Origin of the sequence: Prosthecobacter sp. (assembly GCF_044232965.1) — a bacterium.
GTDB lineage: Bacteria > Verrucomicrobiota > Verrucomicrobiia > Verrucomicrobiales > Verrucomicrobiaceae > Prosthecobacter.
The window spans coordinates 1-50,894 of record NZ_JBIIKX010000045.1 but is presented as its reverse complement, the minus strand read 5'-3'; the positions used below and the strand labels follow the sequence as shown (position 1 = coordinate 50,894).

37 protein-coding genes and 1 pseudogene are annotated in these 50,894 nt (G+C 60.3%); 14 read left to right on the top strand and 24 right to left on the bottom strand.

The window, feature by feature from the left end; translation table 11 throughout:
• The coding region (locus ACILSI_RS17495; protein WP_395723195.1) for a tetratricopeptide repeat protein at positions 1–1,541 on the top strand (1,541 nt) is incomplete at its 5' end.
• A gap of 12 nt (positions 1,542–1,553) precedes the next feature.
• Here the strand turns inward: ACILSI_RS17495 and ACILSI_RS17490 are convergent.
• From ACILSI_RS17490 to ACILSI_RS17430, 13 genes are all read right to left on the bottom strand, one after another.
• A complete protein-coding gene (locus tag ACILSI_RS17490) occupies positions 1,554–2,324 on the bottom strand; it encodes a tetratricopeptide repeat protein (protein ID WP_395723194.1) in 771 nt (256 codons plus the stop codon).
• 50 nt (positions 2,325–2,374) lie between these two features.
• Positions 2,375–3,649, bottom strand: coding sequence for a tubulin beta chain (locus ACILSI_RS17485; RefSeq protein ID WP_395723193.1), 1,275 nt, complete (start codon positions 3,647–3,649; stop codon positions 2,375–2,377).
• Between the two features lie 44 nt (positions 3,650–3,693).
• On the bottom strand, positions 3,694–5,109 hold the full coding sequence (locus tag ACILSI_RS17480) for a tubulin beta chain (RefSeq protein WP_395723192.1): 1,416 nt from the start codon (positions 5,107–5,109) through the stop codon (positions 3,694–3,696).
• A gap of 276 nt (positions 5,110–5,385) precedes the next feature.
• The gene (locus tag ACILSI_RS17475; RefSeq protein ID WP_395723191.1) at positions 5,386–7,824 is read right to left on the bottom strand and encodes a hypothetical protein; all 2,439 of its coding nucleotides are present in this window, start codon (positions 7,822–7,824) and stop codon (positions 5,386–5,388) included.
• 325 nt (positions 7,825–8,149) lie between these two features.
• Positions 8,150–9,334, bottom strand: coding sequence for a hypothetical protein (locus tag ACILSI_RS17470; RefSeq protein ID WP_395723190.1), 1,185 nt, complete (start codon positions 9,332–9,334; stop codon positions 8,150–8,152).
• Positions 9,335–9,708: 374 nt separating this feature from the next.
• On the bottom strand, positions 9,709–11,136 hold the full coding sequence (locus ACILSI_RS17465) for a DUF1501 domain-containing protein (protein WP_395723189.1): 1,428 nt from the start codon (positions 11,134–11,136) through the stop codon (positions 9,709–9,711).
• A gap of 23 nt (positions 11,137–11,159) precedes the next feature.
• Positions 11,160–13,664: a PSD1 and planctomycete cytochrome C domain-containing protein gene (locus tag ACILSI_RS17460; protein ID WP_395723188.1), complete on the bottom strand. Its 2,505-nt coding sequence runs from the start codon at positions 13,662–13,664 to the stop codon at positions 11,160–11,162.
• 55 nt (positions 13,665–13,719) lie between these two features.
• Positions 13,720–14,148, bottom strand: coding sequence for a hypothetical protein (locus tag ACILSI_RS17455; RefSeq protein WP_395723187.1), 429 nt, complete (start codon positions 14,146–14,148; stop codon positions 13,720–13,722).
• Entirely contained in the window at positions 14,106–14,294 is a 189-nt protein-coding gene (locus ACILSI_RS17450) for a hypothetical protein (RefSeq protein WP_395723186.1), read from the bottom strand. Before ACILSI_RS17450 ends, ACILSI_RS17455 begins: the two co-directional genes overlap by 43 nt.
• A complete protein-coding gene (locus ACILSI_RS17445) occupies positions 14,291–14,614 on the bottom strand; it encodes a hypothetical protein (RefSeq protein ID WP_395723185.1) in 324 nt (107 codons plus the stop codon). The genes ACILSI_RS17450 and ACILSI_RS17445 overlap by 4 nt, the downstream gene beginning before the upstream one ends.
• Positions 14,615–14,692: 78 nt before the next feature.
• Entirely contained in the window at positions 14,693–14,863 is a 171-nt protein-coding gene (locus ACILSI_RS17440; protein ID WP_395723184.1) for a hypothetical protein, read from the bottom strand.
• Between the two features lie 84 nt (positions 14,864–14,947).
• Entirely contained in the window at positions 14,948–19,012 is a 4,065-nt protein-coding gene (locus tag ACILSI_RS17435; RefSeq protein ID WP_395723183.1) for a protein kinase domain-containing protein, read from the bottom strand.
• 173 nt (positions 19,013–19,185) lie between these two features.
• Positions 19,186–19,797, bottom strand: coding sequence for an SET domain-containing protein (locus ACILSI_RS17430; RefSeq protein ID WP_395723182.1), 612 nt, complete (start codon positions 19,795–19,797; stop codon positions 19,186–19,188).
• A gap of 586 nt (positions 19,798–20,383) precedes the next feature.
• On the opposite strand from ACILSI_RS17430, the gene ACILSI_RS17425 reads away from it, so the two are divergent.
• Entirely contained in the window at positions 20,384–23,137 is a 2,754-nt protein-coding gene (locus ACILSI_RS17425; protein WP_395723181.1) for a phosphoenolpyruvate carboxylase, read from the top strand.
• 2 nt (positions 23,138–23,139) lie between these two features.
• Here ACILSI_RS17425 and ACILSI_RS17420 read toward each other — a convergent pair whose 3' ends face one another.
• The 5 genes from ACILSI_RS17420 to ACILSI_RS17400 all read right to left on the bottom strand — a co-directional run bounded on the left by ACILSI_RS17420 (position 23,140) and on the right by ACILSI_RS17400 (position 32,132).
• Positions 23,140–24,642: a prenyltransferase/squalene oxidase repeat-containing protein gene (locus tag ACILSI_RS17420; RefSeq protein ID WP_395723180.1), complete on the bottom strand. Its 1,503-nt coding sequence runs from the start codon at positions 24,640–24,642 to the stop codon at positions 23,140–23,142.
• The gene (locus ACILSI_RS17415; RefSeq protein ID WP_395723179.1) at positions 24,588–25,502 is read right to left on the bottom strand and encodes an acyl-CoA desaturase; all 915 of its coding nucleotides are present in this window, start codon (positions 25,500–25,502) and stop codon (positions 24,588–24,590) included. Before ACILSI_RS17415 ends, ACILSI_RS17420 begins: the two co-directional genes overlap by 55 nt.
• Before the next feature lie 176 nt (positions 25,503–25,678).
• Positions 25,679–27,544, bottom strand: coding sequence for a DNA polymerase III subunit gamma/tau (gene dnaX / locus ACILSI_RS17410; RefSeq protein WP_395723178.1), 1,866 nt, complete (start codon positions 27,542–27,544; stop codon positions 25,679–25,681).
• Positions 27,545–27,645: 101 nt separating this feature from the next.
• Positions 27,646–30,288, bottom strand: a complete 2,643-nt coding sequence (locus ACILSI_RS17405) for a hypothetical protein (RefSeq protein ID WP_395723177.1) — start codon at positions 30,286–30,288, stop codon at positions 27,646–27,648.
• On the bottom strand, positions 30,285–32,132 hold the full coding sequence (locus tag ACILSI_RS17400) for a tetratricopeptide repeat protein (protein WP_395723176.1): 1,848 nt from the start codon (positions 32,130–32,132) through the stop codon (positions 30,285–30,287). Before ACILSI_RS17400 ends, ACILSI_RS17405 begins: the two co-directional genes overlap by 4 nt.
• Positions 32,133–32,270: 138 nt before the next feature.
• Between ACILSI_RS17400 and ACILSI_RS17395 the strand changes: the two genes are divergently transcribed.
• The 4 genes and pseudogenes from ACILSI_RS17395 to ACILSI_RS17380 all read left to right on the top strand — a co-directional run bounded on the left by ACILSI_RS17395 (position 32,271) and on the right by ACILSI_RS17380 (position 35,926).
• Positions 32,271–33,476, top strand: coding sequence for a radical SAM/SPASM domain-containing protein (locus ACILSI_RS17395; protein ID WP_395723175.1), 1,206 nt, complete (start codon positions 32,271–32,273; stop codon positions 33,474–33,476).
• 6 nt (positions 33,477–33,482) lie between these two features.
• A pseudogene (locus ACILSI_RS17390) lies at positions 33,483–33,737 on the top strand (hypothetical protein); the annotation flags it as partial.
• 445 nt (positions 33,738–34,182) lie between these two features.
• Positions 34,183–35,409: a polysaccharide lyase 6 family protein gene (locus ACILSI_RS17385; protein ID WP_395723174.1), complete on the top strand. Its 1,227-nt coding sequence runs from the start codon at positions 34,183–34,185 to the stop codon at positions 35,407–35,409.
• Between the two features lie 136 nt (positions 35,410–35,545).
• The gene (locus tag ACILSI_RS17380; RefSeq protein ID WP_395723173.1) at positions 35,546–35,926 is read left to right on the top strand and encodes a DUF2237 family protein; all 381 of its coding nucleotides are present in this window, start codon (positions 35,546–35,548) and stop codon (positions 35,924–35,926) included.
• Here ACILSI_RS17380 and ACILSI_RS17375 read toward each other — a convergent pair.
• The 4 genes from ACILSI_RS17375 to ACILSI_RS17360 all read right to left on the bottom strand — a co-directional run bounded on the left by ACILSI_RS17375 (position 35,890) and on the right by ACILSI_RS17360 (position 40,807).
• The gene (locus tag ACILSI_RS17375; RefSeq protein WP_395723172.1) at positions 35,890–36,549 is read right to left on the bottom strand and encodes a DUF4126 domain-containing protein; all 660 of its coding nucleotides are present in this window, start codon (positions 36,547–36,549) and stop codon (positions 35,890–35,892) included. The genes ACILSI_RS17380 and ACILSI_RS17375 overlap by 37 nt on opposite strands.
• Positions 36,550–36,812: 263 nt before the next feature.
• On the bottom strand, positions 36,813–38,381 hold the full coding sequence (locus ACILSI_RS17370; protein WP_395723171.1) for a UvrB/UvrC motif-containing protein: 1,569 nt from the start codon (positions 38,379–38,381) through the stop codon (positions 36,813–36,815).
• A 9-nt stretch (positions 38,382–38,390) separates the two neighbouring features.
• Positions 38,391–40,286, bottom strand: a complete 1,896-nt coding sequence (locus ACILSI_RS17365) for an adenylate/guanylate cyclase domain-containing protein (protein WP_395723170.1) — start codon at positions 40,284–40,286, stop codon at positions 38,391–38,393.
• 47 nt (positions 40,287–40,333) lie between these two features.
• On the bottom strand, positions 40,334–40,807 hold the full coding sequence (locus tag ACILSI_RS17360; protein ID WP_395723169.1) for a hypothetical protein: 474 nt from the start codon (positions 40,805–40,807) through the stop codon (positions 40,334–40,336).
• A 121-nt stretch (positions 40,808–40,928) separates the two neighbouring features.
• On the opposite strand from ACILSI_RS17360, the gene ACILSI_RS17355 reads away from it, so the two are divergent.
• From ACILSI_RS17355 to ACILSI_RS17325, 7 genes are all read left to right on the top strand, one after another.
• Complete coding sequence (locus ACILSI_RS17355; RefSeq protein WP_395723168.1) at positions 40,929–41,543, top strand: superoxide dismutase; 615 nt, start codon at positions 40,929–40,931, stop codon at positions 41,541–41,543.
• Positions 41,544–41,627: 84 nt separating this feature from the next.
• Positions 41,628–41,945 (top strand): hypothetical protein, encoded by a 318-nt coding sequence (locus ACILSI_RS17350; protein ID WP_395723167.1) that lies wholly within the window; start codon positions 41,628–41,630, stop codon positions 41,943–41,945.
• A gap of 16 nt (positions 41,946–41,961) precedes the next feature.
• Positions 41,962–42,867: a thiamine-monophosphate kinase gene (locus ACILSI_RS17345; RefSeq protein ID WP_395723166.1), complete on the top strand. Its 906-nt coding sequence runs from the start codon at positions 41,962–41,964 to the stop codon at positions 42,865–42,867.
• Positions 42,864–43,283: a tRNA (adenosine(37)-N6)-threonylcarbamoyltransferase complex ATPase subunit type 1 TsaE gene (gene tsaE, locus ACILSI_RS17340; RefSeq protein ID WP_395723165.1), complete on the top strand. Its 420-nt coding sequence runs from the start codon at positions 42,864–42,866 to the stop codon at positions 43,281–43,283. Before ACILSI_RS17345 ends, tsaE begins: the two co-directional genes overlap by 4 nt.
• Positions 43,280–43,915, top strand: coding sequence for a tRNA (adenosine(37)-N6)-threonylcarbamoyltransferase complex dimerization subunit type 1 TsaB (gene tsaB / locus ACILSI_RS17335; protein ID WP_395723164.1), 636 nt, complete (start codon positions 43,280–43,282; stop codon positions 43,913–43,915). The genes tsaE and tsaB overlap by 4 nt, the downstream gene beginning before the upstream one ends.
• A 98-nt stretch (positions 43,916–44,013) precedes the next feature.
• The gene (locus ACILSI_RS17330) at positions 44,014–45,354 is read left to right on the top strand and encodes a DUF1501 domain-containing protein (RefSeq protein ID WP_395723163.1); all 1,341 of its coding nucleotides are present in this window, start codon (positions 44,014–44,016) and stop codon (positions 45,352–45,354) included.
• A gap of 164 nt (positions 45,355–45,518) precedes the next feature.
• Positions 45,519–46,886, top strand: a complete 1,368-nt coding sequence (locus ACILSI_RS17325; RefSeq protein WP_395723162.1) for a hypothetical protein — start codon at positions 45,519–45,521, stop codon at positions 46,884–46,886.
• A gap of 14 nt (positions 46,887–46,900) precedes the next feature.
• Here the strand turns inward: ACILSI_RS17325 and ACILSI_RS17320 are convergent, their stop codons facing one another.
• The gene (locus tag ACILSI_RS17320) at positions 46,901–48,196 is read right to left on the bottom strand and encodes a DUF1501 domain-containing protein (protein ID WP_395723161.1); all 1,296 of its coding nucleotides are present in this window, start codon (positions 48,194–48,196) and stop codon (positions 46,901–46,903) included.
• An 88-nt stretch (positions 48,197–48,284) separates the two neighbouring features.
• Positions 48,285–50,138 carry a DNA mismatch repair endonuclease MutL gene (mutL, locus tag ACILSI_RS17315; protein WP_395723160.1) on the bottom strand — a complete coding sequence of 618 codons (1,854 nt, stop codon included), beginning with the start codon at positions 50,136–50,138 and terminating at the stop codon, positions 48,285–48,287.
• Between mutL and ACILSI_RS17310 the strand changes: the two genes are divergently transcribed.
• Positions 50,137–50,604 (top strand): HesB/IscA family protein, encoded by a 468-nt coding sequence (locus ACILSI_RS17310; protein WP_395723159.1) that lies wholly within the window; start codon positions 50,137–50,139, stop codon positions 50,602–50,604. The two genes, mutL and ACILSI_RS17310, sit on opposite strands and share 2 nt — an antisense overlap.
• The last annotated feature ends 290 nt before the right edge of the window (positions 50,605–50,894 follow it).

Genomic DNA, 50,894 nt, shown 5'->3' with positions numbered 1-50,894 from the left:
CGATCCGTGAGATGAAGGAGGCCAGCCGTTGGGCTCCCGATGATCCCGACGTGCTGCATGCCAGCCTTGACCTCATTTACCACGCCGAAGGAGACCCGCGCACCATGATGGCCCTCATCAACCGGCTGCGGCAAACCGGGGCGGCAACCCCAGCGGATCTTGCGTTGCTAGGGCGTATCCACATCCGTCAGGGCGATCTTTCCAAGGCACGGGATTTGCTGGCCCAACTGCCGGAGCAGACACTCCGGCAAACCGCAGGATTGAGGCTCCAGGCAGACATTCTCGCCGCCGATGGCAGGCCGGACGAAGCTGCGGACACCTTGCGCACCCTTCTAACGAATGATCCCGACAATTCAGAGGTGCTGATGGAACTGGCCCTGGCAGATCTTTCCAGCAACGACCCCGGACGACGCGAGTCCATCCGGGAAAGACTATGGAAAGCCGCGCACAGCGGCGCACGGGCGCTGGATGCCATCGAACTACTGGCGCAAACCCGGGATCTCACCGCGCCCAGGGCCAAAGAGCTGCTTGATCTCGTGGAACAGGCCCAGGGAGCGGACTCAGCCAAGGCCAGCGCCCACCTAAAGGTGCTTTCCGCCCAAATGCGCATCAGCCCGCAACTCAGGAATGACATCCTCCAGGCGGAAATCAGACGCTGGAGCAACCGGCCGCCCGCCGAAACGGCACCACTGCTGGCCTGGCTGGCACAGGAGCGGGAGCACGCGCTCATCCTGCGCCTGGTGCCAGCGCCGATGGCCGCGCGTCACACCAGCCTGCTGCCGTACTATGTAAGCGCCCTGCGTGGCGAGGGCAAATGGCAGGAACTTGGCCGGTTGTTAAAATCCGGCGGCATCGACACGGCCTTCTCCGCGCAGAAAATCCGGCTCTGGCTGGCAGAAACCCAGGCCAACCTCGAAAACGACCCGACCCGCGCCGTCCAAACGCTCACGCGTGTTTTTGAAGAGGCCGGACGTGGTGAAAATCTGGCGGAGACGCTCGAAGCCGCGCGCCTGGCCGAACAGCTCGGCCAGTGGGAGCTGGCTGAGCGCTGCTATCAGGCGCTCGCGGTCAAACACCCAAATAACCGCCAGGCCATGCTGGCAAAACTTTACGAACTGGCTGAGTCACAGCATGACGGCCCCGCCATGCTGAGAGCCTGTGCCAGCCTGCTGGAGCAGAAACCCGAGAACGCAGCGCTCCAACTTCAAAACCTTTATCTGCAAATGCTCATCGGCACGCAGATCGAGATCGCCCAGCAAAAACTTCAAGAAAGGAGTGAGGCGGGCAACAGTGGGAAAGCAGACCTATTTCATCTCGTCCATGCGCTCTCCGCCCATCGCCAAGGACAGCCTGAGAAGGTGCGTGCCGCGCTTTCCAAGATCGCCCGACCGGAAAATCTCCCCGCCGGTCAGCGAGTGGTGTATGCCAGTCTTTTGAAAGGCTGCGGTGGTGATCCGGGCCGCGTCTTCCGCCTCGTCGAACGTGTGCCTCCGCTGCTGCTGCTGCCAGAGGAGAAAACATTCCTCCAACGCGCCTTGTGAGCGCCACCGGTGTCACAAGCTCTTGTCGATGAGCAGGGAGGCGGAACGACGGGGATTGGGATGATAGCCGTTCATCGCGGCGCGAATGCGCTTGGCACGGTCCACACAGGCCTCCGCCTTTTGAAAATCACCTGACGCCTTGTACACGGCACCCAGGTTGATGAAAGTTTGGGAAAGGTCCGCAGGGTCCATCTGGCTCTCGTTGAGATTCTGCCGGATGCCAAGCGCTCGCTCATGCATGGCCTGGGCACGGTCCACGTCCATGCTGCTGTAGTAGAGCACACCGAGGTTGTTGTACACGGAGGCGACTCGTGAGCTTTGCTCGCCATCGAGCCGCTGGAAAGTCTCCAAAGCCTCGCAGTAGTAGCGCTCCGCCTTTTCAAACTGGCGGAGTTGCTTGAAGATCATCGCCAGGTTGTTCTTGATGGTGGCAACCTTGTCGCTGTCGTCCAAACCGTTGTCGATGCTGATTTGCAGCGCCTTTTCGTAGAATTCCGCCGCCTTGTCCATGCGGCCCCAGCGGTCATAGAGATGTGCGAGCAACGAATAGATGCCGGTGAGGAGGTCCGGGTCTTGTTTGCGCAGTTCCTGGGCACGAAACAATCCCTCGCGGTAAAGGGACTCGGCCTTGCGGAAGTCCCCCTCCTTCTGGCGCAGGTCAGCAAGGACGCTGATCTGCTCCACCAGAGCCCCGACCCGGATGGGATCGTGATACGCAAGCCGTCGCGCCTCCTCGACGCTGCGGGAGGCGGAGGCAATTTGGCGCTCCAGTGCAGTATCCACGGTTGAGGGGGGCAGTTTTTCGCGCGGCAGTCGCTGTGGCCGTCAGACGGTCAGCTCGCGTCGCGGTAAGATTGGGCGAGGTTGGCGATGGTGTTGCGGGCGTGGGCCATCATGTCGCGTGAGACACCGTTGTTCTCATACCAGTGCGTGTAGGCATGGTTGTCGAACATGATGTCGAAATTGCTGATGAGACGCTCGAAGACGGCGGCGATGCCGGTGTGATTGACGAGGGCAAGACCACTGGAGGCGAAACCTTCCGGTGCGGTCTCGGCGACGCCCAGTTTCACGCCGGTGGGGACATAGCTGGCGAAGTTGAGTGTCTTGCGGATGGCCGCCATGTTTTCCTCGACCTCCTTGGCTTTCACATCGCCACGGAAGAGGGCGCAGGCGGAGAGATAGACGCCGTTCTGCCAGTCGATGGCGGCGGTGAAGTTGTCCTGGGAGAAGGTCTCACGGGCGATGTCAGGGAAATTGATGCGCACCTGACCTTCCTGGCCCGGAGCGCGCATCGGCGCGAACGAGGCGGTGAGGAAGTGGTTGCCGGGGAACGGCACCAGATTGGTCACATACTCGCTGAGGTCGGTGTTGAGCTTGCCAGGGAAGCGCAGGGACGCCGTGACCGAGCTCATGATGAGCGCGATGATGTGGTTGAGGTCCATGTAGTTCGGGCTGCGATGCAGCTTCGACTTGGCGATGCGGAAGAGCGCCTCGTTGTCGAGGAGCACGGCGGCGTCGGCGTTGTCGAGGATGCGCTGAAGCGTGAGCACCGCGTTGTAAGGCTCGACCGCGGAATCGGAGATAAGCGGCGAAGGAACGACCGAGAAAGTGAAGATGCGCTTTTTCGGATAAGCCTGACGCAAGCGCTCAAGGATGAGGGAACCAAGACCGGAGCCGGAACCACCGCCGATGGAGTGCGTGATGAGGAAACCCTGCAACGATTTAGTTTTTTCCACCGCCGCGTCGATCACGTTCATGATCTGGTCGATGATGCGCTCTCCCTCGACGTTGTAACCACGCGCCCAGTTGTTGGCGGCACCAGGGATTTTGCGGATGATGCAGCTTTCGTCAAAAAGCTGCGCCATGTCGCCACCTTCGATACGGGCGATGACGCCAGGCTCGAGGTCGATGAGGACAGCCCGGGGGATGTACTTACCGTCACGCACCTTATGGAAGAAGACCTCCATGTTGGCATTGGACGCGGCATTGCTGCCCTCCTTAGGTGTGCCGGCCTCGGTCAGGCCATGCTCACGAAGCACGAGCCGCCAGTAACGGTCGGCGATCTGGTTGCCACACTGTCCGACATGAATGCTCAGAATCTCTCTCACGGGTGTTCCTCCAAACTGTTGTTGCTGTTGCCTGATTCGATTTGTTACGCGCGACGACGGTCCACAAGGTCGCGCAGGCTCATGCCGGCGCGGCTGTCATCCAGGCTGGCGCTGCCGCGCGGAATGTCCGCCGAGCTGTCCTGCACCTTGGCCTTGGCGCCGCTTTCCTCAGCGACCTGATAGCTCTGAATAAGCTCCTGGGCCGAGGCGCGCAGGGCGTTGATCTGCTCCTCGGACATGCCTTCATTGAGGTACCAGTTGGCGAAGGCCTTGCGTTGCCAGAGCTTGTCAAAGTTGTGGCAGATGCGGTCCAGCACGCGGGCGATCTCGGTGTTGTTGGCAAGCAGCACCATGCTCTTGCGATGCGAAACGCCCGGCTGCTCGACGTAGCCGATCTTGAACGCCGTGGGAATCCAGTAAGTGAGCGGAAGCTGCTCACGCATCGCGGCGAGGGCGGCGTCGGCCAGCGGCTTGTCGTCCATGATGCCACGGTAAAGCACGGCGGTGCTGAGGAAGCGGCCTTCCATCGGCGAGCAGGCAGCGAAGACAGAACCATTGTCAAACAAGCTGCGGATCATGTCTTCCACGCCCATTTCCTCGAATTTGCTGCGGTCCGGCGGGGTGAGCGGCGCGAAGGCGCACATGAGGAAGTGCAGCGAAGGCTGCGGCACGAGATTGGTGAGCAGCTCGCGCAGACTGATCTCAACGGTGAGGAAACCGCTAAAACGCATGGATGCCGTCAATCCGGCAAGCGCCTCGGTGATGAGCAGATTCAGATCATCCACCGTGGGGCTTTCAATGTTCCATTTGCGGTGCGCGAGTTCGAACAGCGCCTCATTGTCAAAAATCAGGCAGGCATCAGCGGAGCGGCGCAGCGTGTTGAGGGTGAAGACCGTGTTGTAAGGCTCCGTGACGACCGAGGAAACCTGCGGAGAAGGCAGCACCGCACAGCTCAAGACAGGGAACTCAGGATACTTCTCTTTAACGGATTCGATGAACAGAGCACCGAAGCCGGAGCCGGAGCCACCGCCCGTGGCGTGCAGCACAATAATACCGCCGACATTGTCGCACTTGTCGATCTCAGCATCCAAGCGGCCCATGACCTCTGGAAGCACCTCGCGTCCGGCACCCAGATAACCAACGGCGAAATTCCCACCCGCGCCTTCGGTTCGGCTGATCAGATTGCCAGGATTAAAGAGTGAACCCGAGGTCGCCTTCACATTGTCGATCACGCTGGGCTCCAGATCGACCATGATGGCACGCGGCACATAGCTGCCGGAGGTGGACTCGCCCAGCTTAGTGAAGAACGCGCTCCAGTTCCCGCGTGGTGCCTGCCCCTGGGCCGTCTGGCCTGTCAGCGGGTCGATGCCGTGCTCCTGGCAGATGGTTTTCCAGAAAGACGCGGCGATCTGGTTGCCTGCCTGTCCGATTGAAATAACAATTGTGTTGTTGACCTTCATCAGTCTCTCCTGGTTGCTCGGTTAAGGGGTGCGGAAGTGTTGTCAGCCTTGACGTGGAATGGTGGAACGGGAGCCACACAACCAGGCCAACGATCATTTGCCTGGAGTTCCCCAGGCTTTTCTATCGAGTCGGCCTTGCTTGCGTCGCTCATCACCACGACGGAACTTTTACCTGTGAGTGAGCCTTGAGTCCAAGCAAAATCCAACCTTTCGTGAGGATTCCCACGGGTTGAAAGCAAAGGAGGCTCAATACAGGCAGATGCGGTCACGGATTGTTTATGTTTTCGGCGGCAGAGGCGACGCGGTGGAAACTGCGGGCAGCCGACCTGTGCGGTTCTCAACATGCCCCTGCTTCATGCGCTCAATTTCTTCTTTAGTAGGAACGATCGCACGACGAATCGTGATGGGATCCTTAACCGACGGCGGAATGACCACAGGAGGCTTTTCGGCAGTTTCGGCAGCCGGCTTGTCCGACTTCAGCACCGGCGCAGGCGGCGGAACCACCGCCATCTCCACGGGTTTGGCATCTGGTTTGGTTTCGACCGGTGCCGCCACGACTGGCGACTGAGGTTTAACCACAGGCGAAGGTGTTTTTACCGCGACTACCGCGGGCTTGACCGGCGGCGCGGCAATTTTCCCCGCAGGAGCTTGCTTTTTGTTTTCATCTGAATCCTTCGAAGAAGCGGCCACGAAAGCAGGAGACGGCTTTGGAGCAATCGGCTTCGATGGAGCCTCTACTCCGGGCGATGCCTCGGCGGCCGTCACCGGGGTGACGGGCTTCTCACCAGGCATCAACATCCAGCCGCCAATGCCAAGAACCACCACCGCAGCAGCAGCAATCACCCCCCAGGGAAGGCCGCGCTTTTGAACGTTCAAAGGATTGAACTCATGCGTCTTGATACCACGCTTGATCGGAGAGACCATGCCATCGTCCAGACCGTCAACCGTGTCATCATTGGCACTCCAGTCCTCATCGAAATCCGAAACTGAGCCGACACTTTCCATTTCCTCGACCGCCACAGAACTGCCGCGCAGACGCGTGGCAAGATCCACCCTCGGAGCGGAAAGCAGGCTCTCAAATTTCTCAATAAACTCGCCCGGACTTGGGGTTTTCCCCGCGCGACGTGCCAGTTCCGAGCACTCACGCACGTAGGTGGCCGCAGCCTCAGGCACGGACTCAGGAAATTGCGGTGCTCCGCCGCTCTGCCGCTCACCTGTCAGCAAATAAGCCGCCAAAGTAACAAACGAGCGATGACGGAAATCACGGTCCATCAAATGCTCCTCCTGCGGCGCGTCCGTGATGTCCATGTCCAACAGCAGCGGCTCGTAAAGGCTGCGCATTGTCATGTGTGGACGGAGTTTCACCACAAATGTCGGCCACGCGTCCAGGCGCTTCTGCATCAAGCGCTCCAGCTCACGCGCCAGCAGGGGTCCGTTTTTACCCACCCGCAGCAGGATGTTCGAAGGATGCAGGTCCACACGCTGCACGCCGCACTCCACCGCCTGGTCAAGACCGGCGCGGATCTGGCGCATCAACACCAAGACTTCGGCGGGATTCAGCGTGAGACGTTCCGCCATCAGGCGGCTGAGCGCGAACCCCGGCTCGCGCTCCTCGGTGAGGAACGTCCAGTCAGGACTCTCCCACAGGCTGAGGGAACGCAGAATGTTCGGATGCCGCTCCGGATTGAACCGCCACATTTGCAGCGGCACCGCCTCATAGCGCGTTTTTTCGACAATCCGCGAGGGGGGCAGGAGATGGACCGTGACAGGCTGTTCAGCCTTGACATTGACCGCAGGAATCGAGAATGGGTAGCGGCGCGTGTGCTCCGCATCCTCGACCCGAAACCGGGTTCCCATGATCGTTTCCACCGGCACGTTCTCCAGCAGGAGCTCCTGAAGCTGGGACTGAGGCAGCAGGGAGGCATTCACCACGAGTTGCTTGCGCAGATTACGGGCCTGGATGCTACTGACCAAGGCGCTGAATGCCTCGCGCACATCATCACGCAGCTTCTCAATCGAAGTAGGCGCGTTGGCAGGATCGGTCAGAGCAGTCCGCACGGTGATGCGGAGGTTCATTGGCAACTGGGTGAGCGCTGGGAAACGGTCTGGATTCCCACCAGCATCCCCCTGGCCGGTCAGCAATTGGAAAATCAAACGGCACGCCTCCACCACAAGCCTGGCACCGTTCGGCTCCTCGGAGACGGTGTCCATTTGAGACAATCCGTAGTCAAAGATGCGTAGTTGCAAAAAAGTGTCCTCCAGAGTCGTCACCAAGACGCGATCCAGGTGCATGCGGGAGACCAGACGTTGATACCCCCGCAACTGGAGCAAATCGTCCAGGAGCTGATAAGCCATCGCCAGCGCTGTCGCAGGAGCCAGGGCACCCCGACGCTTGATGTAATCGTCGATGAACTCACCATCATTGAGGTTGCTGGTATAATATACCAACCCCTGATCCTCACCGACCTCCAGAATGCGCATGAAGGAATGCCCCCGTATCTCGGATGCCTGACGAGCCCGGTCAAAAGCCGAGCGCTTCAGCGCAGCGTCGAGCGTGCTGCCACCGCGCAGCACATGCAGCTCCACCAGACGGCGAATGCGGTTGTCGAACGCCAGAAAAACGACTTCATCCTTGGATCGCATCAATTCCACCGGAGCACCGCCGGTTCGATGCGCCACGGAAAGGCTGCCAAATTGCTGGAGTTCCTCAATCATAAGAGAGCATTGAATCCTATTTGCAGAGCGGGCCACGAGACTTGTTTTGATGCAGCATTTTCACATTCATGAATAAACTCTAACAGTTGTGGCGCAAAATTGCAAAAACATTCTGAAAAATCTGGTAATTTTATTTTATGGGGTATATTGTTTGGATACATTAGCTAATATAGCAAGCTTTCATAAATTCCACACTATACTTAACATGGCATCCTGATACGTTTTTTGAAACTGGCGAACACGTCACGCCCCTCAAATGATTGATGCTCAATAAGCATCCAGATCAAAAAACACACCCAACTAGCCAGGCAGGTGCAGGTGGGAATCAAGAATCACTCGAAGCCATCGCCCGAAGCCGCTTTTTGTCCTCATCACTCCATTGAAATGACCGATCATCCATGGCTTCTCGTGCGGCATGCTTGATCTCGGGAGCATTCGCCGAGCCAGGATAGATCAATTCCTCCCATAACGAAAAGGCATCAGACTTCATTTTGCCCAACAACAGCTTGGAAACACGCTTGCGAACCTCCCCATCATCCGGTGGGTCCAGATGCAGCCAGATGAGAAACTTCATGTATTGCGGACTGCCCTCGGGAAGCTCCTGACTTTGGCCCGACAGCAACTTCTCGTTATCCCGCCACAGTCCTGCCTTCGCGACCTTCTGCTGTTCTGCGTAGGGTGCCAAATCAGCGGCTATCCGCATCAGGTTGCCCTTTCGCCACGCTTCCTTCTCCATAGCAGAAGCCATGACAGGTTTCACAGGGCCGATTCCAGCCAGGACACGCTGCACAAACTCCCCAGGCAGCGCCACCACAGTGATCGCCATCGCCAAAGCGCCACAGACCCAGCCCAGCAGGAACAATCCGCGCTCACGTCCGGTTTTGGACATTCGCTGGACTTGAGGTGAAGCGTTTTCCAACACAGGTTTCTCATGCTGAGGCTCCGGTGCGGCTCGTGGCGGCGCAGCAGACTGAGCAATCTCCTTCTGCCTTGCCATCTCCCCCATCTTTTCCTGCTGACTTGCGCATTTGATCGCCAAATCCCACCAGCACCCTGGAACCACCGCCTTGAACAAACCCGCCCCTTCCATGTCCGGGGTAAGACGATCCGACAAAGTGTCCAGAGCCCGCAGTTCGTTGCCACTTTGCCACGTCCAGACGGTTCGTGGCTTTCTCAACCGCACATCCCAGAAATCACGCTCCTCCTGCGAGGTGCTGCACACGACACGCCCTGCGGCCAGCCACTTTTGGGCGTCTGCGATCACTTCCTGGTGCTCTTCACCGGCCAGTTGCAGCGCGGCATTGTAAAGCTGCTCGGCCTTTGAAAAGCGCGTCACGGCCAGCGTCGCCGCCAGTGCCAGCATCACCTCCACCGCACAGGCATTTTTCGAAACATGCGAGGCTGAGATCGACTCAGCCAGCCGCGTCAAACGGTGCGTCTCTCCTCGCGCGGCCCAGCGCGCGGCCACCATGCAGGTCACCGTCGCCTGACCGCTGCCAAGCTCGATCACAAGGTCCGGGATGCGCGCCAGTTCCGCCAGTTTGTCCTCATCATGCTCAAACATCTCCGCGATGACCGGACTCGCCACCGCAGCCCACTCCGGCTTCGAAAATGCATGCGCGCAAAACGCATCAAAATGCTCCGCCACAGCCACTTTGACCAAGACAGCGTGCAGCAGAGCCAGAGCTGAAGCACGCAGGCCTTCTGGCAGCTCGGAGGTGATCAGACTGCGCGCCCGCTCTATGTTTTCGGCCACCATCATCCCGGCCAAATCATTGGCAGGCGGCATTGCGGTGGATCCTGTGGCGCGTATTCCCATGCAGCACGTCATTCATAAGACGATTCACAGAGGATGCAACGCGTGCATTGCTTATAAACCTACATTCAGGCCATGATTTCCTTCGCCACGGTGCCATAGACATCGGTGAGCCTGAAATCACGGCCCGCGTAACGATAGGTAAGTCGTTCATGATCAAGGCCCATCAGCGCCAGCACCGTCGCGTGCCAGTCGTGGATATGCATCTTGTTCAGCACCGCCTCGTAGCCGTAGTCATCGGTCATGCCGTAATTCATCCCGCCTTTCACACCGCCGCCGGCCATCCACATCGTGAAGCCCTTGTTGTTGTGATCGCGGCCGTCATCGCCCTGCGAATGCGGTGTGCGGCCAAACTCACCGCCCCAGATGACCAGCGTGTCCTTTAGCAATCCTCGTGCTTTCAAATCCGCCAGCAATCCTGCCACCGGCTTGTCCACCTGGTTGCAATTGCGCTCTAGACTCGCCTTCAAATTGAAATGCTGGTCCCAGTTGCCATGCGTAATCTCGATGAAGCGCACCCCCGCCTCGACAAACTTACGCGCCATGAGGCACTGCTTGCCAAACGTATCTGATTCGCCGTCGCCGATGCCATAAAGTGCCTTTGTGGCCTCGGTTTCCTTCGTGAGGTCCATCACCTTCGGCACCTCGGCCTGCATGCGGAAGGCCAGTTCATACGATTCGATCACGCCCTCGACTTCCGCGCTGACTCCCCCGCCCTGCTGCATGGTCGATTTGTTGAGCGACTGCACCAGATCGAGCTGCGCGCGCTGCGCCTCGGTGTTGAAGCGGCTGTTCTTGATGTTCGCCACTGTGGCCTGTTCCATGCCGCCGCCGAAACGACGCCCCAGCGCCGCCGGAAGCCCTGGAATCGTCGGACCTCCCACTTTGGTGCCTTGATAGATGGCTGGCAGGAACGCGCTGCCAAAGGTGCGTGTCGCATTGCCCGGCGGATTGATCGTCACAAAGCCCGGCAGGTTCTGATTCTGCGTGCCGAGACCATAAAGCGTCCACGCGCCGAGCGAAGGACGCACAAACTGCGTCGTGCCCGTGTGCAACTGTGTGAACGCCTGCGGATGCGCTGGCAAATCCGTCGCCATCGAGTTCAACATGCACAGATCATCCGCGTGCTTCGCCAAATTCGGCCACAACTCGGAGATCCACAGGCCACTCTTGCCATGTTGGCCAAATTTCCACTGTGGCGGCATCAGTTTCGCCGTGCCGTAGCGTCCTGCCGCCGAAGGCGCTGACTTGCCCGCATCCGCTATGAGCTTAGGCTTGTAATCAAAGGTGTCTACATGCGAGGGCGCACCCTGCATGCACAGGAAGATCACATGCTTAGCCCTTGGCGTGAAATGCGGCTGTTTTGGCATCAAGGGGCCAGCCGCTGGATTGGCCCGCAGCGCCTGCTGATGCGCGAGAGCCGCGAAGGCCAGATAACCAAAGCCACTGCTGGTGGTCTTCAAAAACTCGCGACGATGAGAAAGTGGTGCATTCATGAGGTGCGATGGATCGAGGGTGATTAGTTGAGATAACGAAACTCTGCGCTGGCAAGGAGTCCCTGGCAGAACGCGGACAGCGCCACGCCCTGGATCTTGTCCTTGGGAATGTTTTTGTTTTTCGCGGCCTCCAGTGGAAAACGCATCCAGAAGTTTGAGATGGCCTGCTTCTCCTGCGGTGTTGGCTCTCGGCCAAGGGCAAGCTGGTAGGCATAACTGAGCCGTTCCTGTGAATCGCCCTCATATTTCGCGACACGCTGCGCAAAGCCATCCGCCACGGCCTGCACCTGGGCGTTGTTCATCAGAAACAGGCTTTGCGAGGGCACGTTCGTCGTGTCGCGGTCGCCATTCACGAGACTGGCATCCGGGAAGTCAAAGACACTGAGGAATTCCGGGATTTGATCGCGAATGAGCGGCAGATAGATCGAACGATAGGTCTGCGGCTTCGAGTTCACCTCGCGCAGCAGGTTGATGATGCCTTCCCTGCCCTCCCCGGCACGCGCCACGGGTGATCCGTCCACCGGATAGAAATTGATCGCGCCCGCCACGGACAACATCGCGTCACGAATCGCCTCTGCGTCCAGTCGGCGCTGGCTCATGCGCCAGTGAAGCTTGTTGTCGGGATCAGCGGCGTAATTCGCCGCATCGTAAGCCGATCCCATCTGATAAGCGCGGCTCAGCATGATCTCGCGGATCAGCTTCTTCACCGACCAGCCGTTCTCCATGAAAGACACCGCCAGATGATCGAGCAGTTCAGGATGCGTGGGCTTCTGGCCCATCGTGCCGAAGTTGTCAGGCGTCGCCACCAGCCCGCTGCCCATCAGCTTGAGCCAGACGCGGTTCGCCATCACACGGGCGGTCAGTGGATTGTCCTTCGAGGCGATCCAATACGCGAGATCAAGTCTGCCACTGCCTTTGCCGATGTTCAGCGGCTCACCCTTCGCACACAGCACCTCGACCAGGCCGCGCGGCGTGACATCTCCCGGCTGCTTGAGGTCACCTCGGATCAAAATCGGGCTGTTGATCGGTGTGGCACGATCCAGCACGCCCATCGCCAGCGTGCGCGGCGTGCCGTCCTCATGAAACAGGTCGAGGTCGGCCTTCATCGATTCCGCACGGTCAAAGGAACTTCGGATGCGCAGAAAACTCTGCGCGGTCTGGCTCTGACGCTCGGATGCGCTCATACCGCGCACCTGATCACGAATATTCTCCGCGGTCTGTGAGGCGTCCGCGTAGCGTTTTTTCAATAACGCCACCTCGGTGGTCGCGATCCTCGCCAAAGCGCTGACTTGTTGCGCGTCGCGATCGAGTTCGATGAGCGTGCCCGGATTCGCGTTTTGAAGCTGGCTGTAAGTGCCGAACTGCGTCTCGCTGCTCAGAAAGATGCCCGCCAGCGCATAGTAGTCGCGCTGAGTCACCGGATCGAACTTGTGATCATGGCAGCGGGCGCAGGCCAGTGTGAGGCCGAGCATTGACTGCGACATCGCGTCGATCTGCTCATCGACGAGATCCATCGCAAACTGCCGCTTGTCGCGCTGGTTGTGGCCCTTCGATCCAATCGCCAGAAAGCCGGTGGCGACGATCTTCTCAGCCTGATCACGCTTGCCCTCAAACTTCATCAAATCACCCGCGATCTGCTCCTTGAGAAACTGGTCATACGGTTTGTCCTTCTTGAACGCTTCGATCACATAATCGCGGTAACGCCACGCATGCGGGTAGAGCACGTTCACCTCCTTGCCACTGCTCTCCGCGTAACGCGCCACATCCAGCCAGTGCCGCGCCCAGCGCTCGCCGTAACGCTCCGAGTCGAGATACATGTCGATCACACGCTTCACCGCGTCCGGTGATTGATCCGCCACGAAGGCTTTCACCTCGTCCGGCGTCGGTGGCAACCCGGTCAGATCAAAGGCGATGCGACGAATCAACGTCGGGCGGTCCGCGTCACGCACCGGATGCAAACCGGCTTTCTCAATGCCCGCGAGCACGAACTGGTCGATCTCCGTTTTCGCCCAGTTTGGCGTTTTGACCTCCGGTGGCGGTTGTTTCACCGGCTTCTGGAAGGACCAGTGTTTGCGCCCTTCATCCATGTCGATCACACGCTTGCCGCCGCTGGCATTGGCCACTTTGTTTTCACGCGGGTCAGGTGCGCCCATCTCGATCCACTTCTTGAAGTTCGCGATCACATCGTCCGGCAGCTTCTGCTTCGGCGGCATCTGCATGTCCTCATTCTTCCACGTCATCGCCTCATAGAGACTGCTCTGCGCGATGCTGCCAGGTGTCACGCCAGGATGCCCCGATTCACCGCCCAGCAGCGTCGCCTGCTTGGTGTCCAGCGTCAGCCCGCCCTTCACCTTCTCCGATTCGCTGGAGTGGCACTTGTAACAGTGCTCCACCAGCACGGGGCGGATGTTCTTTTCAAAGAACTGCAACTGGTCCGGCGCGATGCCCGCATGCGTTGTTTCAGCGGCATCTGCGGCCAGCAGAGCCACAGGAGAAAGGATAGACAGGCAAAGCGTCAGAGTCTTCATGGAGGAGTGAAGGGGGGTGACGCGCTTCAACCCCCCCCCCTGAAGAAAGTTGCGATCAACCGACCGATTGCAGCAGCCGCCGCACCACCGGCAACGCCCGCTCAAAGGCATCCCGCAGTTCCTGAATGTCAGGCATCCGCACGTTGGCAAAGGCAGGCTCCATCTGCGCTGCCGTGATGCGATCATGGCGGATCAGAAACTCCACGTCCTGCATGTCCTGCTCATCCGCGCCGCGCATCATCTTGGTGAGGATGAAGTCGATGGTGTGCGGACGAAACAGCTTCAACCAGTGGGTGGGCGGACGCGGCACGGGAACGATGTGCTGCTCCCACTCCGGGCGGAGAAACATCTGATCCTCCTCAAACAGATGCGTGATGTAGAGGCCCTTCGACTGAAGTTTCTGGTTCGTCGCATCCACCGCGTCCCAAAACTTCTCGTCATTCACCAGTTCGTCGAGCTGACGCGCCCGGATGATGCCGTCCAATCCTGCGTCGTCAGAAACTCGGCACGTGGCCGCTCGAAACCCAGGCAGAGCGCCCCACGCCCGTAGATCACCAGGGACACTTCGTGATCCAGCGCGGCGTCGAGGGTCTGCAGCACCTCCGCAGGATTGTCAGTCGCAGAACTCATGCGGCGGCGGGGCGTGCCGGACGAATCCATTGCATGATCGTCTCCCGTCCGCGCCGGGTGTATCCAGTCATGGCGACAAAGCGGGTGAGGTGAGGCAGAGTGTCCACTGGCGGCAGCGGCAGTTCCGGCAGCAGATCCAGCAACTCATCCCAAAAACCATTATCCGGCTCTACCTTGCGTCCGCAGAGCGCGATGTGGCGCATCACCGTCTCGCAGCTTTCGAGCCGGGCAAGGCGAGCAAGACGGGATGGCACATTGCCCTCCGCAGCAAGCATCGCCGCGCCAATCCGCAGCCGCTGCTGGGAATAGGGCGAGCTCATGGCAAGCAGCGCCACGGCCAGCTCCTCATTGGAAAGCAACGGCGTGTCACTCACCACGTCCACTGTCGCGGACGCACCCTAGCGGACCACGGCGGCATCACCCGCGCCTTCGTAATAACGGCATCCGCGCCGCACCGCCAGCCGCTCCAAATCCTCCGGAACACGCAGCCCTAGCCGCCGTGCCTTCATCAGCAGTGGGGAGAGGTGCGCGGTGGTGCCGAGCCTGCGGGCCAGGGTTTCAGGTTTCACAACACCAAAGTAACGTTTCACCCTTGCCGTGCAATCCGCGTTTTCACTCCCTCAAATAGTCCGAGTGACACATGCGGCAGCCTTTCACTTCTCCTCACCCGGCACGAGCACGCAGCGAAACCCCGCAGCACCGGTCCTGCTCTTTGGTGAAATCTTCATTCGTGCCGTGAGAAGCAAGTCCGTGCGATGGCAAGCCCGCCAGCATTGTCCGCGCAAAACTTTGGTGACACGATCTTTTTCAAACCAGTCCTCACACCACTCCGCCGCATTGCCGAGCATGTCATACAGTCCGATTTGATTTGGTTGGAATCTGCCCACGGGCGCGGTCGTGGGGAAGCCATCCTTGTAGCCATCAATGCAAGAAATGCGGGGGAATTGTTGCTTGCAGGACATGTCCGCAAAGTTGCCGAAACCAGCAGGCGGCGGTAGTTGCACACCCCATTCAAATCGATCCGGACCTTTCATGTTGATCTGTTCAGGCAACGCTTCTTCCGTCCAAGGCTCTTGTGCGGCGATACCAGCCGCGAAACTCCACTCACGATCCGTGGGCAGCCGGTAGGTGCGTCCTTCCTTTTTCCCAAGCCAATCACAGAACCGGCGCGCATCCTCCCAAGTCACTCCTACCACAGGATGATCTGGCTCACGGCCCACAGGCACTCCCTCGTGATGCTGCAGCCGCCACATCCCTTCGGTATCAGGCTCTTCGGCATCAAAGGCAGTGTAATCATGCACGCGAGTCTCGTGCGTGCAAAACAGCACATTGGTGCCCGGCACGGGCACGAACTTCATGCCGAGAGAGTTCTCAAACGGCGCCTCCTTGGTGGCAGCGCCAGGACTGGTAGATGATCCACCGGCAGCGGCGGATTGCTTCTTCGCTTTGGGCACGCGCCGGATTTCCCAGAGGTCCATGTCACCTAAGCTTCCCGGACCGTTCCAGGCGAACCAGAGGGTGCGGCCATCGGCGGAAAGCCATGGATTGTGCAACTTGCCGCTGATCGGGAAATCAAGCGCGGTGGTCTGGTATTGCCCCTTGGCATCCGGCGTGGCCATGAACAAGCGGCAAAAATTGAGATCCCTGCTTCCGCGGAGGAAGAGCAGCGTCCGATCATCGGCCGCGAAAGTGGCATGAAAGTCTGCGTCGGCTGTGTTGAGGCCCGGTCCCATGTTTTCTGCCTGACCAAAAAGAGCCTCACGCGATGTCCTCTTGGCCTGCCAGACATCCCAGGTGCCTTGTCCGCCGGGACGGGTGGAGGTGAAGAGGAGCGTTCGTTCATCATTGGAAAGCCTGACAGCCACATCGTGTCCTGGATGGTTGATTTTCGCCCCCAGATTCACGGGTGGCGGCCAAGGCTGATCCCTCGTCGGCCGATGACGGAAATAGATGTCTCCTTCCGTCGGCTTCCCGTGATGCCCTGGTCCGGTCGTGGCGTGATAGATCAGCCTCAGTTCATCCGGACTCATCCAAGGCTGGTCTTGATGGCCCTCCTCGATGGCCGGAAACACACGCGACGGCTTGCTCCACGGCTCGTCGGCGCTGGGCCGACGACATTCAAAAAGCTCGGCGTCACCCTCCCTCAGCGAGCTGAACACAAGATGCAGTCCGTCGGGCGAGACCATCGGGCCGAGGTCAACGTTCGGACTGTTGACCAGAGGCCCCAGATTCACAGGTGCTGTCCACTCGTAGTCCGGCGAGGTGAGCAGGTGCGGGATGCTTCCTGGTTCGCCGACCGGGGCAGCGGGAACCTTTCGCATCTCGATGCTGTGGTAAACAACCTCGCTGTTGAACATGCCGACGCCGAAGATGGGACCGCTCAGTCCAGCGAAAACCCCGCCCCATGGCGTGATGTTTCCGGTTTGCCGGATTTGAGACCAATCGGCTTTCCACCGAACCGCTTCGATATCATCCACGGTCAGGCGCACTTCTTTGGCCCCCACTTGGAGAAGCACGGTGCAGGTCTTTCCCATCGGGATCCATTCTTTGCGTGCTGCCACCATGTCAGAGGGTGTCTTCAGGTCACGTCCCTCAATCCTTTCCAGCCCTGCCCTGCGCAAGCCATCGAACTTCAGCAACCCCGGGTAATCAATTCCGATCGATCCCCCCGTGTTGCCCCATCGAAACGGAAAAAACAATCCGTCCACGGGTCCGCCCGTGCGTGTCAGCCTGCAGCGCATCTCGTAGTCTCCCTGAGGCTGCTTCACAGGCAGTTTGCACAGAGACCACTTCACAAGGTTTACACATGCGAGGCCGTCTTTGACAGATTTCCAGTCGCCGCGGACAACGTCACGATCGAGTTTCACATGAGGCACGAGATCAGTCCAGTCATTGCCAATGGCGATGTCGTGCGGCGGTGGCGTGCCGTTTACGGAATTCACCTTTCGCATCTCGATGCTATGGAAGACGGCCTCGCAGTTGAAGATGCCGACGCCAAAGATCGGGCCGCCGGTCACATCAAGGAACATGGAGCCGCCCGCACCGCCTTTTTGCTGGAGCTTCGACCACTCGGCGGGCCAGCGGAAGGCCTCTTCGTCGTTCACGGAGACGATGACCTCCTTCTCGCGCACCTGGATCAGCACGGTGCAGGCTTTGCCACGCGGCAGCCATTCCTTGCGTTTGGCCTTGATGGTGGCGGCGTCACGCATGTCGAGGTGCGTGAGATCCTCGAGGGTGGCCAGACGCTGGCCGTCGGCGAACTCAGCACCGCCGCCGATGTAATCAATCGGCACATAGCCGCCGGTACCGCCTTTGCGGAAGGCGAAGAACATGGCGAGGTGCGAGCCCTCGCCGCGTGTGACCTTATAGCGCAGGTCATAGTCCGTGCCGGGGTCTTGCACCGGGAAGTTGCACATGGCCCATTCGGCACGCTTCGCGTGCAGGCCTTTCTCATCCACCGCCCACTCGCCACGAATGGCATCCCGATCCGGCTTGATGTGCGGAATGAGGTTCGTCCACTCGGTCCCGGCGGTGACGGTGGGAGCTGGGGGTGTCCACGTTCTGGATGCGAATAGAACGACTGGTTCCACAACTACAGGCTCTTCCTTCTTCCTCATCAGGAATCCCACCGCTGCGGACAAAACCAATGTGCCCGTCAGCCCAAAGACGAGCGGCTTTTTCGAGCGCGGCGGCGCTGGAGCCTGCACCACGGCGGCACTGCGCCCTCCAGCCTGCGTCAGCACGGTTGTGGAACCTCCAACCTTGCCGCTGACTCTGCGATCTCGGCTGACCGCACTGCCTGTCACAGCATCCTGGCCACCAACCGGCAACGAGATGCTGCTGATGTCCGTCTTGATCTCGCTGACGTTCGTATAGCGGTCACTCGGATCGGTTTGCAGGGCGTGGGAGACGATTTTGTCCCAGTGCGCGTCCACATCCGCCTTTTCTGAAGGCGGCTTCCAAGCGCCACGCGGAAGCTGGCCGGTGACCATCTGGTAGATCATTACGCCGAGCGCGTAGATGTCCGCGCGGTGGTCCACATTACCATGCGGGTCGAACTGCTCCGGCGCGGCGTAGTCCGGCGTGCCCATGCCGGCACCGGTCTGCGTGTGAAAAGTGCTGTTCACATCAAAACGCTTCGCCAGGCCGAAGTCCGCCATCTTGATGCGACCATCGCGCGTGAGCAGGATGTTCGCGGGCTTGATGTCGCGATGCACGATGCCGTTGTCGTGCGCGAACTGGAGCGCGTCACAGATCTGCGGCAGGAGCTTGAGCGCCGTCTCCTGCGTCATCTGCCCGCTGCGGATCACGCCCACCAGGTCGGTGCCATCGACAAACTCCATGACGATATAGAGGTAATCCGGCCCCGCCTCGCCGTAGTCGATGACGTTGACGATGTTTGGGTGATTGAGCTGCGCTAAGGCCAGCGCCTCGCGGCGGAAGCGCTCCTCGAAGCCGTGGTCCTTGCCCTGGTCACGGCACATGATCTTGATGGCCACCTGGCGCTGCAAACGCACCTGTGTGCCACGATACACCGCGCCCATCCCGCCTTGGCCCAGGAAGCCTTGGACGGTGTAGGTCCCCTCCGGCAACAGCTTCGCGAGGTCCTCCGGCAGCGGCAGATTCACCGTCAAACGCGGCGTGCTTCCGGCGGAAGGCGTGGGCCCGGCCACAGGCACCGTGGCGTCGAGATCAGGCGCGTCGTTAAGGTCCGGCATGCAGGGGCGCATTTACCGGGCGGCCGAAGCCTTAGTCAAGCTCCGTCCTGCATCACTCCACAGCCTGACAGCTCATTGAACAACCCATGAGGAAATGTGTAAGACGTGAGAGGTCAGAAGTTGCGCCACTTCTCACCTCTGACTTCTCACGGCGGATGCTTTTCAACAGGTCGCTAACGCTTCTTGCTCACCGACACCTTCTTCGCCGAACTCACCTTGTGGCCGTTCGTGCCGTTCACACTGCCATGGCCGTTGTGCCCGTTGAGCTTGAGTTTCCCCTTCTTGGCATCCTGCTCCAGCTTCAGCATCCTGCGCAGGAGTTTCGGCCATTGCTTCTCCTCCACGATGAAGCCCACGCAGCGCTCCGCGCCGCAGCGGCAGGGATGCTCGTCCCAGGTGTCCACGTCGAAGCCGTAATTGTACGTCAGCTCCTCGCCCGCCTTGATCTCACGCAGCGAGTAGATCCAGATGCGGCCGCGGATGATGTAGGCTTCGCAGTTCGGATCGCAGGAATGGTTGATGTAGCGGGCGGGGTTGCGGCCCTTCGCGCCGTCGATGTCATAGCGCTGGTTCAGCGTGAAGACATACACGGCGGCACAGCCGGTCTTCTTGGACTTCTCCACCAGCGCGTCACCACGCCGGGTGGACTCGGCCTTGGTGATTTTTTCGCCCACATATTCGATGATTGGGGCATCGTAGGGAATGTCGCAGCGGGCGAAGATGCCGCGGTTGTGAATGGAGGAGGAGCGGACGGTCCAGTAACGTTTTGTGGGGGCCTTGGGCATGGGGTTTGGGCGGACGACGGAAAAAGGGAGCGCATGAAGTGTGCCGGGCGCGGGAATTGTCAAGACATCCCCTGAGAACCTGCCCTGGTGGCAGGGCAAACGCCTGATGGGCACTCAATGCGTCGATTGGGGATGTTTGGGGATGTTTTTCATCGCCAACGGTCTGATCTGGCCCAGCTCACGCTGCGGCGTTGAGCTTCAGACCGATGCTTTTTTGTTACAGCGCTTTCATGCTGCCGCTCATCTGCGCAAACACATCCTCCACCCACGAGCGCGTCTGCGACTTCTCGCGGGTGTTGGACGCCTGTGCTTTTTGATTCGCTGTGCTCACCTTTCGGGCAGCCTACGGCTGTCTATCTTCGCTACGCTCAGGTCCGTTGATCTGCGGCTGCACATTCTTGGCGCCAAGCTTTACCTCGATGGGCGCAAGCGTTTAACCGCTGGAGACGCGAGGGCTTGCTCCACGCCCGCCCTGCCCCCCGTGACAACATTGCCGCTTGATCTTTCCCTCATCCTTCGGCATTCGACACTCGTCACTGTCCATTCAGGCACCAATCCTGCTTTGCCCCTGCCTCACCGACCCGCCATGTCCGAAAGCCCCCCGCCCAATCTCCGCCAGCACGGTTTCCAAATCCTCGAAGACGACCTGCGTTTTCTCATGAACGCCTTCGCCGTGGTGCTGAAGCAACTGGGGGAGCCGGAACTGGCCGATTGCCTGCCGTGGGTCGGCTCGGGGGTGCCGAAGCAGACGAACCGCTCGCTCGGCCAGGCTTACTCCATCGCCTTTCAGTTGCTCAATGTCGTGGAGGAACGCGCCGCCTCCCAGATCCGCCGCCTGCGCGAGAAAAAGCACGGCCCTGAGGCCGAGAAGGGCCTGTGGGCGGACAACTTGAAAAAACTGCGCACCCTCGGACTCAACCAGGCCGACATTCTCGCCGCGCTGAAAGACGTCTGTGTGGAGCCGGTGCTCACCGCGCACCCCACCGAGGCGAAGCGCGAGACCGTGCGCGAGCTGCACCGCGAGATCTACAGCCTGATGAACCGGCATGAGAACCCGGCCTACACGCCGCGTGAGCAGGCCCGGCTGCAAAGCCAGCTTCAGACCCAGCTCGAAAATCTCTGGCGCACCGGCGAGATCCACGTCACCCGCCCGAGCATCGAGGCGGAGCTGCAAAACGCGCTCTACTACCTGCGCGATGTGTTTCCCGAGGCCCTGGCCCGCGCCCACACCCACCTGCGCGAAGCCTGGCAGGCCGCAGGGTATGACGAAGCTCAGATCGACGAGCTGCCTCCCCTGCTCCGCTTCGGCTCCTGGATCGGGGGCGACCGTGACGGTCACCCGTTCGTCACTGCTGATGTCACCAAGCATGCCTTGGAAACGATGCGCAAGAACGCCCTGCGCGTGCAGCGCCGCGCGCTCGAATCCCTCGCCTTCCACCTGCCGCTGAGTTCGCTGTTCCAAGTCACGCCGCACCGGCTCACGAACTTGATCAAGGCGCTCGCCGCGCCGTTGCAAAACGAGCCGCACATCGACCTCGCTTACATTTTGGAGCGCAACAAGGAGGAGCCCTGGCGCGCAGCGGTGTACCTGATGCGTGCCAAGGTGCTGCTCGCCATCGAGAAGCCGCGCTCGCCCGCCGCCTATACCCAGCCGCAGCAACTGCGGGCTGACATCGACATCCTTGCGCAAACCCTGCTCGATGTCGGCTCCAAGAGCGTCGTGGAAGAGCAGATCGTCCCACTGCGCCGTAACCTGACCGCCTTTGGCTTCCATTCCGCCGCGCTCGATGTGCGGCAGAATTCCGCCTTCCACGAAAAAGCGCTCGACCAGCTCCTGCGCACCGCCGGGGTGCTCGACTCCGGCTCCTTCATCGACTGGAGCGTCGAGAAAAAGCGCGAGCTCCTTGACCGCGAGCTCGCCTCCCCGCGTCCCTTCCTTTCTCCCGGCATCTCCGCCGGTCCCGAAGCTGACACCGTGCTCGATTGCTACCGCGTGCTGGCAGAACATCGCGATCAGTTTGGCAATGCCGGCCTCGGCTCGCTCATCGTTTCGATGACCCGCAGCGTAGAGGATCTGCTCATCGTGTATCTGCTGGCTCGCGAGGCCGGGCTCATGGAATGGACCGCCGAAGGCCTCGTCTGTCCCCTGCCCGTGGTGCCCTTGTTTGAAACCATGGGCGATCTCGAAGCCGGTCCCGGCATTGTGGAGTCCTTTCTCTCACATCCCGTCACGCAGCGCAGCCTCAAGGCGCAAAGCAACGGCGGCACACCGGTGTTTCAGATGATGGTCGGCTATTCCGACTCGAACAAGGACTGCGGCATCGTGGCCAGCCAATGCGCGCTGCATCGTGCGCAGCGTGAGCTTTCGGAAACGATCCAGCGCCATGGAGTGCGCCCGATCTTCTTCCATGGCCGTGGCGGCACCGTCGGCCGCGGGGCGGGCCCCACGCATTGGTTCATGGAGGCGTTGCCACACGGCTCCCTCAGCGGCGGCATGCGCATGACCGAGCAGGGCGAGACCATCGCGCAAAAATACGCGCACATCGGTTCCGCCGTTTACAACTCCGAGCTGCTCATCGCCTCCGCCACCGCCGCAACTGCGCGTCATCGCAGCACCGAGTCCCGTGCGCACCCTGCGCTCGATGCTCTCTTTGACAAACTCGCCGCTGACAGCCGCGATGCCTACCGCGCCTTCCTGCAAGCGCCGGATTTCATGAAGTTTTACCGCCAGGCCACGCCGATTGATGCCCTGGAAAACGCCCGCATCGGTTCACGCCCCGCCCGCCGCACCGGCCAAGCCTCGCTGGACGATCTGCGCGCCATTCCCTGGGTCTTTTCGTGGACGCAGTCTCGTTTCTATCTTCCCGGCTGGTTCGGCGCGGGCAGTGCGCTGCAAAAACTCAAAACCGAAGACCCCAAGGGCTACGCCACCCTCGCCGCCGCTCTGCCAGGCTCCGCTTTCCTTCGCTACGTCCTCACGAACATCGAAAGCTCTCTCGTCAGCGCCAACACCGGCCTCATGCGTGCTTACGCCGGCCTTGTCGAAGACATCACCGTGCGTGATCGCTTCCTCGGCACCATCCTCGGCGAATACGAGGCCACGAGGAACATCATCGACGAGCTGTTCCAAGGCACCGTCGAAGAACGCCGCCCGCGTCTGGCCTACACGCTGAACATTCGCGAAGAACCGCTCAAGGTGCTGCACCATCAGCAGATCGCCCTGCTGCGTGACTGGCGCGCCCTCAGTGCCGCTGGCAACACTGAAGCCGCCGAAGCCATGGTGTCCGACCTTCTGATCTCCATCAACGCCATCGCGTCTGGACTGCGCACGACGGGTTGATCCTAACGAGTGGCTGGCGGCTGATAACGGTAGTACACCTCCAGCATCAGCGTGCAGAGCACGGTGCAGAAAAGATCAGAATCGAACTTCGCTTTTGCGCCGGCGGACACATGACGCCAGCGACCGTCGAGTTGCTGGTTTTGCAGCAGTTCCTTCTGAAACACCGCATTCCAGCGTTCCCAGGCAGCCCCGCCGAAATTGAAGGCCGCCTGCGTGTTGTAATACCAGGCATAGACATCGGCCCCAGCCCATCTCTTCCGCCCATACGAGTCTAGGATGAACTGAAGCCCCTCAATGATGGCCAGCCGGTGATCCTGGGGATTGAACATTTGCAGGCCCAGAACGCCAACCCCCGTCAGAGATGCACTGTCCGCCGGATCTTGGTAGCCAAAACCTCCTCGTGGTCCCCGCATGTTCAGGAGGAAGCGCTCAGTCTTTTGGATCTGCTTTTCCAGCGTCGGAAAATTCAGACGTGTCTGCCGTGCGGCTTTCAAAGCCTGATACTGCCAGCCCGTGACTGACATGTCGCCATTGGCGCCGGGTTTGTAATTGTACAACCAGCCCCCCGCCTCCGTCTGCCCCTGGAGAATGATCCGCACGCCTCGATCAAAGGCCTCGACCACCGGCCCCAGGTTCTTCTGGCCAAACCTTGCCATCGCATACACCTCGCCCAGCGCATAGGTGGCGATCCCGTGCTCATAGCAGGCTGCGTTGGAACTCGGCACGGTGGCCATGAGCCCCTCATTTTTCGCCGATACCGCCATCAGAAAATCAACACCTTGGGTCACCTGGCGGCCATATTCCGCCGAATCGGGCGTGTCCCCGTGCCCGAGAAAGCACAGCACCGCGAAACCGGTCATCGCTACCTTGTAAGTCTTGCCCCAAGAGCCGTCCTCATTCTGCGTGCGTGCCAGCCACTCTAGGGCACGCTGCACCGCGCTCTCCGCTCCTGGCAATCCGCCTCTCTCCCTCAAAAGTTTCAATCGGCTTTCCAGGCTGCTGCGGCTTCGCATCGACTGCGGCACACCCATGCCGCCCCCACCATGGAAAATGGGCTTCGCCTCTCCCAGCTTCATCACGGGTGAGACGGTTCTCTGCGGCATGGGCAGCGACAGGGAGCCATGGATGGAGGCGTCCAGGATTTGAGAAGGCGGTGGCGGCATCATCTCGTCGGCAGGCAGCGTCTTTGAGACCTGGGGTGCCTGCCCAGGGGCCTCCGCCTGAGTGAACGCCAAGATGGCCGCCTGCGGCGAAGGGCCGGCCATTTCTACCACGATCGCCAGGAAGAACAACAGCAGCAAGTGCACTGCGAGCGCCAGGATCAACGCCACCGTGAAGTATCGCACGAGGCTCCGCTGCTGTTCTTTTGCAGCGGGAGGTGATGCGGCGTCTGTATCCATGGGGGGGAGTGGTTTACGCCCGCAGAACAACAACCTGTCGCATCCCCGGCTTAAACCGGACCACGTTCCTCTCGAATCTTCGCCGGCACCGGCTTCAAATCCCACACAATGCCGAACCACGACATCATTTTGAGGAGGTAGTAGCTGATGTCGATCTGCCACCACTCGAAGCCCTGACGGGCACTGTATTGGTAGCGGTGGTGGTTGTTGTGCCAGCCCTCGCCCAGCGTGATGAGCGCGAGAATGAGGCTGTTGCGGCTGTCGTCCGACGTCTCATAACGGCGGCGGCCAAACACATGCGCCAGGGAGTTGATGAAGAAAGTGCCGTGCATCAGCACCACGGTGCTGACGAAGAAACACCAGACGAAAAGCTGGTTCGCCGTACAGCCGAGTCCTGGTGCATACCTTTCCAGCAGCATGCCCACGCCATAGATGGCCGCGCCCATCACCACCGGCACGAGCATGTCGTGACGGTTCAGAAAGACGAGTTCCGGAAACTTCGCCAGATCCTTGATGCGGCTGTAGTCAGTGGGAAAATTGCGCTGGCTGGTGATCCAGCCGAGGTGCGACCACCAGAAGCCCTTCTGGCGCGGTGAGTGGATGTCGTGCTCGTCATCGGAGTGCTTGTGATGATGCCGGTGCGTCGAGGCCCACCACAACGCGCCACGCTGACAGGCCATGTTGCCGATGGCCGCAAAGATGAACTGGCCGAGGCGCGAGGTTTTGTAGGCGCGATGCGAGAAGTAGCGGTGATAAAACGCCGTGATGGCGAACATGCGAAACAGATAAAAGGCCGCAGCAGCAGCCACCGCGAACCAACTGAACCCCACCACAAACACCAGCAGGCAGCAGGCATGCAGAATGATGAAGGGCATCGTTCGCTTCATGTCCACCTTCTCTTCTTTCTGCATCACCGCTTCCGCGCCTTCCGGGTGGTAGTCCGAGTCCACCCATTGCAGGAGCATCACTCCCAGGTTGCATAAAACTTTGAGAAGGAACGGCTTGGAAGCCGCGGCGGACGAAGGGGATGATTCTACTGGCACGATACGAAGCTAGGGTTGGGCCGGAAAGCCGGGCGTTTTATTGCGGGGAAAAGCTCATTTCCGCAACACCTTTATGCGACGCTCCAGGCCCGCTGGATTCAATTAGTTGGCACAAGTTTGGCCTTGAACCTCGCCATCGCGCTTTGAATCAGCGGATCGTTGTAAAACGAATCATCCACCTGTGGCGCGGCAGGTTCCTCGGCGGCGGTGGCTTTCGGGGCCTCCTCCTTCGCCACCGGCTTGGGCTCCGCCTTGGGTTTCGGCGCGGGCGGCGGCTCATCCAGCAGACCGAGGCCCATCTCGGAAAATTCGGGGGCTTTCAGGCTCGAATCGAGCACGAACTCGAACTTCATCGCCTGGCCGGTCAGCTCTTTGGCCAGGCCTTCCAGAAAACTCACCTGCGCCGGGCGCATGAGACTGTCACGGGCGAAACTCTCCGAAGTCGGGAAGCCGACCTTGACGGTGTTGCGTGAAATTCCCAGCAACGAAGCCGTCTGAATCCAAGGCACGATCAATTGCCGCCGCTCCTGCACCAAAGCCGTGAACTGCGGCCAGAATTCCGCATCGCTCACGGGTTCCCGCACCGCCTCAGGCTCTTTCTCGATCACAGGCTCGGGCGAGACCACTTTGACCGGTGGCGGCGAAACGGCGACCACCGGGACCGGCGCGGATGGTTCCTCACGCACGACCGTTTCCTCACTGCGAACGGGAAACGACGAAGCACGCGCCGGTTCCTCCACCTTCACGGGTTCGGCAGCCTTCACCGGAGCCGGAGCACGGCGCACCGGCGGCGCGCTCTGTGGACGAGGTGCCTGCCGTGGCAGCCCGGCGCTCGTGCCGCCATCCAGCGCGTCGATCACATCGCTGATCGAAACTTCATTCAGACTCTGCACGGCCGCGATCACACCCAGTTCAAAGTGCAGGCGCTTGTTGCTGGCCCAGCGCATGCGGGAGTCCACCTCCGCGAGGCCGTCCACCACACGCAGCAGTTGCTCAGTGTTCGCCATCTGTGCCTGCGTCTCGATTTCTTGAATCAATTCGGGGCTCAAATCCTCCGACGCGGCCTCCGGGTCGGCCTGCTGCACCAGCAGTGTGCGGAAGTGCTGGATCAGGTCTGCAAGAAAGCGTCCCAGATCTTTGCCCGCCTCGTTCTGCTCATACACCGCCCGCAACGCGCCCACGGTGTCGCTTTCGAGAATGTTCCGCGCCAGTTGCGCCACCGACTCGCCGGAGGTGAAGCCGAAGATGTCCAGCACGTCCTGCTCGGCGATCCTGCCGCCGCAGAAGGCCACGAGCTGGTCCAGCATCGACTGCGCGTCGCGCATGCCGCCCTCCGCGCCCTTGCCGATGGCATACGCAGCTTTTTCATCCAGATGCACGCCCTCCAGCTCCGCGATATGCAGCAGATGCTTCGCGATGATCGCGTTCGGGATGCGGCGCAGGTCAAAGCGTTGGCAGCGGCTGATGATCGTGGGCAGGATCTTGTTCGGCTCCGTGGTGGCGAAGATGAACTTCACATGCGGTGGCGGCTCTTCCAGCGTCTTGAGCAGCGCGTTAAACGCGCCGGTGGTCAGCATGTGAACCTCGTCGATGTAGTAAATCTTGTAGCTGCAGCGCGACGGGGCAAACTTCACGTTGTCCCGCAGCTCGCGCACCTGCTCCACGCCGTTGTTACTCGCGCCGTCGATCTCCAGCACGTCCATGCAGCGCCCTTCGGCGATCTCGATGCTCAGCTCGTCATTCGGGTCGAAATCAATGTTCGCCCCGCCCTTGCAGCACAGCGCCTTGGCAAAAATACGCGCTGTGGAGGTCTTCCCCGTGCCACGCGGCCCCACGAACAGATACGCATGCGCCAGACGATTCTGCGCGATGGCATTGCGCAGCGTCCTCACGACGTGATCCTGGCCGAGCACATCGGCAAAAGTCTGGGGGCGGTATTTGCGGGCAAAAACTTGGTAACTCACAACGGCAGGCTAGCGAACCCGCCCACCGGGGCAAGAGCTTCCACCTCATTCATGACAACTTTGAACGGCCGAAGTTTCGCCGGATGGATGCTTGGGCCCGTTCAACGTGAAACACTCCAGGGTTGCGCCGCCGTCCCCTTGTAGCCTTTGCCATAATAGCTGCCACGAAAAAGCCACACGCTGTCCGTGACGGTCGTGGTGGTGGTTTGCAGGCCTTTCAAGGCCTCGCGTGACAAGCCCTTCAGAGCACTCGGGTTGAGCTTGGTGATGGTGGTCATTTTCCCCTTCCCCGTCACCTCAATGGAACCGGAAACCATGTCCACCGTGCCTTGGACGGGAATGTTCATGGTCTGGGTGGTCGTGGTCATGGAATCCTTGTCCGTGGAATTTTGGCTGAAGGTGCCGGTGACTTTTCCGCCCACCACCTGAAGGCGCAGAGTAGCCTGGTCATCGCCATACAAGGCAACCACCCCGGAAAAAGCTCCCTGCATCTCGGTGAACTCGGCGATGGCGGCATCAAGCCCGGCCATGCCTTCCTTTTGAAGAACCGCGACGAGCCGGTCGAGCAAGTCCGCCGCCGTCGGAAGACCTTTGGCGCGGAGTTTGTCCGCGACGATCTCGCGCTGTTTCAACTCTTCCTCCGTGCTTTTTTCCTGGGAGGCGATTTCTTTGGTCGTGTTCTCTTTGCGGACTTCGCGCTTCTTGCGATCACGATAGGTGCGCGTTTTGGACGCAGGCTCCGCAGCGGCCAGTTTCGCGGCTTTTTTGCCCTCGAGAACTTTGTTGAGGCGCTTCGCCTCGGTGTAATCGCCGTTCTTCACCGCATCTGCGGCGCGCTGGGCCCCCATGGTGGAGGCTCCGTCTTTAATAAGCTTGTCGTAGATTTCCTTGGAGCGTGCCTCGTTGGTCTTCTGCTCATCGCGGGCGCTTTTGAACTGATCAAAGAGCCCCTTGGCCGCGCCGAGGCCTTCACCAACCGCATTGCCGAGGTTGGTGCCGCTCTGCTTGGCGGCGTCGTAGGTCATGGCTTTGCCGGCGGCAAACAATCCGCCCGCCAAGGCCTTGCCCTTCATCTCCAGGTAGGGCTTCCAGTCTTTGGCGGAGATCTTTCCGGCTTCGAGATCCTTCTTGTATTGATCAAAAGCATCCTTGCCTGCCTGCGTGCCAATTTCGGCCATGCCGCCGAAGCCGAGGCCGTGCCACAAGGTGCGGCCTGCTAGCTCCGCCTTGTCCTTGGTCCAGCCGATCATGCCTTTTGGGTCGCCCTGTTTCTTGGCCTCCATGTCCTCCTTGGCCTTTCCGTAGCCCTCGTAGATGCCGTAGATGCCGAGGATGAGGCCCGTGCGGGAGATCACCTTGCTCCCTCCGCTGACCTTGGCCTCCGGCTCCACGGTGGTGCTAGGCTTGCTGCTGGCGGCGCCGGGCTTGGTCACAGGCTCCACCGGGCCGCGCACGGCCTCCGTCGCCGCTTTCGCCTTGGCGTTGTAATCGGCGATCTCGTTGCGGACCTGCTGCGCCTGCGTCTTCAGGCCCTTGGCCTCCAACTCGGCGATCTGAGTCTGCTTGGCCTGCACCTCGGCGGCTGCCGCAGTCTTGGATTTCACCTCGGCGGCATCCAATATGTCTCGTGACGCCTTTTTCAAAATCGCCGCTTCTTCCGGGCTGGTGATCGCGGCGCGCCCGGTTTTGATTTCAGCAAGCGTGTCGAGAATCTTCCCCGGATTTTTGACCCCGTTTTTCGCAGCGATGGCCTCTATTGTTTCAGGGGTCAATCCGGCCGAGTTCGCTGCCTTCAGCGTGCCTTTGGCCATGACCTGCCCCTCAGGTGAGCCGCCAACGAGTTTCTCTGGTGCCGCATTCGAGCCGTGACGGGCTTTCTTCGTGTCATCCAGAGTGGCAAGGTGATCTTTGAGCGGTCCTTTGTTCACTGCTCCTCCGGTTTCGGAAATATAGGTCTCGGCATGCTGCGCCCCCACCTTCACCTGCGCCTGATGCCCGGCGCTGCCGATGCGATCCGCACCCGGTGCCGCGTTCACCGTCATGCCAAACTCCGGCGCGGTCTCCAGCACGCCGCCCGTGATCTTCACCGGACCGCCATTGGGACCTTTGACACCGATTTCGTTGAGAATCTTGCCCGCCTTCTCGGTGGTTCGATAACCAGCACCCGCATCCAAGTCACCATTCATGCCTCGATGATTTGGATCGGTGATCGCAGTGCCTTTGGTATTGCCCATCCTGTTACTGGTGCCCGTCTGGCCACCCATGACCTCGCGGTTGGCCTGTTTCATCACGCCCTCATGCACCACGTTGCGCTCGACGGCGATCTGCTTGCTGGTGTTGCGGTGCGCGGCGTTCTCCGCCTCGATCTGCGCGGTCTTGGCCGGACCATCGGGCAGGCTTTCGAGTTGCTGCTTCCTCGCATCATGCCGCGCGCATTCCGTCTTCCAGTCGGCCTCGACCTTGGTCCACTTCTGCTTCAACTCGGAGATAGCCTCTTTACGCAAGGCCTGCTCCTGCATGGAGATACGCTTGTTCTCCGCCAGATGCCTTTGAATCTCCTGCTTCACCTGCGCGTCACGCTGCGGGCCGGGCGGCTGCAATTCGAGTGCCTTCTTGCGGTACTCAAACTGCTTCTGCTCGGCAGCGCGGCTGGGCAGCTCTGGTTCCGTGGAAATCAGCACCTCGCCCTGCTGCGCACGCGCCATGACCACATTCAGCATCCAAAACAAGATGAACTTCTTCACGGCTTCGCTCCTTCCCATTCCGCGACGAGTTTCGCGGCATAAGCATGCTCCGGCGTGCCGCTTTCCTCGATCAACACGATGTCCCGCGCCTGTGACAGCGCCGCCTCACGGTCTCCCATGTAGTCCAGCATCAACGCGCGGCCCACTGCGAGCGCGGGCACTTCGGGATTGGCCGCATACTGCTCGTCAAAGAAGTCCACGCCGCGAAATCCTTCATCATTGGCCGCGTACAGCGCGCACAAACGCCCCGCCACCTCCGCGCCTGCGCGTGCGGGATCGAGTTCCAACGAGTGCTCCAGCGCCGGGATCGCCTCCAGCGCCCGATCCTGCTCCGCCAACATCATGCCCAGTTCCAGCCAGGCCGCCGCGTGCTCCGCATCGACGTCCACAGCCTGCGTGAGCATCTTTTCCGCCATCGCCAGCGCACGCTCATCAAACGCTGCCAGCTCGCGATACAACAGGCCCGTGAGAAAAGCGTGCGCAGCATTGGCTGAGTCCAAAACGCAGGCGGAACGTGCCAGCGCCACAGCCTCCTCCAGCGCGGCCTGGTCAGGCTCACGCTTGGGATGATCCAGGATGGCAAACGCGTGCTCATGCCGCGCCAAAGCGAGCTTGGCGCGGTTTTCGGGTGAAGCGTCTTTCAGCACGATCTCCATCATCTCCTCATCACGCTTTTTGATTTCCACCGACACCCAGGCTGCCACTCCGAGCGGTGGCTGCGGCCCCAGGATCATGGCGCGCTCCGTGTCTTCCTTCGCCCGGGCACTGTCGCCCAGGGCCTCACGCGCCTCGGCACGGATGAGATACGCCCGCGTCTCCGTCGGCGTCAGTTCCAGACACTTCGTAGCATCCGCCACAGCCTTTTCAAAAGCCCCCGTCGCCAGCCAGCCGCCCGCGCGATTGCGATATGCCTTGGCGTGCTGCGGGTTCACCTCGATGGCCTTGTTGAAGTCCGCCATCGCCTTCTCATGCTCGCCGAGGTTCAGCCAGGCCTGCCCGCGATTGTTCAGATAAATCCCGCCTGTCGGAACCAATGCGAGGGCTTGGTCGAGGCTCTCAATGGCGGCCTCGTTCTCCCCATGATTGAGGAGGAAGAAACCACGGTTGTTGTGAAACTTCGCCACCTTCGGCCCAAGCTCCACCGCTTTGTCGAAGTCCTCCCGCGCGCGCTCGTCCTCGCCCATCTGATCAAGGGCCATCGCCCGGCTGAAATACGCAGCCGCGTCCTTGTCATTCAATTCGAGCGCCTTGTCACAGTCCGCGACCGCCTTTTCATACTCACCCAGGGTCGTGAACACATCCGCGCGGTTGGTGTAGGAGCCGCCGTATTTAGGATCCAGCTCAATGGCCTGCGTGTAATCCGCCAGCGCCTTGTCCGGCTGCTTCAGCGCGTTCCAGGTCAGCGCACGGTTGAAGTGATACAGCGCGTTCTTGGGGTTCAGCTCAATCGCCCGGCCATAATCCGCCAACGCCAGGTCACGCTGGCCTTTGTTGTCATAGGACAGGCCGCGATTGTTGTACGCCGCCGCATCCTTCGGTGTCAGCTCGATCACCCGGGTGTAATCCGCGATCGCGCCGTCAAACTCCCCCAAGCGCCAGCGGGCGCGCCCGCGCCCCATGTAGCCCCGCGCCTCCTTCGGCTTCTGCTGAATCAGCTTTTCATAGGCGGCGGACGCCTCCCTGGCCTTGCCGCTCATGAGCAGGCTGTCCGCCGTCTGCCATGCATCCGCCGCCCCGGCAAGGCGGCGCGCCAGCAGCACGATCAGCAGAATGACGACGACCCATAGCACCCTGCGCCAGTGGTTGCGTGCCCCAAGAGTGTCGTTGGTTGGTTGGCGGCTCATAAAATGAATCCCACATGAGACTAAGCCGGTGGGCGCAGCCGTGCCAAGCCGCGCTTGCGCTACTCCAACTGCTTTTTGTGGCCTCACACCTTGACCTTTGAGCACAACACGACCTCTTGAACGTAATCCAGCCTGCCCATGCTTCTTTCCCTCACCTCCCGCATTCTCCGCACCGTTGATCCCGTCTGTCTCGCCAAGATCGGCTGGAATTTCGGCTACAAGGGCGCGCGTTCGGTCATGCTGCACAAGCAGCGCATGAAGCAGGGGCAGTATTTTCCTCCCTTCTTCTACATCTCCATCCTGAACTCCTGCAACCTGCGCTGCCAAGGCTGCTGGGTGGATGTCGATAAACCGCGTGAGTCGCTGAACCTCGATGAGCTGAACAAGATCGTGAACGACGCCAAGCGACGCGGCAACGCCTTCTTCGGCATCCTCGGCGGCGAGCCCTTCATGCATCCCGAGCTGTTTGATTTTCTCAGCATGCACCCGGACGCCTACTTCCAGGTCTTCACCAACGGCCAGATGATCACCGAGAAGGCCGCCACAAACCTGCGCAAGCTCGGCAACGTCACGCCGCTCGTCAGCATCGAGGGCACTGAGATCGTCAGCAACGAGCGCCGTGGCAACAAGGACGTGCTCACTCGCACGCTGCGCGGCCTGCAAAACTGCATCGACGCCAAAGTGCTCACCGGCGTGGCCACCAGCCTGTGCAAGACAAACATCGACGACCTGCTCACCGAGTCTTGGCTGCGCAAACTCATCGACATGGGCGTGCATTACGCCTGGTATCACACCTACCGTCCCGTCGGCCCGAAGATCAGCGCCGATCTCGCCCTCACACCCGGGCAGATCACGCAGGTGCGCCGGTTCGTCGTCAACATGCGCGCCAAGCTGCCCATCGCCATCGTCGATGCCTACTACGACCACCAGGGCCAGGCGCTCTGCCCCATGGCCAATGGCATCAGCCACCACATCAGCCCCACCGGCGCCATCGAGCCCTGCCCCATCATCCAGTTCGCCAAAGAAAGCGTCCGCACCAACGACGATCTCTTCGATGTCTTCACCAAGAGCGAGTTCCTGCGCGACTTCCGCAACATCGCCTCCGCCAACACACGCGGCTGCATCGTCCTGGAGCGCCCCGACCTCGTGAAAGCCGTCGTCACCAAGCACAGCGCCAAAGATTCCACCATTCGCCAGACCGCCATGGCCGAAATCGAGGGCATGACGCCCAGAACGAGCCAATGGCGCGAAGGCGAGGAGATCCCCGAGAAGCACTGGATGTACTGGCTGGCGAAGAAGTTCTTCTTCAACGACTTCGGCGTGTATCAGAATTTGAAGCGCTAAGCCGGTGCAACATGTGGCGACCTGGTCCGCCGCATGCCGGACATCATCGACTTCGACACCGGCCCCATCATCACCGGCGCGAAGACCGTCGAGCAAATGGGCGAGGACAGGCTCGAACTCGTCATCACCACTGCAAGCGGCAACTACACGCCGAAGGCTATAGCGTTAGTGCAAGATGACTTCCTGCCGTGGAAGCGGGGTGTGTCACATGAGGATATCTTTAGCGCCACATTTACCACCACCGCGCGGGCATTGGGGTAAGAAAATGCATCACACAGAGAAGAACACCAGCCCATGCACAGGTGTAAACGGCACGGGACAAGCCGCCATCCGATTTGCGAATTAGTCGTGAAAGCACAAAACACAAAACGATGCTGGTGCCCTCGATCAGCCACACAGATGGATGAACATGGCCTCGAAAATTCATTCCATTGAGAATCGTAGCGACCCGGATTGGAAGGCCGACAGAGACGAGAGCAACAGCAATGGCTGAAAGCCGCAAAAAGCTATATTTGGAAAGCATGGCGCAGCTTGTGAGACTGTCTGCGGACAGCCGTCATTAGTGAATCATAGGCCATGGTAAGTGAGCAACTCGGATAGAGGTTGAGAAGTGAGAATGAGGATTTCGGGCGAAAGTTTCAAGCCTCAATTGAGGGCGAGTTTGAACAGACTTGCTGATGTGTGGGAAGCCGTCTCTTATGGCGACATGCGCCAACACCACCTTCTCGCCTTTGCGTTCGCGGTTTCCGTTTCCGGCAAAGACATTTCTGTCGCTGACATTGCGGCGTTTACGGAGGCCGCCAAAACCATCGCAGCAGGTGACACCCTGATCCTCCAAGACGGCATCTGGGCCGATGGGCGGCTGAAGATTCATGCGGAAGGCACGGCGGAGAAGCCGGTGACGATCAAGGCGCAGACGCCGGGCAAGGTGGTGTTCACGGGCGACTCGCGGCTCTCGGTGGGTGGGGCGCACGTCTTGGTGGACGGGCTGTGGTTTCAGAATCCGACGGGCGCGCAGGTCGTCGAACTGCGCCTCGACTCCAAGCAGCTCGCCAGCGACTGCCGTATCACCAACTGCGCGGTGACGAATGACACGCAGCTCACTTCGGTGGACTCCTCCCAGTTTGTCTCGATCTACGGTGCCCGGAACCGCGTGGACCACTGCTACATCGCCGGCAAGACCACGCAGGGCACCACGCTGGTCGTGTGGCTCTCGAACGAGGCGAAGGATCAGGGCAAACACCAGATCGACCACAATCACTTCGGCCCACGCCAGAAGCTCGGCAAGAACGGCGGCGAGACGATCCGCCTCGGCGACAGCAAGACCTCGATGCAAACCGCCGCCTGCATCGTGGAGCACAACCTCTTCGAGAAATGCGATGGCGAGGCCGAGTGCATCTCCAACAAGTCCTGCGGCAATCTCTACCACTCTAACACCTTCAAAGGCGTGTCCGGCACGCTGACGCTGCGCCACGGGAACGCCTGCCGAGTCGAGAACAATGTCTTCTTCGGCGACAAAGCCAAAGGCAGCGGCGGCGTGCGTATCATCGGCGAGGATCACGTTGTCACCGGCAACCTCTTTGACAGCCTGACCGGCGATAACGAGCGCAGCGCGATGTGTTTCATGCTCGGCATCCCCGATTCGGTGCCCAACGGCTACTTCCAGGTCAAACGCGCCAAGGTGACGAACAACACCTTTGTGAACTGTGCGCACAACATCCTCATCGGCATGAGCGGCGACAAAAAAGCCAAACTCCCGCCCATGGAGACTGAAATCAGCGGCAACCGCATTCAAACCAACCTGGGCGAGGCCTTTGAACTCAAGTGCGCAGTCGAAGGGGTTGTCATGAAAGACAATGAAATCGGCCAAGCAGTGCCCGAGGCCTACAAGCTGCCAGCGCCTGAGCCTGTCGGGCCGGCTTGGTGGAAGTGAGTGACAGATGCTCTGATTCCAACGCGAATGAGCACGAATTTCCGCGAATGATCGCGAATTCAGACATTCGTGTTCATTCGCGGCTAATTGCGGCCATTCGCGTTGTAAACTCAAAATCTGAATCTACCCAATCCCCATGCGCACCAACGTCCTCGGAACCGCTCTCACCTGCTGCTGTCGCCAACCCATGACCGGGTTCTACCGCGACGGCTACTGCCGCACCGGTCCCGGTGATGTGGGCCTGCACACCGTCTGCATCGAAGCCACCGCCGACTTCCTGCGCTTCTCCGCCGCACGGGGCAACGATCTGAGCACTCCCGCTCCGGAATGGGACTTCCCCGGCCTGGAACCCGGCGACCGCTGGTGTCTCTGTGTCACGCGCTGGAAGGACGCGCTCGACGCCGGAGTGGCCCCGCCCGTCTGCCTGTCCGCCAGCCACGAATCCGCGCTCGAATGGGTCGATCTCGACGACCTGAAGGCTCACGCCCTGGATGGCCCGGGCGCAGTCACCGAGTAATCCGGTGTAGTGCGACCAAAAAGCGTGCGCAGTTTGTCGCGAACGATCTCAAACGAACGGCGCACGACGCGCCAGATGCGCGGCAACACTAGCCAGAGCACGATCAGCCCGGCGGTGAAGAAGCACAGCGCGACCACGGGCTTCAGCACCATGAGCAACGTGCCCGCCGCAACGATGATGTCCTCCGCGATGCTCAGGGCGATGTTTGAGGCCGGTTCCGGCGAGTGATTGGCCAGCAGCCGCGTTCCAGCCTTCGCACTGTGCGTGGTCAGCGCCGCGCCACCGGCCAGCAAAGCTCCCACGACCTCCAGATGCGCGGGCATCTCGCCGATGGCCTGCATGGCCAGGATCGTGCCGCCAATCGGTCGGATAAGCGTGTGGACGCTGTCCCAGAGCGAGTCGATCCACGGCACCTTGTCCGCCACGAACTCGATGGCATACATCACACCGGCAGCGATGAGCACCCAGTCGTGCCCCAGCACTTCGATGGACTGGAATTTCTCCGCCAAATGCAATGCGTCAAAGCGCACCAGCAGGCCGGTGAGAAAGACCGTGAGGTAAAGATTCAAGCCTGCGAGCGATGCCAGTCCGAGCCCGAGGCCAAGCTGTTCGAGGATTTGCATGGCTGGGGTATACCATAAGTCGCCCCGGCGGTCGATGAACAAGTTCGGGAGCATTTTGGAACGGTAACGAACGATTGAGGTCGTCCCCTCACCCCAGCCCTCTCCCCGAAGACAACCATGAAGTTCAATTCGCCAGGGCCGGGGAGAGGGAGAAAAGCGTACTCCCTCGCCCCGCCGAGGATGGACAGATGGTCTGTGGCATATGCGGGGAGAGGGCTGGGGTGAGGGGCAACCAGCCAACATCTCCAGCGCACGCCCAACCGTCACCGGCTCGCCAAAAACTCCAGCACCTGCCGCGCCAGGGTCTTACTGATGCCCGGCACCTCTGCGATCTGCTCCTCGCTGGCTTTGCGAAGCCGTGTGACGGAACCGAATGCCTTCAGCAGTGCCGCTTTGCGTGCCTTGCTGACACCGGGGCAGTCGTCCAGAATGCTTTCAGCCACACGACGACCGAGCAGGAGCTGATGATAGCCGTTCGCCCAGCGATGCGCCTCATCACGGATGCGTTGCAGCAGCTTCAAGGCACCACGCTCATGTGGAATGATGACCGGATGGCTCTCTCCGGGCCGATAGACCTCCTCGTGCTCCTTCGCGAGGCCGATGATCGGCAGTTCATGCAACCCGAGCCGCTGTAACTCCGTGACGGCGACACCGAGCTGTCCCTTTCCGCCATCGACGATGACGAGATCCGGAAGCGTGACGAATTTCGGATTCGAGGCAAGGCGCTGCATCGCCTCCGCAGGCGCTTCCTGGGAGAACTCGGAATCATCACCGGCTGCGGCACGGCCTTCGAGTAAAATACGCGAGAAACGCCGCCGGATGACCTCCGCCATGCTAACGAAGTCGTTCTGACCGCTGACCGATTTGATCCGGTAGCGGCGATAGTTGGAGTTATCGGGCACGCCGTTTTTGAAACGCACCATGCTGGCCACGCAGTGCGCGGTGCCGATGTTGGCGATGTCAAAGCACTCCATGACGAGCGGCGCATGCTCCAGATGAAGGAGATCCTTCAATTCCTGCACATCCGCCATCGGGTCGATGCTGCGAATGACCCGTGCCCGTGCCCCCCGCTCAAACGTGCGCGTGGGAATGAGCGTCTTCTTGAAATCCTCGACCATGTCCCGCAATTCGGCAGCCTTTTCAAAATCGAGCTTGGCGGCGGCTTGCTGCATCTCCTCTTCCAAGGCAGTGACTAGGTCTTTGCTCTTGCCATCAAGGAACTCGCAGGCCTGCTCGACGCGCTTTTTGTAATCTTCCTGCGAAATGCGGGCGATGCACGGCGCGGAGCAGTTTTTGATGATGTCGTTGGAGCAGTGCTTGTAGTCCGCCTCGCCGGGCTTCAACGGACGGCAGACGCGCAGGCCAAATTTTTTATTCAGCCAGTTGAGTGTCGTGCGCAGCGCCATGCCATGTGGGAAGGGCCCGAAGTAACGGGCACCATCCTCTTTCTTGAGCCGGGTGGTGGAGAGCCGGGGCATGGCATCACCCATGTGGACGCGCACGAGAAAGTAGCGCTTGTCGTCGCGGAAGCTGACGTTGTAGCGCGGACGAAACTCTTTGATGAGCCGCCCTTCGAGCACCAGCGCTTCGGTGTCATTGCGGACCTGATGCAGATCAAAATCCCAGATGCTGGAGATGAGCGCCCGAGTTTTGCGGTCGGCCAGCTTCGAGCGCGCAGGTGTGAAGTAGTTAGCGAGCCGTTTGCGCAGGTCACGCGCCTTGCCGACGTAGATCACGTTATTCAGCCGGTCGCGCATGATGTACACGCCCGGCACATGCGGCACATCGCGCAGTTTGGCTTGGAGGTCGGGCTTGGCTCGTGAATCGGGCATGCAGGAGGATTACGCGGCCACCACCCGCCACGGATGAACCGGTTCGGAGATGCCCTTCAACTGCATCGGTGGCATCGGTTCCGCCTGAATCAACTCCTGAGCTTCCGCATAGGTCTCCGCGTCCATCACGATCTCACCCGCCTGCGCGATGCTGCACAGCCGCGAGGCCAGATTCACGCGATGACCGAGCACGGTGTAGCTCAGCCGCTGGTCCGACCCCATGCAGCCCGCCACGACCGAACCGGTGGCAAGACCGATGCCGACCTCCAGCGAGTGTTTCGAGGTCTGATTCAGCGTTCTGCGCACTTGCAGCATGCTCAGCGCGCACTGCACCGCGCTGAGAGCATCGGCACCGGTGCTCACAGGAGCGCCAAACAGCACCATGATCAGATCGCCGACGAATTTATCGACGATGCCGCCGTGCTTGTAGGCCACATCGGTGAGCGCGGTCATGTGCTCGTTCAGCAATTCGATGACCTCGGCAGGCTCCATGTTCTCGGTGATGGCGGTGAAGCCGCGAATGTCGCAGAACAACATCGAGACGTGACGGATTTCGCCGCCAAGGCCGCTGCTTTGCTCGATCAACTGCTGTGCCACCGTGCGATCCGCCACGGCATTGAGCACGCTGCGATATTTCTCCTGGAGCGCGAGTCCGGCGGCCATCTCATTGAAGGATGCGGCCAGTTTGCCGAGTTCGTCCTGCCTCCGCACCGGCACGCGCACGTCGAAGTTGCCCTGCTCAATTTGATGCGTGCCGCTGACGATGTCGCTGATCGGCCCGGAGAGTCCACGCGAGATATAGAGCACCACGATCAGCGCGATTAGCAGCGCCACAAAGCCCAGGCCGCCCACATCACGCCGCAGCTCGGCCAGTTCACGGTCCATCGCGTCGAGCGGGTAGAGATTCACCTGCGCCGCCAGCGGGAAGGGCGAGTCGGGATTGAGAACGCGATAGAATATCTGGTGCCGCACGCCATTGATCGGCATGGACATTTCCCGCTGCGCCCGCCCCGAACGATGAATCGACTCCGCGATGTGGCGAGCGACCTCCTCCCGCTCGTTTTTCGGAATCGTGGTGCTCACCAGCGCCTCCTCCACCCACACACCGCTCATGATTTCGCCAAATTCTGAGCGCTTCGTCTGCTCGTAGAGCACCCGTTCGGCCAGAACCTGCAGCGGCAGGCCAAACAGCATGGCTCCCTGGAACTTTCCGCTCTGCGGATCACGCAGTGGGGTGATGAAGACCTCGCGCACCTGCTCTGTGCGACCGTCCTCGCCAAACTCGACGCGCAAGTAGCCGACCTCCTGCTCCTTGAGGATGTCTTCGAGCTTCCGCTCGCCCAGCCATTGCAGCCTGCCGGATTTGCGGCGGAACTCGGCGCTGGTGGCGCTCTCTTTTGGCAGCGGCGGCATCAGGTTGCGGCCCGGCACCGCGTTTTTCTTGGGAGAAGCCACGAAGTTGCCCTCCGGGTCGATGATGGCGATGTAAGGCATCTGCGCGGGCATCAGCCGCGCCATCGCGCGTCCGGCATCGGGACGGTCACGTTCTTTGACGCCCCCGCGTCCGCCGACGGCTGGAAACTCGCTTTGCAGCCGGTCCGTCGCCAGCGCTTCAAGCTGCGGCCGCAAAATCTGCCCAGCGGCGGCGAAATCCTGTTTCGTGATGGCTGCGACGATTTCTGGCTGCTGTGCCAACCGGGCAAGCTGCTCGGACAAGGCCTCTGTGCGCTTCTTTTTGGCCGCGCTGAAGGTGCTGATCTGCGATTCAAACTGCTCCGCGAAGAGCCTGCGATACGCGGCCGTGAATTTCCACTCCGCCAGCACGAGCGTGGCGATGGTGATGCCCGCGACGACGGGAAACACGGTGAAGATGAGCTTGGCGCGAAAACTGGAAAACCACTTCATGGGGAATGACACGACGGAATGAACCCCGCGTGGAGCCGGATGGTTGCTCAGCGAACACGTTTCATGGTGAAAGTGCCGCGATCCATCGCGCTTTCGTAGCAGGCATTGAAGTCGTCGCCCTTGACCGTTCCCTCATAATGATACACGCCACCGACCCAGTTCGGCATCTGATGATCGCCATTGAAGGTGTACGTGCCGTTTTTTTGCTTCTCGACCTGGTGCGTCGTTTTAAAGGCCGCGCTCAAAATGCCGCGCCAGGTACAGTGGTAGAAGAACTGGTGCGGAACAGAATTCGGTTGCTGCTTCGACGCGGCCAAAAGCGGTCCAGGCTCGGAAATGACCGCACGCAGTTTACCCGTGTGCCCGCTCGCCGTGCTCAGCCATGTGCCCTCCCATTTGCCATTCACACCAGCATTCGATGCCGGTGACTTCCACGCCGAGCGAAACGACAGTCCGCACGAGGGTAGCAGCATCAAAACGAGCGTGAGACAGGCAAAACGGAGTGGCGGGGGAAGGCTCATGGGGTTCTATGCCACGAACGCATCCAAACCGCCCGGTTTTTCGTTCGTCATGGGGCATTCTCCCACTTGCCCCCGTTCATATTCGCGATACTTACCCGAGAACCTTCAACCCCACCCTACCATGGCCCATACCCTCGCCCCTCTGCCTTATCCTTCCAACGCGCTGGAACCTCACATCGACCAGCAGACGATGGAGATCCATCACGGCAAGCATCACAACGCTTACGTCACCAATCTGAACAACGCCCTCGCCGGCAAAGCCGACTTGGAAGCGCTGTCGATTGAAGACCTCTGCAAAAACATCTCCAAGGTGCCTGCCGACGTGCAAGCGCCGATCCGCAACAACGGCGGCGGTCACTTTAACCACACGCTCTTCTGGAGCATCATGGGCCCGAACGCCGGCGGCGCTCCTACTGGCGCTCTCGGTGAGGCCATCACCGCCACCTTCGGCAGTTTCGATGCTTTCAAAGAAGCCTTCGCCAAGGCCGGTGTGACCCGCTTCGGCTCCGGTTGGGCTTGGCTCGTCGTGAAAGACGGCAAGCTCGCCATCACCTCCACGCCGAACCAGGACAATCCGCTCATGGATGCCTCCGGCACGCCGATCCTCGGCTGCGATGTCTGGGAGCACGCCTACTACCTCAAGTATCAGAACAAGCGCCCAGACTACATCGCTGCTTGGTGGAACGCCGTGAACTGGTCCGCCGTCGCCGCGAACTACGCCAAGGCACTCGGCTGATTCCCGCTTCCCGACGATCTTCGTCACTTCACAAAGCGCGGAACGGCCACCCCGTCCCGCGCTTTGTCGCTTTCAGACACACCCATGGCACTTGTCCTCCACAAACTCCGCAGCGGCCTGATCTATTCGCAGGCCTTCGCGGAGTATCTGGAATCGAAACACAACATCGAGCACTTCGGCCATCCGGCTGATGTTCTGCACCTCGATTATGTCCGTTGCAGCCAAGGCGACCTCGCCGGGCAGGAATGGTGGCAGATCACTTGGATCAGCGGCATGCAGGCCCCCACGGAGCAACGCCATCGAATCGGTGACATCGAGGTCTGCATTCACCGCCAGGCCATGCGCGGTCTCAAAAATCGCATGCTTCACTTTGATGGGCAGAATGTGGTGGTGAAGAGCTGAGTCCGACTCGCCAACCATGCCTACTCTTGCCGACATCGGAGAAGACAAGCTCATCCGCAAACTCATGCGCGGTGTGAAACTCGACCGCGATGTCATCGCCGGGGCTGGTGATGATTGTGCCGTCGTCCGCAGCACGAAAAACGAGCACACGCTGCTCAAAACCGACGCGCTGGTGCAGGACGTGCATTTCACGCTCGAAACGCCGCCCAAGCTCATCGGGCGCAAGGCCATCGCGCGTGTGGTCAGCGACTTCGCGGCCATGGGCGGCACGCCGAGGCATGCCATGATCACCTTGGTCGCTCCACCGAGCATGGAGGTCGAGTTCCTCACCGAGATCTATCGCGGCATGCGGGCCATTGCGAAGCAGTACGGCATCAACATCGTCGGCGGCGAGACCTCACGCGGCCTGGTGCTCATGCTATCGGTTTCCATGAGCGGCACCGTGCCCTCCAAGCGCTGGCTTTCACGCAGCGAGGGCAAAGCGGGCGATGTGTTGCTCGTCACCGGTCGTCTTGGCGGCTCGATCAAAGGCAAGCACCTCAAATTCGAGCCACGCCTCGAAGAAGGCCGCTGGCTCTCCGAAAACGCGCATCCGCACGCGATCATGGACATCAGCGACGGTCTTGCCAAAGACCTGCCACGCCTCGCCCTTGCCAGCGGCACGCATTATCAAGTCAACGTGGCCTCTCTGCCCTGCAATCCCGGCTGCACCTTCGACCAAGCCTGGGGCGACGGCGAAGACTATGAACTCCTTCTCGCCGTGAATCCGCGCACACTGCGTTCCTTGATGAAAAAGTGGCAAGAAGCCTTTCCAAAACTCCCTCTCACCATCATCGGCAAACTCGTCCCTCCCGGCGAAGGAAGGCCGCCGGATTTCGAGAGCACGGGGTGGGATCATTTTGCTCTGAGCGCTGATGCATGATCACACTCACGACTGCTGACGACGCCCACGCTTGGGGCATGCAACTCGCGCCAACACTTGCCGCAGACGATGTCGTGGCCCTCTGTGGCAATCTCGGCGCGGGTAAAACGCAGATCACGCGCGGCATTGTCGCTGGCATGGAATCGAAGGCTGCTGTGACAAGTCCGACGTTCACACTGGTCCACGAATACCTCGACGGCCGTCTGCCGGTCTTCCATTTCGACTTTTACCGCATGGAATCCGCCGCCGAGGTCATCGGCATCGGCTGGGACGAGTTTTTGACCGAGCCCAGCGTCATCATTGTCGAGTGGGCGGACATGTTTCCTGACTTGATGCCGCCTAATACGCGCTGGTTTCACATCGAAGCCTTGCCGGATGGCTCGCGGCGTGTCACGGAAGGGCCACTCGTGAAATGACCCGAACCCTCCTCGCCCTCGACCTTTCCACCGCCCACGGCAGCATCGCCGTCGTGCGTGGCGCTGACGTGCTGTTCCAGTCCTCGTTTCAATCCGAACGCTCGCACAACGCGCAGGTTTTTGCACCTTTGCGCGATGCGCTCGCCGCCGCAGGTGATGGACTGACCGGCATTGTCATTGGCAATGGCCCAGGCTCTTATACCGGTGTCCGCATCGCGATTGCTGCTGCTCAAGGTGTGGCGCTATCGCGAAACGTGTGGTGCGTCGGCTGGTCGTCGCTCACGGCACCGGATATTGAGGTGCCGGACAGTTATCCGATCATCGGCGATGCCCGCCGTCAGAGCTTTTACATCGCGCGAGTCGAAAACGGCCGCCTGTTGCCCGATCTCGAAACCGTTTCTGCTGAGATTGCCCGGGAGCGGACGGCGGACGGCCAAACATGGCTCACGTTCGATCCGAAGCCGCCTTTGGATTTGTCTCACGTTCGATCCGCCAAGCCGAGCGCCTTGCATCTGGCTCAAATCATTCAAACATTGAGCCAAGCCGAGCTCGACGCACTCATCCAGCAGCCGCTGATTCCGCATTATCTCGCTGAGGCCTTCATCACGATGCCGAAGAAGCGAGTGAACTGAGCCGGGGAGGTCTCTCGCAGCGAATGCGAGACAATGTGATCCCTTTGCAAGAAGGCTGGGCAGCGCCCGTAATTTCGGGGTTATTTCCCTCTCAAAAAATGTCCCGTATCACCCATAACTGCGCTGGCCACATGCGGCGTGATTTCTTGAAGCTCGGTCTGACCGCCGCAGGCGGCGGCCTGGGCTTCACCGATCTGTTGCGTGCCAAGGCCATGGCCGCCACGGCCCCTCAGCCTTCGCTTTCACGTCCGGTGAACTGCATTCTGGTGTGGCTCGACGGTGGTCCGTCGCATTACGAGATGTTTGACCCGAAGCCGGACGCTCCTAGCGACATCCGCGGCCAGTTCAACCCGATCCGCACCAGTGTTCCTGGGGTTCATTTCTCGGAATGCGTCCCCAACCTCGCCAAGGTGGCCGACAAATTCACGGTGCTGCGCAGCGTCACGCACAAGGATCCCAACCATGGCGGCGGGAACCATTACATGATGACCGGCGCGCCCACACCGGTACCAGTCGGCTGCGGTGCCTTTGTGACCTTCCATCCTTCGTTTGGCAGCGTGGTCAGCTACAAGCGCGGCGTGCAGAACGGACTGCCCGCCTACATGACGCTGCCCAGCATCACCCGCAGTGGCGGCCCGAATTTCCTGGGCGCAGAACACGCTCCTTTCGTTGCAGGTGGCAATCCAAACGACAAAGGGTTCAAGGTGCGCGACGTGGTGCTGCCCTCCGACATTTCGGAAGCGCGCGGATTGTCGCGCCGTGAGTTGCGAATGTCTCTGGATCGCATGAAGCGGCTGAACAACGCCGTGGCGGAAGACCCGGCGGTGAGCTTTGACACGTTCTACGGGCAGGCGGTCGATTTGATTGCCTCAAAGTCCGCCCAGGAAGCCTTCGACATCAATTTGGAGGACGAAAAGACCCGCGATCTTTATGGCCGCAACGACTTGGGCCAGCGCATGCTGCTGGCACGTCGTCTCGTCGAGGTGGGCGTGCCGTTTGTCACCGTGAACTACGGCGGATGGGATCATCACCGCGATGTGTTTAAGACCTGCAAAGGCGAGTTCATGCAGAAGTTTGACCAAGGCATGTCCGCGCTGATCACCGACCTCGACCGACGTGGTCTGCTGGAAAGCACGCTGATCGTCGCGCTTGGGGAATTCGGCCGCACGCCGAAAATCAACAAGGACAACGGTCGCGACCACTGGCCTGGCGCGATGAACATCCTTTTCGCAGGCGCGGGAGTCCCACGCGGCGGCGTCATCGGCGCCACCGACCCCAAGGGCTACTACGCCAGCGAAAACATCTACTCGCCCGAGGATTTTGCGGTCACGCTTTACACGAAGCTGGGCATCGACCCGCATCAACTCCTTCACACGAACACCGGGAGACCCGTGCAGCTCATCAACGGCGGCCGGCCCATCCGTGAGCTGTTTGCGTGATGAGAGATGAAATGACGAATGCAGAATGCAGAAGGACGAATGGCTGGCACTTGCTGACTTTCGTCATTCTGAATTCTTTATTAGTCATTTCCGCCACTGCGGCCCCTCCCGGGCTGGAAAACATTTTTCCCGCCGGAGGTCAGGCCGGGACGCGTGTCGAATGCATGGTCACGGGCAAGGGTTTGGAAACGGGATCGCCCGTCGCGAGATCGAACCATCCTGGACTGGTGCTGCTGGCGGGAGATAAGCCAAAGAAATTCATCGCCACCATCGCCAAGGATGTGCCGCCGGGGCCCTACCTCGTGCGCTTTTACACCCCCGAAGGTAGCACGCCACCGCGCATCTTTGTGGTGGGAAAATTGACGGAGTCACTAGAAAAGGAGCCCAATGACGTCCTGGCTGACGCCAAAACCTCCGAGGCCAGGATGAACGTGACGATCAACGGCGTGCTGGAGAAGGCGGGGGATGTTGATACACACGCGATTCGGGTGCAGAAGGGCAAAACGATCACGCTTGAGCTTCACGGTTATGCGCTCGGCTCCCCCATGGACCCGGCCATGCGGCTCTTGAATGAGCGCGGCGTCGAAATCGCCGCCGGGCATGACACGCACAACTTGGACCCACACATCGAGTACACACCGACGGCGGACGGGACGCTGTTTGCGCAGGTTTTCGCCTTCGCACATCCACCAGCGGCGGATGTGGCCCTGAAAGGCGGCGCCAATCATGTGTACCGCCTCACGGTGAAGGATGAGCCGAAAAAACCTGCTCCTGCGAGCGAACCGAAAACACTCACGATTCCTGCCACCGTGCCTGGCAGCATCAGCAAGCCGACAGAGGAAGACTCCTTCACTTTCACGGCCAAAAAGGGCGATGATCTGGCCATCGCGGTGCGTGCGCAGTCAATTCGCAGCCCCCTGGACGCGACGATGCGCGTTGAAGAAGCCGAGGGCAAAATCCTCACACAAACCGACGACGGTGACAATCTTGACCCCGCGCTGCGCTGGAAGGCTCCGAAGGATGGTGACTTCAAACTCGTCGTCTCCGACCGCTTTCGCGCAGGAAGCGCGGATCATCTCTATGAGTTGTCATTAAAGCCCTTCGTGCCCACCCTTGCCGCCACGCTCGACACGCACGCGTATCTCGTGGAGTCAGGCAAAACAGCGGAGGTCAAGCTGACGGTCAAAACCAACGGGACGTTCGCAGGCAAGATTCAGGCGCGTGCCGTTCAACTGCCAGCCGGAGTGACTGCGGACCTCGTGGACGTGCCAGCGAAGGGCGGCGAGGTCAAACTGACGCTCAAAGCGACCGCCGATGCGGCGGCAAGCCAGTCTCCTTTTGCCGTCGAAGTGATCACCAGCGCACCTGATGTGTTGCAGACAGTCACGGCTCGTTATCTCATCCCATTCACCGAACCACGCGGGGATTTGCTCATCGTGAATGACAGCAGCCCTTGGCTGACACTCACGGCCAAACCGAAGCCTAAAGAAACGCCCCCACCCGCGAAGGTGGAGGCGAAGAAAGCACCGTAAGCTGAAGGCTGGCTTTAGCCGAACAGATTTGCGAGCGGCTTGCCTTTATCAGCAACGGTGAAGGGCCGCTTGCTGGGGCTGTAGAGAACCTGATCAAGCGGGATGCCGAGCGCGTAGGCGATCGTGGCGTTGAAATCAGGAATGGAGACCGGGTTTTCGATGGCTTTGCCGCCATTCTCGTCGGTGGCTCCATAAACTTGGCCGCCACGGATGCCGCCACCGGCCAGGAGGCAAGTGAAACCGGGGGCGTGGTGGTCGCGACCGTCGTTTTGATTGATCTCAGGTGTGCGGCCGAACTCGGTGGCGAGCACGACGAGCGTCTCCTGCAACATGCCGCGTGATTCGAGATCCTGCAGCAGAGTGCTCAGAGCGGAGTCGAGTTCATCGCAGAGCTCCGGCACGCGGGTGAAGTTGGCATTATGCGTGTCCCAGCTTCCGAAGGACACTTCCGCAAAGCGAACGCCATGCTCAACGAGACGACGGGCAAGCAGGCAGCCCTGGCCGAAGCGGTCGTTGCCGTATTTGCCACGCAACGCGTCGGATTCCGCGCTGAGGTCGAAGGCCTTCAATTCCTCGCTCTTCATCATCTTGAGCGCGTCGTCATACATGTCGGCGTAGGCGCGGACGTTTTTGACATTGTAGGTTTCGGCAAACTGGCGGTCGAGCTGCTTGGCGGTGTTGAGGCGGCTGTTAAAGCGCTCCTCGGTGAACCACTGGTTGGTTTTGACGTTGTTGATGCCGCTTTCGGGATCATTGATCATCAGCGGCGCGAAACGGCTCTCGAAGAAACCTGCGCCAGGATGACGGCTGTCGTTGCCGATCATGACGCTGCCGGGCAGCGTGGGATTGCCACGGTCCTGAAACTTTTGCAGCCACGCACCCATGCTGGGGTGGCGGATGCTGCTGCGCAGCGTGTAGCTGGTGTGCTGGTAATACTGGCCCTGCTCGTGCGCGCCCTGCGTGGACATCATGCTGCGAACGACGGCCAGCTTGTCCATCTGGCGGGCAATGAGCGGGATGTTGTTGGAGACGCGGATGCCATCGACGTTGGTGTTGATGACCTTGGTGAGGCCCATGATGTCCTGCTTGTCCGGTTTCGGGTCAAAGGTGTCCAGGTGGCTCATGCCGCCGTTCATGTACAAATAGATGACGTTCCGCGCGGTGGCGGCCTGCTTGAGCGGCGAGGTGCCCTGGCCGGGCGCGGCGATCACGCGGGTGTTCAGGTGCGTGGCGGCACTGACACCAAGAAAGGTCTTGGCTGCGCCGGAAACAAAAGAGCGACGGCTAAGGTCGTTGCGAAGGGCATTCATGAGAGAAAAGGGTTTGGGGGGGATGAGCGCCTTTAACGCAGCCTCCGCACCGACTTATCACAAGTTTTCAGATGGCCCGGACCGTCTCTTACCCCGGCGCACGACGACCAAATTTACGCTCCAATTCGGCGGTGGAGATTTGCACCAGCGTTGGGCGGCCATGCGGGCAGCAGTAGGGCATTTCGCAGGCAAACAGGTCTTTCAGCAGCGCCTGAAGCTCAGGAATGGAGAGCACGTCGTTGCTTTTGACGGATGCACGGCAGGCCGTGGTGGCAATAGCGTCCTCACTAAGGCGCAGCGAAGAGGCTTTGGCCGTGAGGCTGCTGAGCTCCTCAATGACTTGGTCGAGCCACGCGGCAGGATCGTCCGTCTTCAGGAATGATGGTAGCGCCTCGACCTTGAAGATATTCGGGCCGAAGGGCTCGATCTCGATGCCCAGGCGGGTCAGCGCGGCTTGATTTTGCCTCAGCACATCAGCATCTCGCGGCGTGGTTTGCAGTGTGATGGGCATGAGCAGCCGCTGGCAGGGCACGCCGCCCGATTCGAGCGCACGCCGGAATTTTTCAAAGTTCACGCGCTCGTGCGCCGCGTGCTGGTCCATGAGCACGAGACCCTCTTTGCTTTCCATGAGGACGTAGAGCCTCTGCAAAACGCCAATAATACGGAAGTCATTCGGCGAGGGCGCGTCAGAAGATGCCGCCTTAGGACTCTCGACCGGCTTGGCAGGCGTGACCTCGGAGGCCGGTGCGCTAACCGGCTCGACTGGACGTGATGGACCCGGTGCCATCACTGGATTTGGAGTAGAAACTGCGGGCATCTGCCTCAGCGGCGCAGAAGAAGGCGTGACCGGCATTTCCAGCTCTTCCTGGCGGCTAACTGGAATAACCGGCGCGGAAATGCTTGCCACAGGAAGCGGCCGAACCGCAGGCGCATGCCCCGTGTGCAGCTTGGAGGCATTTTCGAGTGTGCGGCTCACGCTGCGAGCGATGGCGTCACGCACGCCATTGCCATCGTGAAACCGCACTTCTTTTTTCGCCGGATGCACGTTCACATCGAAGGCGGTGGGGTCCATCTGGATGAACAGAAAAGTCACCGGATACTGGCCCTTCATCAGCGCTGTGTGATACCCCTCGCGCAGGCCATACGAGATGCTGGCGCTTTCGATGGGACGGCCGTTCAAATAAGTGGTCTGCATCTGGCGATTGGACCGGCTCATTCCAGGACCGCCGATGTAACCGGACACCGTCACGCCGTGAAGCGTGGTTTCATCGATCTTGAGCAGGCGTGAGGCGAGATCATCGCCCACGAGACCACGTATGCGCTCCAGCATGTCACGCGTGGCAGGAAGGTGCAGAACCAGCTCGCCATTGTGCGTGAGTGTGAACGCCACCTGCGGATTGGCAATGGCATGCAGCCGCAACTGCTGCTCAACATGCGAAAACTCGGTGTTTTCCGTGCGCAGGAATTTGCGCCGCGCTGGAACATTGAAGAACAACGAACGCGCCTCGATCACTGTGCCTGCGGCACCGCCATGATCCCGCACAGCGGTGAGCTTGCCGCCGTTCACCTCGATCTCTGTGCCCACAAGGGCGTCTTTTTCGCGTGTGGCGAGGCGGAAGCGCGACACGCTGGCGATGCTGGGCAGCGCCTCCCCGCGAAAACCAAAGGTGCAGATAGCTCCAAGATCCTCCTTGGTCCGTATCTTGCTCGTGGCGTGTCGCTCCAGACACAGCATGGCATCCTCCCGGTCCATCCCACTTCCATCATCCACGATTCGAATCAAGGCAGTGCCGCCGCGCTGGGCATGCACCTCAATATGCCGCGCCCCGGCGTCCAGGCTGTTTTCGACCAATTCCCGCACCAGCGCGGCCGGTCGCTCCACGACCTCCCCCGCCGCCACCTGGCTGGCGAGCGCGTCTGGGAGAATGCGTATTTTGGCCATGAATCTCGATAAAGTAGGCAGCTGGAGACGTAGCCCTCTTGCTGCAAGAAAACGTCACATTGGATGCCGGGTGAGGAATTGCAATCTCCGCGCACCTGTGGCACGCAACCGCAGCGTCAGCCTCCTCATTTTCATGATTTCCCTCACCGACAGCGCCATCACCCACCTCAAATCTCTCATTGCGGAAAAAAACGCCGCTCCCGGCACTGGCTTGCGCCTACGCGTGGAGAAAGGCGGCTGCGCAGGAATGCAATATGTGATGGGGCTGGATCAACCCACTTCTGAAGACAGCGTTCTCACCCAGGAGGGTGTCACCATCATCATTGATCATGACAGCCTGGGCTTTCTCCGTGGGAGCCAGATCGACTACACGGACTCCCTGGCGGACTCCGGCTTCAAACTAACCAACCCAAACGCCACCCGAAGCTGCGGTTGCGGCACCTCATTTGAACCCCTGGCCGCATAATGAGAAGCAAAGTTATTGCCAACTTCTTCACAAAAAACTCTTTTCAAATTCCGTCAATCTTGTAGAATTTGAACACTTTCATCCTGTAAATACTAAAATTTTCGCACTTTTGCCATGCAAATCCGATTTTTAAGCGACGGAAACGAGTTCCGCTCCTATGGCGGCGGTAGTTTTTCAAAGAAAAAAGATTCTGGCGGAATCTTTTGGTGGTCCATCCTCATCACGCTGCTGATGGGCTTCGCCACTTTCTGCTGGTTCTTCAGCATCATGGTGTTTGCGCACCCTGAGAA

Excerpts from the sequence above, each read along its gene's own strand:
- ACILSI_RS17480 (WP_395723192.1), bottom strand. The coding sequence starts at position 5,109 with ATGAAGGTCAACAACACAATTGTTATTTCAATCGGACAGGCAGGCAAC.
- ACILSI_RS17475 (WP_395723191.1), bottom strand. The coding sequence starts at position 7,824 with ATGATTGAGGAACTCCAGCAATTTGGCAGCCTTTCCGTGGCGCATCGA.
- ACILSI_RS17465 (WP_395723189.1), bottom strand. The coding sequence starts at position 11,136 with ATGAATGCACCACTTTCTCATCGTCGCGAGTTTTTGAAGACCACCAGC.
- ACILSI_RS17460 (WP_395723188.1), bottom strand. The coding sequence starts at position 13,664 with ATGAAGACTCTGACGCTTTGCCTGTCTATCCTTTCTCCTGTGGCTCTG.
- ACILSI_RS17450 (WP_395723186.1), bottom strand. The coding sequence starts at position 14,294 with ATGAGTTCTGCGACTGACAATCCTGCGGAGGTGCTGCAGACCCTCGAC.
- ACILSI_RS17445 (WP_395723185.1), bottom strand. The coding sequence starts at position 14,614 with ATGAGCTCGCCCTATTCCCAGCAGCGGCTGCGGATTGGCGCGGCGATG.
- ACILSI_RS17435 (WP_395723183.1), bottom strand. The coding sequence starts at position 19,012 with ATGCCGGACCTTAACGACGCGCCTGATCTCGACGCCACGGTGCCTGTG.
- ACILSI_RS17430 (WP_395723182.1), bottom strand. The coding sequence starts at position 19,797 with ATGCCCAAGGCCCCCACAAAACGTTACTGGACCGTCCGCTCCTCCTCC.
- ACILSI_RS17425 (WP_395723181.1), top strand. The coding sequence starts at position 20,384 with ATGTCCGAAAGCCCCCCGCCCAATCTCCGCCAGCACGGTTTCCAAATC.
- ACILSI_RS17415 (WP_395723179.1), bottom strand. The coding sequence starts at position 25,502 with ATGCTCCTGCAATGGGTGGACTCGGACTACCACCCGGAAGGCGCGGAA.
- ACILSI_RS17400 (WP_395723176.1), bottom strand. The coding sequence starts at position 32,132 with ATGAGCCGCCAACCAACCAACGACACTCTTGGGGCACGCAACCACTGG.
- ACILSI_RS17395 (WP_395723175.1), top strand. The coding sequence starts at position 32,271 with ATGCTTCTTTCCCTCACCTCCCGCATTCTCCGCACCGTTGATCCCGTC.
- ACILSI_RS17385 (WP_395723174.1), top strand. The coding sequence starts at position 34,183 with ATGCGCCAACACCACCTTCTCGCCTTTGCGTTCGCGGTTTCCGTTTCC.
- ACILSI_RS17380 (WP_395723173.1), top strand. The coding sequence starts at position 35,546 with ATGCGCACCAACGTCCTCGGAACCGCTCTCACCTGCTGCTGTCGCCAA.
- ACILSI_RS17375 (WP_395723172.1), bottom strand. The coding sequence starts at position 36,549 with ATGCAAATCCTCGAACAGCTTGGCCTCGGGCTCGGACTGGCATCGCTC.
- ACILSI_RS17370 (WP_395723171.1), bottom strand. The coding sequence starts at position 38,381 with ATGCCCGATTCACGAGCCAAGCCCGACCTCCAAGCCAAACTGCGCGAT.
- ACILSI_RS17365 (WP_395723170.1), bottom strand. The coding sequence starts at position 40,286 with ATGAAGTGGTTTTCCAGTTTTCGCGCCAAGCTCATCTTCACCGTGTTT.
- ACILSI_RS17360 (WP_395723169.1), bottom strand. The coding sequence starts at position 40,807 with ATGAGCCTTCCCCCGCCACTCCGTTTTGCCTGTCTCACGCTCGTTTTG.
- ACILSI_RS17355 (WP_395723168.1), top strand. The coding sequence starts at position 40,929 with ATGGCCCATACCCTCGCCCCTCTGCCTTATCCTTCCAACGCGCTGGAA.
- ACILSI_RS17350 (WP_395723167.1), top strand. The coding sequence starts at position 41,628 with ATGGCACTTGTCCTCCACAAACTCCGCAGCGGCCTGATCTATTCGCAG.
- ACILSI_RS17345 (WP_395723166.1), top strand. The coding sequence starts at position 41,962 with ATGCCTACTCTTGCCGACATCGGAGAAGACAAGCTCATCCGCAAACTC.
- tsaE (WP_395723165.1), top strand. The coding sequence starts at position 42,864 with ATGATCACACTCACGACTGCTGACGACGCCCACGCTTGGGGCATGCAA.
- tsaB (WP_395723164.1), top strand. The coding sequence starts at position 43,280 with ATGACCCGAACCCTCCTCGCCCTCGACCTTTCCACCGCCCACGGCAGC.
- ACILSI_RS17330 (WP_395723163.1), top strand. The coding sequence starts at position 44,014 with ATGTCCCGTATCACCCATAACTGCGCTGGCCACATGCGGCGTGATTTC.
- ACILSI_RS17325 (WP_395723162.1), top strand. The coding sequence starts at position 45,519 with ATGGTCACGGGCAAGGGTTTGGAAACGGGATCGCCCGTCGCGAGATCG.
- ACILSI_RS17320 (WP_395723161.1), bottom strand. The coding sequence starts at position 48,196 with ATGAATGCCCTTCGCAACGACCTTAGCCGTCGCTCTTTTGTTTCCGGC.
- ACILSI_RS17310 (WP_395723159.1), top strand. The coding sequence starts at position 50,137 with ATGAATCTCGATAAAGTAGGCAGCTGGAGACGTAGCCCTCTTGCTGCA.
- mutL (WP_395723160.1), bottom strand. The coding sequence starts at position 50,138 with ATGGCCAAAATACGCATTCTCCCAGACGCGCTCGCCAGCCAGGTGGCG.